Below are 44,011 nucleotides of genomic sequence, written 5' to 3'. Positions count from 1 at the left end.
ATATTATAATAATGAAAATAATACAGCATTTATTGATATGGAAAACTTTCATTTAGATATTTTAGATAAGCGTATTTTACGCATCTTACGTGCAGATGCTCGAGTACCTTTTGTTGAAGTAGCCCGACAATGTGGTGTAACAGGCTCCGCAGTTCATCAGAGAGTGCATAAAATGTTTGAAGGCGGACTTTTAAAGGGATCACAGTTTAATTTATCTCCTAAAAAACTAGGCTATCATACTTTAGCATTTGTAGGTATTCAGGTTAATCTTACAAGCGACAAAACTCACGAAGAAGTTTTTCAACAAATTGTTGAAATACCGGAAGTAGTAGAATGTCATTCAATTACAGGTAAATACTCTTATATGATAAAAATTTACGCCAGAAATAACGAAGATTTAAAAAGGATTTTGGTTCATAGAATACAATCGATTTTAGAAGTTACCGGTACAGAAACTTTTCTATCCTTAGAAGAAGGTTTTAACAGGAAATTGAATATTGAATAGCATTGTTGTTAGATTGCTTAAAGTTTTCTTCTTAATTTCGCGCTCAATATGTTAGATCCAATTACTCATTTTTACCAAAAATACGCCTTCGATTCTTCTTTAGTAAAAGATTTTGTAAGCGGAGCAAGATATGTAGCAATTCTTTTTAAGAACGGAAATATTGGTGTTTGTGCTACTTTAGGCGAAACTGTCAAAGCAGAAATTCCAAAAGAAATTGATTTAGAAAATTCGGAGCATCGAATATTTTTGAACGCCTACTATAATGCCTTACTTAATTATAATCAAGAATATAGAGAGGAGAAAGATATTTTTGAAGCCGTTGATTTTAAGACTTTTTCCAATATTGTTATGGTAGGTAATTTCAGACCTGTCGTAAAACGATTTCAGCAAGCAAATATTCCACTCTTTATTTTTGATAAGCGAGAAGATGAAGAAATTTTGCAGGAGATGAAAGATCAGATGCAATTTATTCAGAATGCGGATGCTATCATTTTAACAGCCACAAGCATGTTTAATCAAAGCTTTGTTGACCTGATTGAAAATAGTGCTGAAGGTTCATCGATTTATATTTTAGGTCCCTCAGCAATAATGCATGCGGATATGAAAGCATACCGGAATGTTAAAATGATTTTCGGTTCTGTATACGAAGCAAACGATCAACGCGTTTTAGATGTAATTAAAGCTAATCTGGGAACACGCTATTTTAGTCCTTTTTCAAGAAAAGTATTTATTTAAACACTTTTATTATGAAAATTACGCTTAATAATCGATTAGAAAATTTTAAAGCAGATAGTTTAAGTATTAGCGAAATTATCAAGCAAAAAAACTTCACTTTTAAATTACTAGTGACAAAAATAAATGGGGAGCTTATAAAAAAAGAAAATAGAGACACGGCTCTTGTTAAGGATGGCGATACCGTTTTAATACTCCACTTAATAAGTGGAGGCTAAGTGTAATATATTTGCTCAACATGCGTCATTATTTCATATGATAAAACCCTATCAACATAAAATAATTCTTAGCATTTTTCTTTTCCTAAGTTTCGGACTTTTTGGGCAAGGAATAAAATATTCAGGTTTGATTCTCGATAAAGAGACCAAGGAAGCTTTGGCTTTTGTAAACCTTATTTCTGCCGATGGGCGTTACGGAACCACTACCGATATTGATGGTAAATTCAAACTTGTTTTACCAACAGGTATTGATAGCATCAGAATTTCATATTTAGGTTACAAAACATCTTATGTTCTAACAAGTAATCTAAAAGGACCTAAAACTATTTATCTGAAATCGCGCAAATACGATTTAAACGAATATGAGGTATTTCCGGGTAAAAATCCCGCACATAGAATTATTACAAATGTTATTAGAAATAGAGATATTAATAATCCGCAGAAATTAAAATCGTATGCCTATACTACCTACGATAAAATGGTGATAACAATTGATACGTCTTCGCTTATAACAGACACATCCTTTATTCAAAATGATAGCGTAAAGGGGCTTGCCGATTTCTTTAAGGGTAAGGATTTATTTTTAATGGAAACTGCTGTTGAAAAGAAGTTTATGGCTCCCGATAAAAGTAACGAAAGAGTTATTGCTACAAAAGTTTCCGGATTAAAAGATCCTATGATGGTTTATTTAGTTTCGCAGATTCAGTCAACATCTTTTTACGACGAGATTATTCATATTACCAATAAAAATTATATCAATCCAATAAGTAAAGGCAGCTTAAACAAGTATTACTTCCAAATGGAAGACACTTTGTATTCCGGACAAAAAGATACTATTTATACTATTTCGTATAGGCCAAATAAAAACACAAATTTTGATGGACTGCAAGGTGTTTTGCATATAAGCACAAATAAATGGGCAATAGTAAATGTAAAAGCCAAAGCTGCAAAAGACGTAAAAGGAATAGCTGTTCAGATTCAACAAAAATATGAATTGGTTGATGGAGAACATTGGTTTCCCGTACAATTAAATACAAATATTACATTTGATGCTTTGAGTATTGGTTCCGGGGGACAGCAAAGCAGGCTAATAGGAATTGGGAAGACTTATATTAAAGATATTGAACTAAATCCTGAATTAGTAAAAAAAACTTTCTCACATATTGAAGTTGAAATAGACCCAAACGCAGTATACCGTAAAGATAAACAGTGGAGAAATTACCGAATAGATTCTTTAAGCACACGCGATAAGCTAACCTATCATTTTATGGATAGTCTTGGCAAAAAAGCCAAATTTGATAAAAAGTTAAAAGAACTGGAAACTGTTTTAACAGGAAAGGTTTCTTGGGGTTATTTTGATTTATTGCTCAATAGTTTTGTAGGTTATAATTCTTTCGAAGGATTTTGGTTTGGACTTGGGGCACAAACAAATAAACGCTTTTCAGAAAAATTTACCTTAGGTGGATATTATGCATATAGCTTAAAAGACAGGCAATCAAAATTCGGCATAAAATCCTCAATTATAATTTATAAACCTAAAGAAATTAAAGGTCATTTAAAGTATTTGTCTGATAATATTGAGAGTGGAAATATCGACTTTTTTAAGGATAGCCATTCTTTGTTTGATCCTAATACATTTCAAGAATATTTTATAAACAGAATGAATTATACCGTCAGAGAAGAAGTTGGTTTGAGCGGAAGAATATTCAAATATTTGCAAGTATACGGTGGCTTTAGTCACGAAAGCATAGAAAATACAGGCAGCTATTTATTCAAAAACCCAAATGATATTCTCACATTCGGCGACTTTCAATCGACAGAAATACAGCTTCGTTTTCGATTCGCATATAAAGAAAAATATTTTGATAACGGACGTACAACACTTTCTATGGGCACAAAATATCCTGTGTTATGGTTTAATTATTCACAAGGTATTTCTCAATTATTTGATAGCGATTTCGATTATAAAAAACTGGATTTTCAAATACGAGAATCATTTTACACCAAATATCTTGGCGAAACGAATATTGAGTTAAAGGCAGGACTTGTTTTGGGCGATATACCTTATGCAAAACTATATTCCGGTGGAGGAACTTATAAGCCTGTGGGTTTATTTGCAGCAAAAAGTTTTGCAACAATGAGACCTAACGAATTTTTATCTGACTCTTACATCTCACTTTTTATTTCCCATAATTTTGGAAGCCTATTGTTTAAGGGAGAAAAATTTAAACCCGAATTTGAGTTGATTACAAATATCGGCTTCGGCTGGTTAGAACATCCCGAATATCATCTTAATATAAACTTCCAAACAATGGAATACGGCTATTACGAGAGTGGCTTAATGATTAATAATATAGTTAAACTTTATCTGTTTAATGTAGGTATAGGGACAATATATCGTTATGGAGCGTACAGTTTCCCCGATTTTAAAGACAACATTGGCTATAAGCTTACACTTAGCTTACCAATTAAAATGAAGTTTGGAAAAGTTTCTGAATAGAATTTAATCTGTATTAAAAAAAATTAATAAGGAGACGAATTTTATAGATTTACTCTTATTATATCTGTCATTTTTTTTAATCTAATTTCTTAAAGTCAAGATTAAAAAAGTGGAAGTCATTACTCTTTAAATCAATCTTAAATCCTTTAATTTTATTCCACGAATCAAAATCGAAACTAATATAACCTTCGGGTAAAAATTCATCAGCAAATTTTATTTTAAAGGTGTCGTAATTCCAATGCTCCATATCCGAAAAGAAGATGTGCTTTGCTGGAACAAATACAAGGTGTAGCTTTCCATCAACAAAAGTGATTTCAGCTTTGCCATACATTTTATCCTCGTAAGTACCAACATATTCGGATAATTCAAGACGAGGGCTCGTCCCTTCTACACGAGAGGCTAAACGTTTTTCTTTTGCTTTAATTTCACCAGCTTCACCTTTTTCTTTAAAATCCTTAAAAAGGCTTATCCAATCCGTTGATTTATCTCCGCTGAGCTGTGACAATAAATGGTATTCTAATGCTGTAGGAAAGCTGCTGAGTGTATTTGTGAGGATTATAAAAGCCATATCATATTCTGGAATAAGTACAAATTTGGAGATATAGCCGGGCATTCCTCCACCGTGCTCATAAATAGGCGTTCCATTAAAATCCCAAACCGACCAGCCCAAGGCATATTGACTAAAATTAGCACCTGCCATTTTCTTTAAGCCAGAAACCGATTGTAAAGTTCTGCCTGTAAACATATCTGCAATAATTGCGGAATTAAGAATAGTATCGCCTTTATAAATTCCATTATTCAAAAGCATTTCAGCCCAATGACTTAACTCATTAGGAGAAGTGAAAAGACTTGCCGCGGCATGTGGTCTTTTCATAGAAAGTCCAACGACTTTATTGTTGATGATTGGATGAGCAAGCTCTTGAGTTTCTTCTAACTTATTGCCCGATGTCCTCGTTTGAGTCATTTCTAAAGGCAATAGAATATTTTCGCTGATATAGGTTTCCCAATCTTGCCCTGTAACTTTTTTAAGGATCTCTGCGGCAACAATATACATATTGTTTTGATAGCCAAACTGATCGCGAAAACGATTGGTAACGGGTAAATAACGCATACGGTGAAGGATATCGGCATTGCTACGCTCCGTTTCGTACCAAAGTAAATCGCCATAAAAAGTCCCCATTCCACTACGGTGGCTTAGCAAGTCAGCGATGGTTAAATGACTGGTAATATAGGCATCGGCCAATTGAAAATCGGGGAGGTAATCGATAACTAAATCATCCCATTTAATTTTCTTTTCATAAACAAGTTTTGCCATTAATGCACCTGTAAAGGCTTTTGTTACGGAAGCAATATTGTATAATGAGTTGGATGTTATTGGGTTTTCTAAATCTCTTGTCCCGTAATTTTTCTCGAAAACTCGTTCACCATCTTTTAGGATAAGCACAGAAAGTCCGTTTAGCTCAAAATCTTGAAAAGATTGTTGTAGTTGCTTATCTAATTTTTTGGTATTAATTTTTTTTTGGGCTTGAGTTACGGTGGAAAATCCTAAAAATATAAACAATAGAATTAAAAAATAGTTCTTCATGATTTTAGTGCTTGGTTTTAAATTTAAAACAAATGTAAGGATTCTTCTTTATCCTATTTAAACCGAATTATTTCAATTACACATCGAATATTGATTGATATGCGGCAGATTTACATTTGTATTGCAATCTTCACTACGGATAAACTATCTTTAACTCTACACTAAAGTGGAAAAATATGAAAACATTCAAAAATTTAAGTTTGCTTATTGCATTAATACTTTTTCTTTTCATTAATAACAATGCCTACACTCAATGGCAATATGATTCAAAGTATGGTTTCAAAATCAATATTCCATCTTCTTGGAGCAAAACATCGTATATGGATGGAACGGACAAGGTATATGATTTTTACAGCCCTGATGAGAATGCGGCTATCCAACTGCGTGCATTCAAAGCCACAGCAGGAGTAACAATAGATTTACTTGTTCAGATTTATGAACAAAACATGCTTCCGGCAGGAGCCCAGAGACAAAGTTTAACCAATCACACATCAAAAAATGGTATTCCGGGAAAGCAAGGAACTTATAGTATGAATTACAATGGAAATGAGGTTATTTTGGCAGCCTTTTATACTGTTCAGAATGGCAATGGATTTGTTCTTACCGCGATTCTTCCAACAAGTATGGTAGAACAAAAAGGGGATGAAGTTAGGGCAATTACCCAGTCTTTCACGTTGGATGGTTTTACGGCATCTACAAATACTGTAAATAAAAGACCATCAGGTTTAAGTGGCTTAGCAGGAAGTACGTCTTCCAATTCGTTTAAAATTACCGGAATAAAGCTAAGTAATAAGCTTGATGCAAATAATCGTGCCATCAATCCAACAACTACTTTCAATACTCAAACTCCAGAAATTTTTGCCGTGATGAATTATACGGGAGGAACACAAAAAGATTTGATTGTAAGTTGGATTTTTAATGATTGGGATAGAATTATAAGCAGTGATGCATATAATTTTACCAATAAAAAAGGCGGAATAGGAGTTGTTAGCGTTACTAAACCAAATGCCGGATGGCCTGTGGGTAGCTATTCTGTAAAGTTTGAAATGGCAGGTAAAATAATACGTAAATTAGATTTTACCGTAAGTAAACAAAGCACAGGTAAAGGACGTTTTAACGGCAGCAGATCCATTGCCAATAGTTCGTCAAGCAGTAATCAGAATAATCAGCAATTAGTTATTCACTCCCACGAAGCTTATGATTTTCATCTAGGGAAAGTTATTTCTTTTGCTAAATCAACCGGTGAAGGTTTTGCTTTGTATGGTGGCTGTGAAGGACTGCCTGAGGCTAGTGGGAAATTTATTGTTACTAACCAAAACAACTTTCAAAATACTACATCATGGGATAAGGCTAAGTTTTCAAATGTTGCTAAACATGATTCTAAGTCGGTTCCTCTAAACAGAGTCTGTATCTTAGAATTGCGTGATGGCACATATGGAAAATTTATGTTTATTAATGAAAAGCAAAATGACAATGGTAATGATTGTGAACGTACAATCACTTTTCAGGTTGAATATCCGATATCCGGAAATAGCAGCAGAGTGTCAAAAACAAATATTGCCGGAAAATATAATTTTATAAGTCGTTCTGACGGTAAGTCGTTAGTCAATTATCATTTTATTGAACTTAGAACAAACGGAACTTACCACGAAGAATATCAACCAAAAAACTCTGGTAGCTATGTAAGTAAAAGTGATGGCACATGGAAGGTTACAGGAAATACATTGACTTTGACTTTTCAATCAGGCTACGTATCAAGTACTTATAAAATTAATAGGAATAAACTCATTATGACATCTGACAACGGTATTGTGTTTACGTTTATAAAATAAGAGTGATTAATAAACAATTGTATGAAAAAAATCTTAGTTTTAATTGTACTTGTTTCAATTTTCCAAGTATCACAAGCACAAACTATTGAGGTTAGCCCAGAAAAGGTAGACCTTATGCAAAGGTATTTGGCTGTAGTAAAAGAGGGGAGATCATTTTACGAAAATTATATTAAGCCCTGCAAGGATAAAAGGAAAAGAGAATATTATAACTCGCCTGAATGGAAAACTTTAGATAAGGAATTGAAGGAACTCTTTAAAACGCGAGATGAAATTACCAATCGTGCTGGTAAATTATGGGGAGAATACTGCAATCCTCCTCACTGTAAATTACCTTATAACTTTCCCCAATTTAATAATCGGGCTGATATAGATAAATATTTAATAAGTCTTAATAATTATTATTCAAACTATCCTGACGGGCCCGATGGGAATATTCGAAAATCATTAGTTGGTAATTGTCTTTATGAAATAACAGAAGAATTAAACAAAAATGGAAGTAAATATATTGGAAAAAAAATAACAAAAACAGAAACCAACTCAAACCTCGAATCCGAATTTCTTGCGGAAATAGCAAAGATAAATTCTGATATAGCTGAAATAAACAGCCTTGCACTTAATCGACAAATAATAAAATCATTTAATAAATCACAAATTCTGTGTGATAAACTCAGAAGATATCAGGGAGATCAATATTTTAGCAGAACACTTAAAAAAATCAGAAAAGAAAATCCCGGATTTAGTTTTTCTATTACGCCTTTGGCTGAACAAGTAACTCCTGAATATTGGATGGAAATGCGAGGCAGGGCAAATATAGCCTACCGTAAGGCAGTAGAAGCATATTCTGGACTTGTTTGGAATGAAGGAATACAAACTTTTACTGCAAATGTTGAAATACCATTTCGTTTTGTGAAAGCCACTTATGATTTGGTTACCAATTTTAAGAGCCTTTTTGATGGTAAATTATGGGGATCAATAGATGCTATCAGGAACAGTTATGGCTATCAAGATAATGCCGTACAGTTATTTCAAACTGCCTCAGAAGAGGCGTTTAATGCAGGCGAAGATGCTAAGGATTGGAAAAGCTATATTGGAGTTGCAGGTGGACTATTATCAGCTGTCAACGGTTATAAACAAACTTTTGATTTGGTTAGGGAAAATGTTACTCAAAATGGTCTAATAAAAGCCAACAGAGAAACAGTAGAACAACTAAAGAAACGCAGTAAAAACCTATTACAACAATTCGATCGCTATCGAGCTTATATCGACTCTCATTTAAGCTCTATCGATTGTTTAAATGATAGGATTATGCGCCTTGATTTGGATAATAAATCGATAAAAGGTGATAAAATAACCATTTGGGGCACAGGCTTATACGATTGGGATGTTGATGTATATGTTAATCAAATAAAAGAAGCAGGTGAATATCTTAAAAATGAATATATCTATTGTGAAGATTTTATAAAGGCTTTACAAATAGCATATGCGCAAGCCGAGAAAAATTATCATACTATTAACGATAAAGCTAAAAGTTCGGGAGCCGTTCAATATCAGATTGATAATGTGTTAAGTCAAAACGAAACAAACTATGATTGGTTTGATAAAGAGGTTTCGAGATTAGCAGAAATGTATACTCAGTTTTGTGAAGATGAAAATAATACATATCCTGATGATATAATTATCGTTAGTAATCAGGTAATTCCCGGTGTTGAAGAGCAAGATGAGAATCCTAATAATCCTCCCGTATGGGAATACGAAGATGAAGAAGATTATGAACCAACCTACAATCCGGAGCAAGACGAACTGGAACAAAACAACAATATTAATAATAACAATAATACATCAGGAGGAAACTCTGTTCCCGGAATAATTTCAAAAGGAAATGGCTGGTCGGCACAGAAAATTGAAAACAATCCCGCCGCCATTCAAAATGATATTAATAATGCCATTAATTCAGGGAAAACACCTTCCGGAATTTATATAAGTGATGGACACGAAGTGCTTGTTTATTATATAGAAGGAAACCCGCTTGGTATGACAGCATGGAAGCTTGAAGACTATAATGATGCAACTTCATTACAAAATGGAATTACATCAAATATTGAACAAGCTTATTTTCCCATGGGCATTTCATTTACCAATCAGGGAGATCTTTATGTCTTATTTATTAAATCAGAAGTATCGGTTACAGCTTGGCAATTAGTTGAATCTCAACTTGATTTGAATGCGGTAAGTGCAAACATGCAACCATACCTCAATCAGCAATATGTACCTGTTGGGATAACTATTTATAACGGCATGTATTATACTTTAATGACACAGATCCCTGATACCAAAATAACAAATTGGACTATTGAAGGATATCAGTATGATAATAATGCAATCATGCAAAATGTAAATACAAAAATAAATTCAGGCTTGATTCCTTTTGGTTATTTAAAAGAAGAGAATATAGTAAATATCCTTTATGTAGGATTTTAATTCAAAGTTTAATTATAAATAAAACATTAAGATTATGAGAAAGATAACATTGTTATTTGTATGCTTAATTTTTGCCGGTATTACTTTTGGACAAGCAAATTGGGAGCTAATTTATGAACAAGAAGGTAATGGAGGCTTAATGATAAATAATTTATCTTCTGATGGTGTAGAATATGATGTATTTGTAAGCGGAAACAGAAAAAATTCTTATCTCGCTCACCATGTCAGCAAAATTAATCAGTGGACAAAAGATCAGAAGTGGGCACAGAATTTTCTTAAGCTTTCCATTAATGCTAATAGTGATCCGCAAGATATTTTTGTATTGGGTAAAGACGTTTGGGTATGTGGATATAGTGGTATGGTATCGCATAGCGACGATCATGGTTATGAAGGAACCTGGAATTCACAAGCTACACCGGGAAATAACCTTCTTTTGGAAAGTATTTGGTTTACAGATGAGAATAATGGATGGGCTGTTGGCAGAGGTGCAGCAATAATATATACTAAAAATGGAGGAAAAACCTGGAATATTTATCAATCACCTGTAAATGTATTTTTCTCAAGAGTATTTTTTACAGATAAAAATAATGGATATATCCTTGGGATGCAACGTGATGCTAGTAATCGTGGAGTTATTTTAAAGACCACCAATGCAGGAAAAACCTGGATTCCATACAATTTTAAAACAAATGCCCAGATAATTAATGGAATGTATTTTTACGATTCTCAAGATGGCTGGATTTGTGGCGATGGTGGTTTTATCTCACATACAACAAATGGAGGAAGAACCTGGGAAAAACAACAATGGTATATTGATGGGAAACATAATTTAAATGATATTCACTTTGTAAGTCCGAATGAAGGTTGGACATGTGGTGTAAGAGGTTTACTTTATCATACAACTGATGCAGGTAAAAACTGGATAGAAGTTAATATTGGTGAAACAAGAGAGTTTGTTGCCATAGAATTCAATGGCCCTTATATTGGTTGGGTAGCCACGTCACGAAAAGTTTATCAATTAATGGATTCTCGTTTCAAGGATCATAGATAAGGTAATTTTAGAAACAGCTCGCCAAAAATACAAGAAAGGAGTCCGAACACAGCAAAGGTTAACATTTAGCTTAATCAGCCGTAAACCCCCAAAAAGTACCACATAACTTTCTTAAGCATATGTGGAGACAAAAAAAGCCAAAATGCAAATTACATTTTGGCTTGTATCTAAATTCAATAATTCTTATCTAAAATAGTCGCGCATACGATTAAAGAATCCTTTTTCTTTAGTATTTGGGTCGGGTTGAAAATTAACCGACTGATTCATTTTATTAAGAGCTTCGCGCTCGTTAGGATTAAGTTTTTTAGGAACCCAAGCATTAATAGTTACGAGCAAGTCACCACGTCCATAAGAATTAACATCAGGCAAGCCTTTGCCTTTTAATCTAAGCACTCTTCCGGGTTGAGTTCCCGCTTCAACTTTAACTTTTGCCATTCCTTCAACAGTAGGCACATTAATAGTACAACCAAGAGCAGCATCGGGGAAACTAATAAAATGATCGTGCAATAAATTACTACCATCACGAACTAAATCTGGATGTTCAATTTCTTCAATAAGAACAATTAAATCACCAGCGATTCCTCCACGAGCAGCTGCATTCCCCTTACCCGAAACAGAAAGTTGCATACCTTCAGCAACACCGGCAGGAATAGAAAGAGAAATCACTTCCTCACCTTTTACAATACCATTACCGTGACAAGCCTTACATTTATGTTTAATAATTTCACCTTCGCCACCACATTGCGGACAAGTAGTAGAGGTTTGCATCTGACCGAGAAAACTATTTACAATACGCGTAACCTGCCCTGTACCATGACAAGTGCTACAAGTTTGTGTTCCTCCGCTTTCAGCACCTGTTCCATTACAGCTATTACAACTAACATATTTAGTTACTTTTACTTTTTTCTCGGCTCCCTTTACAATTTCTTCAAGTGTAAGTTTAACTTTTATACGAAGATTTGAGCCGCGATTAACATGGCGACGACTTCCGCCTCCGCCAAAGCCACCACCAAAGCCACCACCAAAAATATCACCAAAGTGGCTAAAGATATCATCCATATTCATACCTCCACCACTAAAGCCACCACCTCCGGCAGCTCCTCCAACTCCGGCATGACCATACCTATCGTAACGTTGTCTTTTTTGCGAATCGCTTAAAACATCATAAGCTTCTGCAGCCTCCTTAAATTTTTCTTCTGCTCCTTTATCATTCGGATTTTTATCAGGGTGATATTTGATAGCAACCTTACGATAAGCTTTTTTCAGCTCTGTTTCAGTAGCATTTTTATCAACACCTAATATATCGTAATAATCTCTTTTACTCATATCTTATAGACTTATCCTAAGCTTATTTCCCAACTACTACTTTAGCAAAGCGAATAACTTTACCGTTTAATAAATATCCTTTTTCAATAACATCAACAACTTTCGACTTAAGCTCTTTTGTTGGAGCAGGAATCTCAGTAATAGCTTCATGAAAATCAGTATCAAAATCTTTTTCTAAAGCATCCATACTCTCTAAACCTTTTTTTGCAAGCAAACCTTGAAGTTTAGAGTGAATTAGTTCAAACCCCTGCTTAACAGCTTCTATATCGGTAGCCGTTTCAAAAGATTTATTTGCTCTATCAAAATCATCAAGTATACCGAGTAACTCTATAATAATTTCCGAAGAAGCAGTTTTGAATAATTCTATACGCTCTTTCATTGTGCGTCTGCGATAATTCTCAAATTCGGAAAATAACCGTAAGTGCTTATCTTTTAGTTCAGCAATTGTTGCTTCTAATTGCTCAATATCAGTTTCGCAAGAAGGTATTTCCTCTTGATTATCTTCTTTAACTTCCTCTATTTTTTTCTCTTCAACAGACTGCTCTTTTTCATCTAACTTTTTAGTCTTTGCTTTTTTAGCAGTATCTTTTTTTGGCTTATTAGTAGCGTGGTCTTTTTTACTTTTTTTTGTTTCCTTATTCATATCTTAAACCTGTGTTTTTGTCAGTATTATATTCCAACTAACCGAAAAACTGTCGGTGATAGTTGGCGTATTTAGTTTTTATTTTATTAAAATAATTATAACTAACACAATATCAGCAATATAAATATTAACCAATACTACATTAGTAGAATTAGGACTTATTTCTCAATTTTTTTGCCAAAGCCTTGAAACATAGTCAAATTGACAGGCTACTAAAAGAAAAAAACACAAAAAAATATTTTTTATAAAAAAACACAATTACTGAAATATAACAATTTGGCGACCGTAAAATTCTATTTGTAAAATAATTTGTATCTTTAAAGTAATGAATAACAGCTTTATTCTCTCCTTTTTTGTTTATATATCAATAGAAATCAATTTGAGCCTTTGGATGTGTGTAACACAAAGCCTACTTTTGTTAAATCCTATTGCGTCATAATTATGTTTAAAAAAAAATGTTTAACTGTTCTCATTTTTGTGTCAACACTTTTAACTGTTAGTGCTCAAGAAACTAATATTAAAAAAGATTTCCTAAAACGTGATCAAGAACAATTTAACAAACTTATTCAACGCAAATCACTCGACTCTACTTATAATTTCCTAAACACCTTCAACAATAGAAACATAAATAACTTATTAAGTTGGAAAATTTTAGCTTATGAGTATTGGAAAAAGGGGGATATGACTAATTCGTCGAATATTGTCTTTTGGTTAAAAGGTAAAACAAAAAAGTTTCCTGATCCTAATGAATTATATCCTCAACTGTATCATTTAATAGGAAATATTTATTTCTATAATAATGAATATGACAGTGCAATTATCAATTATAAGAAAACTATTAGCTACCGCGAAAATCACATTCAGGTTTACGATACAATTTTAATAGATACCTATCAGAATATCAGTCAGATATACTCCATAAAAGGTGATTCGGTAAATACATTTTCCTATCTTGGCAAAGCCAAAGAGATAGTATATTTACAAAGCAATAACATAGTTCAACTTGCATCTATTTACGGAAGATTTGGAGATTCTTATTCCAGATTATCCCATTACGATTTAGCCGAAAATTACTATAATGAAGCCATCGAAATGCTAGATGAAGAAAACCCTGAACATCAGGAAGAATTGGGATTATTATACTCAAGAAAAGGATTTTTGAACCATTTTCTTGCTAAATATTCGAAAGCTATTGATTTATACAAAAAATCTTTAGTGTTTTTTAATAAGGCTAATGGTTCGGTTTTAGAAAAAGCCCGCATTATACAATCGCAAGCATCCTCTCTTTACATGCTGAAAGATTACGAAAATGCTTTAAACTTATATTTACAGGCAAATTCTATTTATAGAGAACTTTTGCCGGATAATCATTCTTTGTTAATTAATTCGTATTCCGATTTAGCCACTGTTTACAAAAGCTTAGAAGATTACGACAAAGCAATTGAATATTTTAAGTTAGCCCGCTCATTAAAAGAATTAAAGCCCGACCAATTACGTGTTTTTGGAGAAACACTATGGAAAGCCAACCGTATAGATGATGCCGAAGCTATGCTTAAATGGGCAAATCATCTTGCAATAACTAAGAGTGTTATAGACGAAAAAGAAGCCGCAGACACTTATTTTTGGTTAGGCTCTTTTTATTTACAAACAGGTAGAGATAAGCTGCTTGGTTTATATTATTTGAATCTTGCTGTTGGCGGATATCATTCTTCTTTGGGGGATAAAAACGAACCTTTGGGTCGTGCTTTACTGGCTCAAGCAAAATATTTTATCAAAGAAAACGACACAGAAAAAGCTTTAGAAATTATTCAAAAATCTATTATAGCCTTAACTCCGGGATTTAATTCAACCGACATTTTGATAAATCCTGAAAAAGTAAATATTAAATTATCGTCGGTAACCAATAGTATAGGCTGGAAAGCTCGTGCATTGGCTCAATATTATGAAAAAACTAAAGACATAAAATATCTTAAAGCATCTTTCGATACCTATCAATTGAGTATAAAATTGGTTGAAGGATTTCGCCTTTCACAAAAATACTCTTCTAATCTGATTTTAAATAAAGAAGTAAACAACCTTCTCAATCAAGCTATTCAGGTTTCGTACAAACTTTATTTACTCAGTAAAGAATCAAAATATTTTAATGCCGGCTTTTCTCTTATTGAACAAAACAAATCAACTGCTTTATTAGCAAGTTTACAACAAAATGATTCTATTCATTTATCAAACGTTCCAAACGAATTAATCAAAAAAGAAAATAGCCTAAAACAAAGCTTACTAAGCCTCGAAGAAAAAATGGAAGGCTTAACATCAAACAAAAAAACAACTTGGATATATCTTCAACAAAAACAAATTTTTAAAAAAAGTCTGGATAGTATACAAAAAGTTTTAGCTGCTAATTATCCCGAGTATTACAGACTTTTTTACGGAAATAATATCATCCAAATTTCGGATGTGCAGAAACAATTATCAAAGAATAAAGTCATAGTAGATTATGCTTTAAGTGATTCTTTACTTTTAGTTTATGTTATTTCGAAAAAAGAAGCGGCTGTGTTTTCAAAAAAAATACCACAGGGTTTTAACAATTCTATTCTACGCCTATTACAACTTTTACACCACGTAAACACAGATAATAGTTATGCCGATTATAAGTCGTTTATAAGTTTAGCATACGAGAATTATCAATTTCTTTTAGGGGATTTTGCTGAGCAAATTAAAGGAAAAGAATTACTCATAATCCCCGATGGGATACTTAGCTATTTACCTTTTGATATTTTGCTTAGCGACACTGCTGTAAATGAACGACCTAACTATAGAGATTTACCATATTTTATTAACGATAATGTATGCAGCACCTTAAACTCAGCAGCAATTTATTTTAGCTACACACAGAAAAAGAAAGCTAATCATGGACAAATAATTGCTTTTGCTCCAACTTATACTTTTCTAGACCGGTGTGACACGACAATAAAAGATGATTATATTTTAATGCCTTTATTGTATGTTAACAAAGAGCTCGAGAGTATTTCCACTTTTTTCAGTCCTAAAATATTTAAAGGCGAAGAAGCAACAAAAAAGAACTTTAAAAAAGAGGCTCCTAAAGCTTCCGTTTTGCATCTCGCTATGCATGCCGTTTTAAATGATGATAATCCTTTGGAATCAAAATTAGTTTTTTCTAACGACAAGCATTCATCCGGAATGTTTACTGTAAGTGAACTATTTGGCATGAATTTAAGTGCCGATCTTGCAGTTTTAAGTGCTTGTAATTCCGGTAACGGAAAACTAAACAAAGGCGAGGGCATTATGAGTCTTTCTACCGGATTTCAATATGCAGGAGTACCAAGTGTTGTCATGACACATTGGGATGTTAACGATAAATATAGTGCCGACCTTATAGCCGGATTTTACACTTATTTAGCTAAAGGATTAGAAAAAAACATGGCTTTACATCGCGCTAAATTAGATATGATAAATAAAGGAAATGCTATGTATTCTCACCCCTATTATTGGGCAGGATTTACCCTTATAGGAAATGAAACAGCAATAGTTTCTCGCAAATCCAATTTTGGAAAAGGCTTAGAATATATAATACCAATTCTAATAATCCTTGCCTTAATAATACGTAAAAAGAAAAAAAATGGATAGAAATCAGCTGTTAGAATTTTTAGAAGACTATACTTTAAAATACAATAGACCTGAATTTATCGAAAATGATCCTATTCAAATTCCACATCAATTTTCCGCAAAAGAGGATATAGAAATAGCAGGTTTTTTAGCTGCCAGTATTGCTTGGGGTCAACGTCCTGTAATTATCCGAAATGCAAATAGATTAATGGAAATGATGGATTATGCTCCGGCAGATTTTGTCCGTAATTGTTCTGATACAGACTTACAAGTTTTCGACACATTCAAACATAGAACTTTTCAAGCTGTTGACATGCAGTTTTTTATCAGTTCGCTCCAAAACATATATCTGAATTTTGGAGGTTTAGAAAAAGTATTTGAAAATGGTTTTACGACTAATGCTAAAACGGCTTTAATAGAATTCAACACTTTATTTAATAGTATTTCTCATCTGAAAAGAAGCGAAAAGCACTTATCGAATCCGGCAAAAAACTCGGCAGCCAAACGACTAAACATGTATCTGAGGTGGATGGTTAGAAAAGATAATTCCGGCGTTGACTTTGGTATTTGGAGAAATATTTCGCCGAACAAGCTTATGCTTCCACTTGATGTGCATACAAGTCGTATCGGTAGAAGTTTAGGCTTACTATTACGAAAACAAAACGACTGGAAAGCCGTTACTGAAATAACCGAATCGCTCCGCTCCTTTGATCCCAATGATCCGATAAAATATGATTTTGCTTTGTTTGGCTTTGGCGTTAATGAGAAGAAGCAATAATTTATTCTTATCTGCTAACCCAAGTTGTTAGAAAACAGGCTAAGGAATATTCATATACTTATGACTCTGTAAAGAAATTTTCCATCGTGGATGCGCCATAATATAATCAGTAATAATAGGCATCAATAATTTTGATTTACTCCATTCGGGTTGTAAATACAAATGACAACTATCATTAACCAACTTAGCATTTTTCTCAGCCCAATCAAAATCGCCTTTATTAGCAATAATTACTTTCAACTCACTAACTTTACTGTAAATTGGGTTTAAGGGAGGCGCATTTTTCTTGGGCGACAAGCATATCCATTCCCATTCGCCGCTAAGCGGATGAGAACCGGATGTTTCTAAAAATCTATTTATTCCTTCTTTTTTTAATTCAGAGCAAAAATAATTTAGATTGTACATCAAAGGTTCTCCACCGGTAACCACAACAGCTTTAGCAGGACATTTAGCCACATTAGCAACTATGCTATCTGTTGGAGTTGCAGGAAAAAGTTTAGCATTCCACGATTCTTTTACATCACACCAGTGGCAACCAACATCGCAACCACCAATGCGCACAAAATAAGCGGCTTGTCCGGTATTAAATCCCTCTCCCTGAATAGTATAAAACTCCTCCATTAAAGGAAGTGTCTTTCCACTCAAAAGTAATTCATCTGTGGTATCTTCAGACATACATTAATTATTTTATGTAAACTCGATTTACTTTGAGTAAGTCTTTTTGTTCAACTCGGAGATAATACATTCCCGCTTTTAAATTCTTGGCTTTCAGCTCAATATTTTCTTCGTTTCTTTTTTTAGCCTTAAAAGAAGAAATCTTTTCCGTTCTCCAAATCTCATTTAATATCTCAACGGTATAAGCACCCTTATTTAATCCTTTAACTTTTAGATTAATAATTTTTTTATCGACATCAAAAGTAGACGAAAGATCAAGATTTTTATTTCCCTTGCACTGAGCCAAAAACTCATCTTTACTCCTTAATGCTTTAAGTGGAATACTATATAATCTTTGCGGAAAATACGATTGCTCACAACTTATCAAAACATCCCCTTTGCCATTAAAGCAAACTCCTTCTGTTTGAGCACCATGAATACTTTCCATATTAAAACGACGCTTTTCGCCTCCAAAAAAATCTTGCTCTTGATAATTCCAAAACACCCATATAAAAGGCATAAAATCTTTATACCCTAAAAGGCTAAGGGTTTTGGTTTCAGCTTGATATTCTGCTGCCGTAATTAGTCCATCTACATTAAATTCATCAACAACTTCCAAAGTAAAATCACCTGCTTTTTTTGGAGCAGCATAAACTCTCGTTTTTGCATCAACCCAATTTTTAGTAAACAAATAAAGTTTATCGCCCACACTTACAATTGCTTCACAATCAAAATCATTTCTGCGATTTTTCTTCTGAAAACTCTTCTGATCGGCATACTTAAACTTAATCAGTTCTGCTTTTAGGTTAATATCACCTTCTTTCGGAATATCTGCCTTAGCAATTTTATATATGCATAAGTTTTTTCTGTTTCCATAATTATTACCCATATCTCCAACATAAATAAAATCATCATCCTGCGTTAAATCTTCAAAATCTATGTTTTTAGCATTTTTGATATTTACAACTTGAACAACTTTACCCGTTTTACCATTTAAGCGATAAATCTGTGGTTTTCCTCCACTATCGTTTAAAGTCCATATACTCCCACGATAAAATATCAAGCCGGAAGTTTCATCAACTTTATCAGATAGTTTATCTATTAATATGGAAGGGGAAATAACTTCCACTTGATTTTTTTCTTTTGGAATATCTTGAGGAAAACCCAAGAAAGAAAATAGTAATAGCGTTAATGCGAGAAAAAATAATTTTAAGTGGTTCATCAATTTATTTTTTAGTGGATAATAATGTATTTTTTAATAAGGCAGCAATAGTCATTGGACCAACACCTCCGGGGACAGGGGTAATATGACTTGCTTTTTTAGATACAGCAGCAAAATCAACATCACCGGTTAAACGATAGCCTTTAGCGGCTTTCTCATCCGGAATACGATGAATTCCGACATCAATAATAACTACTCCTTTTTTAACCATATCGGCTTTTAAAAACTCGGGTTTACCAATAGCTGCAATAATAATGTCTGCTTTTTTGGTAATATCACTTAGATTTTTAGTACGACTATGACAAAGAGTTACTGTTGCATCACCTTGCTCTGATTTTCGAGAAAGTAATATTGACATTGGTGTTCCTACAATATTACTTCTGCCTAAAACAACAACATTTTTTCCTTTAGTTTCTATTTTATATGTTTCTAGTAAATAGAGTATTCCTTGTGGTGTAGCCGAAATTAAAGCCGATTCTCCAAGAACCATTTTACCAACATTCATAGGATGAAAACCATCAACATCTTTTCTATAATCTATACTATTGATAATTTTTTCAACATTGATATGATCCGGCAAAGGTAATTGAACAATAAAACCATCAACATCCTCATCATTATTAAGAAAGCTAATTAGTTCTAATAATTCCTTTTCGCTTGTTTTAGCTGACAAACGATAAATAGAGGATGTAATTCCTACGGAACGACTGGCTTTTTCTTTACTAGCAACATAGGTTTGACTGGCAGGATCGTCGCCAACTAAGATTGCAACTAAATGTGGTGCTTTTTGATTTTTATCAATCATTGCAGCTACTTCCGTAGCAATTTCTTTTTTAAGTTTTGCTGCGGCTGCTTTACCATCTATAAGTATCATAAATTATTTTTTTGAAATACAAATTATCGTCTTCCCCCCATTCTACTCATCATATTCGCCATAGCTTTACCACCACCCTTAGTCATCATTTTCATCATTTTACGGGTTTCGTCAAACTGCTTAATAAGTTGATTTACCTCCTGAATATTTGTTCCTGATCCAAGAGCAATACGCTTACGGCGACTACCATTTAAAAGGCTGGGGTTTTCGCGTTCTTTATTAGTCATAGAAAAGATAATAGATTCTATATTTTTAAAAGCATCATCGTCAATATCTACATTTTTCATGGCTTTGCTCATTCCGGGAATCATTCCCATTAAATCTTTCACATTACCCATTTTCTTAATCTGCTTAATCTGACCCAGAAAATCGTTAAAATTAAATTGATCCTTAGCAATTTTTTTGTGTAGCTTTTTTGCCTCTTCTTTATCAAACTGCTCTTGAGCTTTCTCTACCAAAGAAACAATATCACCCATACCCAAAATCCGGTCGGCCATACGTTCGGGATAGAAAATATCTAAAGCATCCATTTTTTCGCCAACACCAACAAATTTTATTGGCTTTTCTACAACGGTGCGAATAGTTAATGCCGCACCCCCTCTGGTATCACCATCTAATTTGGTTAAAATTACACCCTCAAAATTAAGTCGATCGTTAAAAGCTTTTGCCGTATTTACAGCATCCTGACCCGTCATAGAATCTACAACAAACAAAGTTTCCTGTGGTTTGACTGCATTTTTTATATTGGCAATCTCAGTCATCATCTGCTCATCAACTGCCAAACGACCGGCAGTATCAATAATAACAACATCGTAAGCCGAAGCATGTGCTTTTTTAACCGCTGCCTTTGCTATTTTTACAGGATCTTTTTGCTCTTCATCACTATGTACATCAACACCAATTTCTGCACCAAGAACTTTTAATTGTTCAATAGCAGCAGGACGATAAACATCGCAAGCAACCAATAATGGTGTTTTTCCTTTTTTATTTTTAAGATAGTTGGCTAATTTGGCAGAAAAAGTTGTTTTACCCGATCCTTGCAAACCCGACATCAAGATTATACTTGGGTTTGACTGAATATCAAGTTCAGCTGCTTGCCCTCCCATCAATGCGGCTAACTCATCGTGAACAATCTTAACCATTAACTGATTAGGAGAAACGGCTGTTAAAACATTCTGTCCTAAAGCCTTTTCTTTAACAGTATTGGTAAACTCTTTGGCTATCTTATAGCTAACATCCGCTTCAAGAAGAGCTTTACGAATTTCTTTTACTGTTTCAGCAACATTAATTTCACTAATTTTTCCCTGACCCTTTAATACTTTAAGGGAGCGGTCTAACCTTTCGCTTAATCCTTCAAACATAGTCTTATATGTATTCTGTTTTTTTGAGTGTGCAAAATTAACAAATATTCTTTTAGAAAAGTTGTTTTACTATAGTTCGTACTATAATCTCCAAAACAACTTTAAATATTGGCTTAAAGAAATAAAAAAAGGTGCGAATAACCACTTCGCACCTCAAACACAAACCATAATTAACCAAAGAAATATTATCAGGATGACAACATTTCTAACGGCAAAGTTACGCATAAATTATTTTGATGCAAGTTTTAAACAAAAAATATTAACAATTTTTTTAAAATTGGTATGTTAAAGATAAATGTTACGGATTTTACAGTTAAGTTGCTTAAAATTAAAATAAAAACCTATGAGTAACATCCTGATATCTTTAGACTTCAGTATCAATCTGAGGTCGGTATAAAAATACTTAAAAATTTAAACGAAGATTTTAAAAACAACTCAAATTATTCGCTCCAAATACTTTTATTACCAACTCTATCCTCAATCTCAATAAGAATCTTATTTTTTTTAAGCAAGCGTTTTTGCTCGACAGTATAAAAAATTAAATTATTTTTTGCGTCATATTCAAATAACACCCACTCTCCATTAAAAAAGCCTTTATAACTCTTAATACCGCTCAACTCATCTTTAATTATAAAACTAAGTTTATCTCCTGCTTTTAAAACTTTATTTTTAGAGAAATTAATCCGTCTGATTTGAGGTTTTACAGTATCGGCAATAAGAGTATAATTACCAAAACTCCGTATAGAAGCTGTTGCCCAAGAGCCCTCCCATTTAGTGGTACTCGGTATAAAATTATTATTATCTATACGGGCAACTAATATCTTACTTTTTAATTTTTCAGGAATACTATCTGACCTTATGCTCAACTTAATATACTTATGCAAAGGCACTTCCTTAGAATGAAGCTGATAAATAGGGGTATAGTTTTGTTTATTCGCTTTTAAAACATCGAAATGAAAATATAAACTATCATAAAGCGCATTGGTTGGCATTATCAACTTTATATTTTCTGCTTTAAAAATATTTTCTCTGTCAACATAAAAAACAGCCTTTTTTACCGTATCTGTAGGGAGCGGTTCAAACTTATTTGAATCGTCCAAAAAAGTATAAAATTTTAATTTGGATACGTTATTATTGGCATCTTTAACCTGATATATTATCTGATGAAAAATACTATCTGTTAAATGAACAACCCCATTATTTTTAAGCTCAGTATATAATTTTAGTTTGTTGTGCTCTCCAACAAAAGCTCGTTGATATCGTCTTCTATACTCAGAATAATAAGCATAATCGATAAAAGTATTTATATACCTTCCTGTTGAAAAATTCAGTCGCTCCTGCCGATTACCAAATACCTGAACGGAATCTACAAAAAGAGCCACCTCAAAAACGCCATTATTATTCTTAGTGTCGTTTTGTTTATCGATGGTATTAATTGCTAAATAAAAATCATTGGGTAAACCAATTGTATCTCCATCTTTTAAACGATAATTTTCGCCCCAACCGGCTAATTGCAAATTAAATGGCTTTTTACCACTTGGATACACCCTAATAGAATTTATAACAGGTCTGATATAATCTTTTACTTTAATACCAAACAAGAGTGGATTAATGGGTTCTTGGGTTTTTTCATCCCGTATTTCAAAATGCAAATGCGGACCACCGGAGCTCCCCGAATTTCCTGATAGTGCAATAATATCGCCTTTGGCAAACTTAAACTGATCTTTTTTCAGGTATAAATCTACTTCAAATGATTTTCTTTTGTATTGCTGCTCTTTCGCATAAGTTGCCAAAGATTTTTCAAATGCACTTAAATGCCCGTAAACACTTACAAAACCATTAGGATGTGTAAGATAAAGCGTTTTTCCTGTTCCAAATGCTGAGATTTTTATACGACTAATATATCCGTCGGCAGCGGCATAAACAGAAGCTCCTTCGACACTACGTGTTTTTATATCTATACCTGTATGAAAATGATCGGGACGTAATTCTCCAAAAGTTCCCGATAGCAACATTCTAAAATCTATTGGCGACCGAAAATAATCTTGAGGATAAATTTGCTGAGCCTGCACAAAAAAAGCAGAAAGCAGTATAAAAAAGAGTATAAAAATACGTTTCATTTTAGGATAAAATAATTTGTTTTGCAAAAATAGTAAAAACAATAGATTTGTAGTTGCACACAATTGTCAGTCTAAAATTCGACAGCTCGGAAATAATCAATAAATTTGCAGACTGAAATTCGGAAAAACCCATGAAGGTAACATTTGGTAAAATAAACAAGCACAGGAAGTTTGAAATGAAAACTCGTTATTACGACGAGAAGAAAGAGGCTGAAGAAAAACGAAAAAAAGAAATTGAAGATAACATTAAAAACCCTGATCGGATAAATATCCGTAAAGAGATGCGAAAAAAATGGGCTCGTGATGATAGAACAAGAGCAAAATCTAAGAAATATGCTCTTTATTTTTATATTTTCGTTCTCATTATTGTACTCTATTTTATACTTAGATAATGGCTGATATCATTCAATTACTGCCCGATTCCGTTGCTAATCAAATTGCAGCCGGTGAAGTTATTCAACGACCTGCTTCTGTTGTAAAGGAATTACTCGAAAATGCATTGGATGCCGAGGCAACAGAAATTACTTTAATAATAAAAGATGCGGGGAAAACATTGGTTCAAGTGGTTGATAATGGCAAAGGAATGTCGGAAACCGATGCACGACTTTGTTTTGAGAAACACGCTACTTCAAAAATAAAATCTGCCGATGATTTATTTTCCCTTAACACTATGGGCTTTCGTGGTGAGGCTTTAGCTTCTATTGCGGCTATTGCTCACGTAGAACTCAAAACAAAACAAACTAACAATGAGTTAGGAACTTGTATCTTAATTGAAGGATCAGAAGTCGTTTCCCAAGATAGCTGTCAGCACCAAAATGGCACTTCAATATCGGTTAAAAACCTATTTTATAATGTGCCTGCCAGACGGAATTTTTTAAAATCAAATAACGCAGAATTACGACATATTATTGATGAGTTTCAAAGAGTTGCACTTGCAAGTCCGGAGATAGAATATACTTTTTATAATAATGGAAAAATACTTTTTCAGCTTAAATCAACAAATTTAAAACAAAGAATAGTTGGTGTTTTCGGAGGTAATTATAACGAACGTTTAGTACCACTATATCAAAAATCAGAGCATGTAAATATTCAAGGTTTTATTGGGAAACCGGAGTTTGCAAAAAAAACACGTGGAGAACAGTTTTTCTTTGCTAATAATCGCTTTATCAAACATCCTTATTTTCATCATGCTGTAGCCAACACTTTTCAAGAGCTGATACCGGAAAACTCCATACCAAGTTATTTTATTTTTATTGAGGTTGACCCAAAATCTATTGATGTTAATATTCATCCAACTAAAGTAGAAGTTAATTTTTTAGATAAACAGCTGATATATTCTATTTTAGGATCATCTATTAAAAAAGCCTTAGCGGAAAATAATCTAACACCTGTTTTAGATTTTGAAACAGAACCAAGTTTGAATTTTGATTTTCCTGCCAACCGCCCTATTCGTCCGCCTCAAATTAAAATAGATCCTGATTACAACCCTTTTGAAAGCAGCTCGAAAACAGAATCTACTTTTCATAAAGAAAAAGATCCAAACATACAACATTGGGAAAAAATTTACCCTTCTGATGATAATAATACAACAGATGATGAATTTGCCAGTCCCTTTGAAACAGATACACAATCGGAAATTGAAGAGACTAATCAAGCGGTTTTACAAAGCGGGTTAAAATATATTGTTACTTCTGTTAAGTCAGGGTTAATGGTGATAAACCAACAGTTGGCGCACGAACGTATTTTATTTGAAAACTATCTTGAACGTTTTCAGAAAGGGAAAAATCCTTCGCAGCAATTACTCTTCCCTATTCAACTACATTTTACCGTGGCAGATAGCGAAATAATAAAAGAATTACTGCCTGATTTAAAAGTAATTGGATTTGATTTGGAACCCTTCGGTCAACAGAATTTTATTGCCAATGGAGCTCCTCTTGAAGTGCAAGAAAGTCAGGTTCAAACTTTACTTGAGCAGATTATCGAAAACCATAAATCGGTTAAGAATTTTGATCAAGACAGAAATATAAACTTCGCAAAAAGTATTGCTCGGCAACTTGCCATTAAGGCAGGACAACGTTTGAAAACAGAAGAAATGACACAAATGATTAATGAACTCTTTGCCTGTCAGATGCCCGATAAATCGCCCGGAGGACAAAGTATTATTAAGATTATTGGCACAGAAGAACTTGACGAAAAGTTCCACTAAAATATAATTGTACTTTTGGCAAGCATTTTGCGTCAAAAGGGAAAACACCAAAAATACTATTGAATGAATCAACAATTCAGACCCAACAGATTTGCTATTCTACCTCCGGTTGTAAAAAATCTACTTATTATAAACGGACTGTTTTTTTTAGCGGCTCTTGGCGTTGGAACAGCGTTTAAATTCGACTTAAATAATCTCTTTGGACTTCATTATATCGGAGCTGATAATTTCCGCCCGTTTCAATATGTGACCTATATGTTTATGCATAGCACGCAAAACTTTTCACATATATTGTTCAATATGTTTGCCCTTTGGATGTTTGGAAATACACTGGAAAATGTTTGGGGAAGCAAAAAATTCTTGATCTATTATTTAGTTACAGGACTCGGCGCGGGCGTTATTTATACATTCTGGATACATTTTCAATTGGCACCAACCTTAAACGCTATTGATTTATTCTTGAACAACCCTAGCCTTCCTGCTTTTGTTGAATTCAGAAATTCTGATTTCTTTCAAATTGGAAGCTACGATATACAAAATAATTTTAATGCCTTTGCAGGCGAATTTAATCGGCTAATAGCACACAACCCTTCTCAAGCTCTTCAGGAAAGCATTCATTTTATGGAGCAATATCGTATTGATTTCTTGAATGCTCACACCGTTGTTGGAGCTAGCGGCGCGGTATTTGGTATTTTACTTGCCTTTGGAATGATGTTCCCCAATTCTGTTATTTATCTCTATTTTGCTATTCCGATTAAAGCCAAATGGTTTGTAATCCTTTACGGAGCTTTTGAGTTGTATTCCGGATTATCAAATAACCCCAATGATAATGTGGCACATTTTGCCCATCTTGGGGGAATGTTTTTTGGATTTCTGCTTATCACTTATTGGAAAAAGAAAGGAAAACTATATTAATGTACAGCTACTCAAATCCATATCAAAAACAACCAAGAGAATATTGGACAGCAATAAAGCTCTTTTTTAGTCAAAAGTCAGCTTTATCCAATCTGATATTGATCAATATTCTTGTTTTTCTTTTTATTAATTTGGTAAATTTATTCCTGTTCTTGTTTTCTTTGGATCAAGCTTTTGTTCAGGCAAATGGCGTTTCGCGCTTGGTGTTTTGGTTATCACTTCCTGCTGATTTAAGCGCATTGATACTCAAACCTTGGACATTAATTAGCTATATGTTTGTTCAGGAAGGCTTATTCCATTTAGCCTTTAATATGATGGTATTATACGTTGGAGGACAAATCTTTATCAATTATTTGAGTTCAAAAATGTTGGTAACCACCTATATCTTGGGTGGTTTAAGCGGAGCTTTACTTTACATTATTTCTTTTAATCTTTTCCCTGCTTTTAGTGCAAACGTGGGTAATGCCATTGCTTTAGGATCATCAGCATCTGTTTTGGCCATCTTTGCAGCCAGTGCAACACGCGCTCCCGAACTGAAGATGCAACTGTTTTTATTTGGGCAAATAAAATTAAAATATATTGCCATAGTGCTTATTGTATTGGATATTTTAAATATCCAAAATGGAAATGCTGGTGGACATATTGCTCATTTAGGGGGAGCTCTTTATGGTTTTTCATTCGCTTACTATTCAAAAAAAGGAAAAAATATTGGTTTCTTTTTTGAAAACTTAAACCTTGAAAGGTTTATTACTTGGTTTAAAAAACCCAAGCAAAAATTCAAGAATGTCTACTCCAATCCTCGTCCTTCTAAGGATGAAGATTATTTAAGAAGAAAAGCCGAAGAGCAAGCGAGTATCGATGAAATTCTGGAAAAAATTAAGAAATCAGGTTACGAAAGCCTTTCTGCTAAAGAGAAAGCTCAGCTTTTTGATGCGAGCAAGAAAAGCTAACTTTTATTCCCAAAAAAAACGCTTTCCATCAGCTGGACAAATTCTAAGCATTTATTGCCATTTTTTAAAATCAAACCTTTGGTCTTAACCTGCTTAGACCCCTATCTTTGTAAAAGAAAATCGCGAACAGGCTTTCGGCAATTAAAAAGATATTAAATAACCATTTGTTTTTAGAACTTTCTCATAGTTCGTATTTATTAGATAATGTTTAAAGAGATGATGACCTGACATCATCTCTTTCCTTCTAAGGCCTCTTATATCAGACTATTTTCTTAATTTTGTTCAATGGCAAAATCAAAACACAAATTCCGCCCCCGTATTTTCCTTTGGATTAATCAGTTTTTTGTGTTTCTACTGTTACTAACTTATATCTCGCCATATGTGCCACCACAAATTTTTTGGCCACTATCCGTATTCGGTCTTACTTATCCCATTTTACTATTAATCAATATTTTATTTATTGTTTTCTGGCTTATTTTAGTAAACAAAAATCTAATTTATTCGCTTTTGGCAATTCTTATCGGATGGAGTACTCTAAATAGTCATTTTCAACTTAAAGGAGCAGAAGAGCCAAGCATTGAAAACAGCTTAAAAGTGCTGTCTTTTAATGTAAAAAACCTTTCTAATAACAATATTAATTATGCTGATATTAAAATACGATCATCTATTCTTACTTATCTCGAAGGACAAAATGCACATATAATTTGTTTACAAGAATTCCAAACTTATCCTTCAAAAGGAATAAACACGGTAGAAGAATTTAAGGCACGTCTTAGCTTGCCTTATTCTGCCGAAACACGCTATATACCCAAGAGCAAGTTTAAGTTTGTAGATTTAATGACTATTTTTTCAAAATATCCAATAATTAAACAACAAGAACTACGCTTTAAAAACAAATGTTATGCATTAATTGCTGATATTGCCTATAAAAAAGATACTATTCGACTGTTTAATATCCATTTAGAATCCAATCACTTTAACCCTAACGAATACGAAATATTCAGTTCGACCGAAATTGGGTTAAATGAAGAAACCGGTGGACGACTTGCGATTTTATTTGATAAGCTTGCACGCTATTCCAAAATAAGAAATATCCAAGTAAACCATATCAGCAAATTGATAAAAAAGAGTCCTTACCCTATTTTAATATGTGGCGATTTCAACGACACTCCTGCTAGCTATTCTTATCATAAACTCACCAAAAATATGAAAGATGCTTTTGTTGAAAAAGGAAAAGGATATGGCAATACTTATAATGGGGAATTACCTCCTATGCGTATAGATTATATTCTTAGCGATACTTTGTTTCAGGTTTATCAATTTGAAATCGGGAAAATTAATAAGTCGGATCACTATCCTATTATCGGCACTTTAAATTTATCAAAATAAAACACCCTAATCAGGGTTTCACTTTAAGTAAAACTCTGAACGACCCAAATTTCTTTTGTAGATTTGTCCACCTATATTTAAGACATGGAATTTAAACTCAGCTCAACATTTAAACCTACCGGAGATCAACCTCAGGCTATTCAACAGTTAGTAGAAGGTTTAAAACGTGGCGATGAATCGCAAGTATTGTTGGGCGTAACGGGTTCGGGGAAAACTTTTACGGTTGCCAATGTTATTCAAAAATTAAATCAACCTGTTTTGGTGCTTTCACATAACAAAACATTGGCAGCTCAACTTTACAGTGAGTTCAAACAATTTTTTCCGGAGAATGCCGTAGAATATTTTGTCTCGTATTACGATTACTATCAGCCAGAGGCTTATCTTCCAAGTTCAAATACTTATATCGAAAAAGATTTAAGCATTAACGATGAAATAGAAAAACTTCGTTTAAGTGCTTCTTCGGCTTTACTTTCGGGACGTAGAGATATTATTGTGGTATCTTCAGTTTCTTGTATTTACGGAATTGGAAATCCCGAAGATTTTACCGAAAATGTTATTCTGATAAAAGTTGGTGATAAAATAGAACGAAATAAACTGCTTCTCCGCTTGGTTGACAGTTTGTACTCGCGTACCGAAATGCAATTTTCAAGAGGAACTTTCCGGGTTAAAGGAGATACCCTAGATGTTTACCCCGCTTATGACGATATTGCTTTTCGAATCGGTTTTTGGGGTAACGAAATAGAATCTTTAGAACAAATCGATCCCGAAAATGGTAAGTCAATCAATCAAATGAATCAAATAACCATTTATCCTGCTAATATTTTTGTTACCACGAAAAATAAAATGAAATCGGCTATTACTGAGATTCAGGATGACCTTTTTAAGCAAGTCGATTTTTTTAAAGAAACACAAGATTATACCTCTGCAAAACGATTAGAAGATCGGGTTACTTACGATATTGAAATGCTTAAAGAGTTAGGCTACTGTTCGGGTATAGAAAATTACTCTCGTTATTTTGATGGAAGAAAAGCCGGAAGCAGACCTTTTTGTTTGCTCGATTATTTTCCTGACGACTATTTAACAATTATTGATGAATCTCACGTAACTATCCCTCAAATCAGAGCAATGTATGGCGGAGATCGTTCGCGCAAACAGAATTTGGTAGAATATGGGTTTCGTTTACCTTCGGCAATGGACAATCGGCCTCTAAAATTTGAGGAATTTGAAGCCATTAGCAACCAAACTATTTATGTAAGTGCCACTCCCGCAGATTATGAATTGCAAAGAAGCGAAGGTGTTGTTGTTGAACAGCTAATTCGCCCGACAGGGCTTTTAGATCCGCCCATTGAAATACGTCCCAGCCAAAATCAAATTGACGATTTACTAGATGAAGTTCAAAAACGTATTGCATTGAAAGAACGCGTTTTAGTTACTACGCTAACCAAACGTATGGCCGAAGAGTTAAGCAAATATCTCATTAACCTCAAAATTAAAACAGCATATATTCATTCCGATGTAGATACTTTGGAAAGAGTAGAGATTATGCAAAACCTCCGACAAGGTTTAATTGATGTTCTTGTTGGTGTTAACCTTTTACGCGAAGGATTAGATTTACCGGAAGTTTCTTTGGTTGCTATTTTAGATGCCGACAAAGAAGGTTTTTTACGTTCGGAAAGATCGCTAACACAAACGGCAGGAAGAGCAGCTCGTAACCTCAACTCTTTAGTCATTATGTATGCGGATAAAATTACAGCATCTATGCAAAAAACAATAGATGAGACTAGCAGGAAACGAGAAATACAAATAAAATACAACGAAAAACATAATATTACGCCTAAAGCTATTGTAAAACCATTAGCAAATGCATTAGAAGGGAGTATAGAAAGATTGGCTTATATAGAACCGGATGCTCTCACAACTGCAGCTGACCCCGCCCTTGTTTATCTTGCCAAACCAAAATTAGAGAAAGCCATCCGAAAGCTTAAAAAAGATATGGAATCGGCTGTTAAAGAACTTGATTTTCTTTTAGCCGCTAAAATACGCGACGAATTACAATTACATCAAAAGCAACTTGAACAGCTAGATTAAAACTTTAAATTGTTCAAACTCTTCTTCTGAAAATTATATTGTAAGTGAAATTAAAATAAACTATATTTGTGCATTAGCTGCTTGAACCTGAAATAGCAGTGGGGGGATTAATGTAAAGAACAAATTATGAAAAAAAAGATTTTTGCCATCGATGATGAACAAAGCATCCGCTTTATTATTGAAAACACTTTCAAGAAAGATTTTGAAATTGAAACTTTCCCTAATGGGGAACTGGCCTTAGTGTCAATGCAAACCGGAGACATTCCCGATTTAATAATTTGCGATATTGAAATGCCCATAATGAACGGATTTGAGTTTATCAAACAAGTTCGTGCCAGTGGTTTTTTCGATGATATTCCTTTACTTATGCTTTCGGGTAAAGAAAGTAGCGACGACAGAATAAAATGCTTCGAAACCGGAGCCGACGACTACATTATCAAACCTTTCAACCCTAAAGAATTACTTGCAAGGGTTAAAAGGAGATTGATATCGTTAGATTTATACTCTCAGCGCAAAGGATATTAAAAATCGTAAAAGCCATCGATTATGAAAGAATCGTATACAGGAAGAATATTATATATAGGGAAAGATCCCAAGATTATTGAACAGCTTTCAAATACAGAAAATGTTGAATTTATTAGTAAAGACAATGGGTTAGCAGCCATACAATGGATAAATAATAACATTAGCGAATACGACAAAATAGATGCCATTTTATGCTCTTTAGGAATTAAAGGGATGAATGCATTTTCCTTGTACAACCACATGCGTTTCCACAGCTTATTGAATAAAATCCCTTTTATAGTAGTAGCAAAACGTTTTGAATTTGCTTCCCGAATCCTTGCATACAAAAATAAAGTCGACGATTATTATGCACTACCTTTAGATATAGATCGCCTTAAAATCAGAATAAAATTTCTGAGAAAATATAAAGCAAAATATACTGATAAAAACAGAAAAAAAGCTTTTGAAGATTTCAAAAATCATCCATATAAAACTCCATTTTTAAAACGTGCTTTTGATATTATTATGGCAGGAGGAGCAATCTTAGTTTTAAGTCCGGTTTTCTTGCTCACTGCCATTGCCATTCGAATAGAATCAAAAGGAAAAGTTTTTTATTCATCTAAAAGAGTAGGAGCTAATTTCCACGAATTTAATTTCTATAAGTTCCGTTCTATGTATCCCGATGCAGATAAGCGCTTAAAAGAAGTAGAACATTTAAATCAATATCAAGGCGAATTACTTGAGGATGAATGTCCACGATGCAAGAGTTTACCCGAAGGTGTTTTTTGTTCACCCACACTCAAACAAGACGACGGCAGCGAAATTTGCGAGTATTTCTATATCAAAAAGAAAAATGCCAAAGCTGCATTTCTAAAAGTCGAAAACGATCCAAGAATAACAAAAGTTGGTCGGTTTATTCGAAACACAAGTATAGACGAATTACCACAACTTTTTAATATTTTAAACGGAGATATGTCAATAGTTGGAAATCGTCCTTTACCCGTAGGAGAAGCAATTGCAATAACAAAATCCAGATGGGCACGTAGATTTAAAGCAGCTGCCGGTTTAACAGGGCTTTGGCAAGTTGAATTACGCGGAAAAGATGGTGATATGTCAGAAGAAGAACGCTTTGAATATGATAATACTTATGCAGAAAACAACTCCTTTTGGGGCGATATCAAGCTTATATTTCGCACCTTAAAAATATTCATTCAAAGGGGAAGTGTTTAAACTGATTGATTTTTTTTAAATTTGTACAAACTATCACGTTTTATGCATAGGCTAAGGAAGAAACTATACTACATTATTCTAAAACAATTATCTGTTATCTTACTTATAACAGCATTGTATCCATCAAACTCAACAGCTCAAGAAATTTCAATATCTAACGAAAACATTTTCAACCCATTAACGGATGATATAACCAAAAAAATACCTCCATTAGATGTTTTAATTGATTCTGCACTAATAAATTCTCACCGCTTAAAATATTGGGATAAAGAAATAAAAATTACCGAATACGAATTAAAATCTGCTAAACGCGACTGGGCTAAAGGAATATATTTTACGGGTGAAGCAAAAGAAGGAACATGGACAAGTTTGGTATTTATTCAAGACGAATATGGCAATGAAGTCGGAACTTTAGGAACAACTGATCAAGGACGCTACTCTATTGGTTTGGGTTTACGATTACCGATACAAAGTCTTTGGGATCGTGGCAATCAAATTAAATTAAATAAAATGCGTATTGAGCGGAATATTGAAAAAATGCTTGAAGACAGACAAACCATTAGAGCAAATGTTATTAATCTGTACAACGAGCTTATAATTCAACAAAATATGCTAAAGCTTGATATAGATAATATTGAGTTTTCTGAGCTTACAGCAGAAATGGCCGACAGGGAGTTTCAAAACGGAAAAATATCGCTAGCCGATTTATCAAGAGTACGCGACAATTTAGCCAGAGCTAGATACCGTTTCGTGGATAGCCAAACAGGGTTTATAAATGCTTATGTAATGCTTCAGGAAATAACTGGGATAAAATTTAACGAACTTAATAACTGGGAATAATGGATATAATTCAATTTATTAAGCTTATCCGCAAAAATCTTTTAATACTGATTCTTGTGCCTGTTATTTTGGTCGCATTAGTATATTACGGCACACGTAATGAAGAAAAATACTATGTTAGCTCCTCCACCATTTATACCGGCTTAGGCTCCGGATTAACACTTGAAGCGCAAGCAAATTCTCGTTTAGATTATTTTGGATCGAAGATGGAATTTGATAATATTATAAATATTTTCAAAGCTCGTGAAACACATAAAGAAGTTGCTTTAAGCCTTTTTATTCAAGGTTTAAGCCTTAAAAGCTGGGACCCTCAATACATTTCTCGTAAATCGTTTAACGAACTACAAGAGCTTGTTCCACAGTATATTAAAGATATGGTTATTTTGCCTGAAAATGCAAATAAATCAAATTTAAATAATAAAATACCTCTAATAATAAATGATACTGCCAACCTAAAAAACAAACAATATCTCGTTAGAAATAAAGTATATACAGTTAAAGACAAAGAATCTTTATTTTCCATTTCATCAAAGCTGGGAATTTCTGCCAGCGAATTAATGAATAAAAATACGCTTACATCAACGAAATTGGAACCCGGCACAGAACTAATTTTCGATCAAGAAGATTTAATTGTTCATAGCACAAAAGCCGGAAAATACGACACCATTCCGCTTTACATTCCCGATACGACTTATTATTTAAAAGCAGAAATTGACAGTGCTAGTTTTGCCCAAACATTAGAGCGTTTTAAAAAATATTATGCAGCTGATGATACCAATTATATTTACGGACTTTTAAACTATGGTCATAAATATTACAGCATGCGTGCTGTTGGTGGGGTATCGGCAAAACGTGTTCAGGGTAGCGATTTGATTGAGCTAACTTTTAAAACTACAGATCCCGGAATTTGTAAGCAATGTATACAATTTACTATTGATGCTTTTAAAAAAAATTATAAAAAGCTTAAAGAAAACCAAAGTGATAATGTAGTTGCCTATTTTGAAGAAAGAGTGGCTGAATCGAGCATGAACCTTCAGGCAGCAGAAAACAGGCTTTTAAAATTTAACCAAGAAAATAACATTATTAATTATTACGAGCAAACACGTCATATTTCAGAACAAAAACAAATTTTGGAAAGCAGATATTACGACGAAATGATGATTTTTACTGCTGCCGATTCGGTTTTAAAAAACTTAAATAAACAGCTCGCAAACCAAAAAGGAATAGCGAAATTAAATACCGATATGCTGGAGTATCGTAATCAACTTTCAGATATAACATATAAAATTACTATTAATGAATTAAACAATTCTTCCGATCCAAAAACCATACAAGCCATTGCCGACTTAAAAGACAAGCAGCTTGAATTACGCAATAAGATTAATAAAAATATCGATCAGGTATTTAGTTTGCAATTTTCTGCTCAAGGAGTAAACTCTGATGAAATACTCTCTAAATGGCTAAGCAATACCCTTACTTACGAAGAGACTAAAGCTAAACTAACTGCTTTACAAGAAAGAAAAACAGAATTTCAAAAAACCTACGAACAGTTCGCTCCTCTTGGTGCAAAATTATCGCGTATAGAACGCGAAATAAACGTTTACGAACAGCAATATCTTTCTGTATTAAATAGTCTTAATTTAGCCAAACTAAAACAACAAAATCTTGAACTTCAATCAAATATAAAAACAGTAGATCCTCCCTATTTTCCTTTATCTGCCGAATCTTCTAAGCGTAAATTATTTATTGCTGCAGCAGGAATTGTTGGTCTTATGCTGGTGCTTTTTGTTATTCTTGTTCTCGAATATTTCGACAATACAATTAAAACACCCATACGTGCCGAAAAACTTAGCGGCTTAGATTTACTTTCTGCTTACCCCTTAATGTCTAAAAAAACAAATGGAATTAATTACAATTTCATAACCAACAGATTGATGGAACAAGCGGTGCAGAAAATGCAATCTATACTTGAGACGGAAGGTATTCAAAATAAAAGACCTATCAATATTTTAATCTTTAGTACTCAAATTACCGATGGGAAATCGCTTATTCAGGATGCACTTAGCGGAAAGCTTAAAGAATTCGGATTTTCTGTCTTATCTGCAAACTATAAACTTCCGAATTATAATCCGAAATTTTCTTTTATCTCAGATGAAAAGCCTATCGAATACAAACTAGAAGCCGATGGCTTTACTAAAGAAAGTGTTCAAGAAATTTTAGGAAAAGAAAATGACTGTTCAAAATATGATTTTGTATTAATAGAAATTCCTTCTATTACTCATCATGCATATCCTCCTGCTTTGATAAAAGATACCGATTTAGGAATACTCGTAACACGTGCTAATCGTCCTTGGACAAGTTCCGACGAAAACAGCTTGAAAGGAATAGTGCAATTCATGAAATACAATCCTCTTATTTTATTAAATGGGGCACAAGCAGAATCACTCGAAATACTTTTAGGAGAATTACCACGTAAACGCAGCCGAATACGTAGAGCCGCTAAAAAGCTTGTAAAGCTTCAGTTTTTTGAACGACATACGCTGAAAAAATGATCAAACGTATTCTTCATATTGCCAAAGAAAAAAATATACAATCCTTAGCCGGAAATATGCTTACCGCCGGCTTTGGTTTTTTGAATTTCGTTGTCCTCACTCGTAGTTTCGACAAAGAAATTTTTGGCGAATGGATACTTTATCTTACTGGTGCAACATTTGTGGAAATGTTTCGCTTTGGAATTACCAGAACAGCTTTAATCCGTTTTTTAAGTGGCGCCAAAGAAGAAGAAAAGAAACAATTAATTGGGTCTAACTGGCTTATCGGACTTGTTGCCAGCCTACTGATTGCCATTTTATTATGGTTAGTGTTATACTTTTTCCCCGATCAAGTTAAACAATCAGGATTTTATCTTTTCTTTAAATGGTATCCCATACTGGCATTTCTTAATTTACCTTTTAATAATGCGCTTACCATACAGCAAGCTAAACAATATTTTGGTCAGATTTTTATTGTTAAAACTCTAAACTCAGGCTTATTCTTTGCGGGTTTAACAATTAACCTTTTCTGGTTAAAATTAGATTTAATTTATGTTATCTGGTTTCATTTAGGTATTTCGGCTTTTGTATCACTAATCACTATTTTAGCCGGATGGGATGGTTTACGTTATCTCACAAAAGCAAATAAAGCAACCAATAGCACAATATTAAATTTTGGTAAATACACAACACTAACACTTATAGGAACTAATTTATTGAGAAGTGCCGACACTTTTATTATAGCATTAAGCCCACTCGGAACTGCTGCCGTTGCACTCTATAGTATACCGATGAAATTAACAGAATTGCTTCAGATTCCCTTACGAAGTTTCGTGGCAACGGCCTTTCCAAAAATGTCTAAAGCAAGTATTCAGAACGATATAAAAATGGTTAGATACTATTTCTACAGCTATGCCGGATCTATGACTATACTGTTTATTCCTGTCGCTGTTTTCGGCTTTATCTTTTCCGATTTCTTCGTTTTGCTGCTCGGAGGTCAGCAATATATCGGAGTCGATCCTATTACCGGAGCCAGCACTTCTGCCATTTTTAAAGTCTTTGCACTATATGGAATATTATTACCTATCGACAGACTAACAGGCGTTGGACTTGATAGTATCAATAAACCAAAAAAGAATTTCTATAAAATAATTTATATGGTTTCTGCCAATATAATTGGCGATTTAATTGCTGTTTTTGTCTTTAAATCCTTAATGGCTGTCGCCGTAGTTACCATTATTTTCACCTTCTTAGGTGTAATTATTGGTTATAGATATTTAACCAAAGAATTACAGCTAAATCCACGCTTAATCTGGGTTGAAGGATGGAAGGTTTATTCTAATAAAGTCAAAGAGTTTGTGGGGTAGATATGCGAGAAATTTTCAATAAAAAAAAACAAAAAAAGGTATTCTGGTCTGTTTTAACATTATTTCTTCTGAGTTCTTTTAGCTCACAAGCACAAATAAATTGCGATTACGAAATAAACACAACGACATCCAGTATTACAAATATTGAATTTCAAGCGGGAGACACTCTATGCTTAATGGCAGGTACAAGAGGTCCTCTTTACCTGAAAAATATTATCGGTACTGCCGAAAAACCCATTGTCATCATTAATAAAGGCGGACAATCTATTATAGATTCTGATTTGACATATGGCTTAAAGTTTGCCGAATCTAAAAATATTGTGATAAGTGGTGCAGGCGACCAAAATATTAAATATGGAATTCTAATACGCGAAGTAAGCAATGGCTCAGGGTTGAATATTGGAGGTCTATCAACAGATTTTGAAGTGGAAAATATAGAGATTAGTAATGCAAAAATTGTTGGAATTATTGCTAAAACCGACCCCAATTGTGTTTACGATGCTGACCGCCCTAATTTCACCATGTACAATATAAAAATTCACGATAATTATATTCACGATATTGGAAACGAAGGAATGTATATTGGCAGTTCTTTTTATCTTGGTCAATATATCAGCTCTTGCGACAAAACATTTCTTCCCCATATAATTAATGGTGTAGAAATATACAATAATCGAGTAGAATATACCGGTTGGGATGGAATACAAGTCGGAAGTGCATTATACGGCTGTACTATCCACGACAATCAAATATATAAAGATTCCCAAGCAGAAGCGACCTATCAAATGTCAGGTATAATTATCAATACCGGAAGCAGTTGTAACGTTTATAATAACACTATAATCGATGGCAAAGGAACAGGAATTTTAAATCAAGGAACAGGCGGACAATATTTTTATAACAACCTTATTATTAATGCCGGACGCGATTATGATTTTGAAGATCAAACCCTAAAACAACAGTTTGGGATATTTTCAAAATACACCTATATCCAACCGCCGGATTCTTCTTTTCATTTCTATAATAACACCATAATAAATCCCAAAAGCGACGGTATAAGATTTATGAATTCGCATAGTGAAAACAATCGTTTTATTAATAATATCATTATCAATCCCGGAGCTTATGAATTTTACGAAAACCTGGGCTCTGTTAACTATGAAGCCCAAGATGCATATATTCACAATTATTTAGATAGTTCCGATGATATTTTTCTATCTAATAATATTCTCGAACGATCTTCAAAAGAACAGTTATTTGTCGACACTCTCAATTACAACTATCGTCTTACAAGCGGTTCTCCTGCCGTAAATACAGGTTATAATTTAAGTGATAAAGGTATTACTTTCGACATAGAAAATTTCACTCGCCCTTTTGATAATTACTTTGATATTGGTGCTTACGAACTTCAAATTATCACTTCTACAAATACTTTAGCTACATATAATCAATCCTTAAAAATTTCACCAAATCCGGCCTCAGATTATTTGACTTTAAGTTTTAAGCTAAATAAAACTCAAACACTCAGCTTAAAGCTCGTGAACATGGAAGGAAAAACATTCAATCTCTTTTCTGACGAGACTTTTACTAAAGGAGAAAATACAAAATACGTTTCTATCAATCATCTTCCTAAAGCAAAATATATTATAGTTTTATACAACGAAACAAATAGAATGATTCAAAATTTTCAAAAATTCTAAAAATGATTACCTGGCCCATATTCATAGCATTATTTCTAGCTGTTGCCGCTGTATATTTTTCTATCAAAGCCGAAGATAACAAAGTAAAAGAAGAGCAAGAACAAAAAGATAAAAAGGAGCTGAAAAGATTAGACTTAATAAAACGTAAAAAAAGAATAGAAAGCGAGAAACAACAAAAGAGTAATGCGTAATCCTTTTAAAAAAAATACAGGAGCTCTTCAGCTGCAACATCCCATTGCGATTCTTTTAGTTGTAATAGGCGCCTTTCTTATAGGTAAACTAATGTCAACCAGTGGAATTCCACTTATTGCAGGACTTATATTTTTACCTCTAATTGTAATTTTTATTAATCGAGTATTTTACAATCCAAAAATCGCCCTTTTTAGTATACAATTGGCCGCTTATTTTATAAATGGTCTTCCACGCTATACCGGACCGATAGTACCATACGGTCTGATAGCCGACGGCTTATTTGTCTTGGCTTTAGTCGCTATCATTTTCAAGCATTTCTATGTTGGAGTTAATTGGAAACCAATGCTTAAAGACGTAAGCCTTTTAGCTGCCGTTTGGATGGGATGGATTTTTCTTGAAATCCTTAACCCCGAAGCCGTTAGTTTTCAGGCTTGGTTTTATACTATGCGTGGAATAGCACTCTATTTCTTTTTCGGAATTCCTCTGGTACTCCTTCTTATGCGAAGCCCAAAAGATTTAGAAATATTCTTTTATATCTGGGGATCGATGACCATTTTAGCTACACTAAAAGGAGCTATGCAACTTATCATCGGATTAGATCCTGCAGAACAAAGATGGATGGATGCAGGTGCTTATCAAACACATTTACTTTTTGGAAAACTCCGAGTATTTTCTTTCCTGAGTGATGCCGGACAATTTGGAGCTTCTCAGGCACATGCTCTTGTTATGGGAGGAATTATTGCCTACGAAACCAAATCCCTTAAAAAGAAACTTTTCTTTGGAATTGTAGCTTTATTCGGACTTTACGGAATGCTTATTTCAGGAACTCGTGGTGCTATTGCTATTCCTGCTTTAGGATTTTTCACTTATTTGATACTAACAAAAAACAAAAGACTTATTGCATTGGGTTTAATCGCCGGTATAGCTGTTTATATATTTTTCGCTTATACTACCATTTTACAATCAAACTATCAGGTTGCACGACTCAGAACGGCTTTTCATCCCGAGCAAGATGCCAGTTTTCAAGTGAGATTAGACAATCAAAAAATATTAAAAAACTATCTGTCTACTCGCCCTATTGGAGGAGGTGTAGGTCATGCAGGTGTTAGAGCACAAAAATATGTTCCAAATGGATTTTTGGCTAATGTAGCTACTGACAGTTGGTATGTTTTAATATGGGCAGAAAATGGAGCCATAGGTTTACTATTACACTTTTTTATTCTTTTTTATATAGTAATTAAGGGTGGATATATTATAATGTTTAGGATTCGAGATTCGGAACTTAAAGCCAGAATGATGGCTATTCTTAGTGGCATTATGGGAATTTTATTGGCTAATTACGGAAATGCCGTTATGGGTCAATTCCCAACTTCCATTAATATTTATTATGGTATGGCCTTCCTATTTATTGCTACTCATTACGACAAAGTTATTACGCTTGAACGCAAACAAGGCAAAGATCCTTTTAATCTTTTTGGCGGATTATTTAAAAAATAATTGTACGATATCGTACATTTATTTTCTCTTTTCGTACACTAAAATATCCAAATAAAATTAGCGAAAATCACTTAACAATTTAACTTTCAGAGCATCACAATAAACGGCACAAAAATTGGTTCACGCGAGCCGATGATTAAATTTATAAGACCACTATTTTTACTAAATATACTTTTAATTACAGGGAATATATTTTCTCAAGAAAAAAGGGAATACACAACAAGTCGAATTCAGGGAGAATCACCAAAAATTGACGGCCTGCTCAATGATGCTGCTTGGGAACAAATTGATTGGGGAAATACTTTTACTCAGTATCGACCTTTAAACGGTGGAGAAGCAGCCTTACAAACGGCATTTAAAATTTTATATGATGATGATTTTCTTTATATCGCAATTCGCGCATATGATGATACTCCTGAAAAAATAGTAAACCGCATGTCGCGCCGCGACGGATTTCAAGGCGATTGGGTTGAAATTGCTTTTGATAGTTACCACGATTATAACACTGCTTACGCTTTTACGGCAACAGTTGCGGGAGTGAAAAATGACGAATTATATACTCAAGACGGTTTTGGACACGACCGCACTTGGGATCCTATTTGGTATCTAAAAACCAGTATCGACAAAGAAGGCTGGGTAGCAGAAATAAAAATCCCCTTCACTCAATTGCGTTTTAGTGAAGAACGTGAACAAATTTGGGGTTTACAAGTAAAGCGATTTATTCACCGTAAAGAAGAACGCAGCCTCTGGCAACACATTGCTAATGAACAAGCCGGATATGTTAGCCGCTTTGGAGAATTACACGGACTGAAAAATATTAAACCTAAAAAGCAATTTGACATTACCCCCTATACCCTTGCATCTTTTGAATCCTTTGAGGCTGAAGAAGGTGATCCATTTACCGACGGAACAGGATTCAATAGTCGCATTGGATTAGATGCAAAGATAGGACTTACCAATAACCTCACCTTAGACCTTACCATTAACCCTGACTTTGGACAGGTTGAAGCCGACCCGTCCGAAGTCAATTTATCTGCCTTTGAAAGTTATTTTCAAGAAAAACGTATGTTTTTTATCGAAGGTCGTAACATTTACAGTTTTCCATTACGTTTAGGCGGTGGCAACGATGCTAACGATAACCTGTTTTATTCGCGACGCATTGGAAAAAGACCTTCTTATTATCCTGATGATTACTCTTTTATCGACACCCCTGAAAATACATCGATTTTAGGTGCTGCAAAAATAACAGGCAGAACAAAAAACGGATTATCTATTGGAATTTTAGAAAGTGTTACCAATACTGAATATGGCAGTATTTCTGATGCTAACGGAAATATCCAAGAATATACCGCAGAACCTTTAACAAATTATTTTGTCAGCCGCATAGAAAAAGATTTTAATGAAGGAAATACTAAAGTTGGCGGTATGTTTACGGCTACCAATCGGAAAATTGAAGATGCCTATTTAGACATTCTACCCACAGCAGCCTATACTGGAGGCCTTAACTTTGATCACGCTTGGAACAACAGAAAATACAATTTCTCTGTCAAGCTAATGGGTAGCCACATTCAAGGCGATATAGCTGCAATTAGCGAACTCCAATTGGCTTCTTCGCGCTACTACCAACGTCCCGATGCCAAACATATGGAATACAACCCAAACTTAACCAGCTTAAGCGGACATGCCGGAAACGCCTGGTTTGGAAAATTTACGAATGGAGGTTGGAATTATATAGCGTGGTTTAGTTGGCAATCGCCCGGTTTTGAATTAAACGATATTGGCTTTTTGCGTTATGCCGATGATATGACGGAAATACTTTGGACTCAGTATAATGTACCTAAACCTTTTGGCATTTTCCGTAGATTGAGTGTTGAAATATCACAAGCAACTTCTTTTGATTATAGTGGAAAATATTTAGCAATGAGCGGAAATTTAGGTCTTAGAGGTCAGTTTACTAATTTCTGGTCTTTTGGATTTGGAAGCAGTGTTAACACAAGCTCCTTAGAAAAAACATTACTTAGAGGAGGCCCTCTCTTCCGAAGCCCGGCAGGCATAAATGCTTATGCGCATATTTCAACAGACAGAAAAAAGAATTTCAGTACTTCCGCAATGATTTCCTATTTCTATGGAGCTGAAAACTTTAAGTCTCGCCAAAACTACTCCTTTACCTTCACCTATCGACCAATGGATCGTATACGTATTTCTTTGCGTCCATCGCTCCGATTTACCAATAACCAACTACAATATATTGATGTTCTGGATATTGAAGGACAAGACAAATATTTCTTGGCAGAAATTGATCAAAAAACATTTGTAACTCAACTGAGAATTGATTACAGCTTTACTCCCGATTTCAGTATTCAATATTACGGACAACCATTTATCTCAACAGGAGAATACAGTAATTTTAAATATGTTACCAATCCCATAGCCGACCAATATACAGACCGTTTCAAAATCACAAACCCTGATGCAGATTATGGCGTTGATATTAATAATGACGGAAATATAGATGGTTATTTATATAATCCAGATTTTAAATTTTTACAATTTCAATCTAACCTTGTTGCACGTTGGGAATACAAGCCCGGCTCTATTGTGTACTTGGTTTGGTCTCAAAATAAAACCGATTTCCCTTCAACTTACGCATTTGATTTTAATCAGGATATAGAGGATATGTTCTCTGTTTTTCCGCACAACGTTTTCTTAGTCAAGTTATCTTATAGAATACCGATATAACAAGCCTTGAAGACAAACCTTAACTAAACCTTGAGTCCGAAATACTAATCCAATTTCGGACTTTTTTTATCCCGTTGACTTCGAGAACCTCAGTTAACGATAGTGAAAATGTATGAAGCAACTATTTTACTTTTTCTTAGAAGAAACTTCGACTGATGCCGAGACATCGGTTGAGGCTCTCGAAGTCAAAGTCTCCTTATTCCGATAAGCCACCGATAAATCTAGCAATATTCCATACTCACCCTTAATCAATGCTTCTTTCTTTTTTCTACTCCAACCCTGTACTTGCTTTTCACGGTAAAACGCTTTATCAATTCTTTCAAACTCTTCAAAATACACTAATTCTACAGGCAATCTCTT

At 33.9% G+C, this 44,011-nt stretch carries 33 protein-coding genes; 24 read left to right on the top strand and 9 right to left on the bottom strand.

Annotated features, from left to right (window positions below):
- The 4 genes from J7K39_00730 to J7K39_00715 all read left to right on the top strand — a co-directional run.
- On the top strand, positions 1-505 hold a 505-nt coding region (locus tag J7K39_00730), incomplete at its 5' end, for an Lrp/AsnC ligand binding domain-containing protein (protein ID MCD6178406.1).
- Between the two features lie 48 nt (positions 506-553).
- Positions 554-1,240, top strand: a complete 687-nt coding sequence (locus tag J7K39_00725; protein MCD6178405.1) for a hypothetical protein — start codon at positions 554-556, stop codon at positions 1,238-1,240.
- A gap of 11 nt (positions 1,241-1,251) precedes the next feature.
- Positions 1,252-1,455: a sulfur carrier protein ThiS gene (thiS, locus tag J7K39_00720; GenBank protein ID MCD6178404.1), complete on the top strand. Its 204-nt coding sequence runs from the start codon at positions 1,252-1,254 to the stop codon at positions 1,453-1,455.
- Between the two features lie 37 nt (positions 1,456-1,492).
- Positions 1,493-3,955, top strand: coding sequence for a carboxypeptidase-like regulatory domain-containing protein (locus J7K39_00715; GenBank protein MCD6178403.1), 2,463 nt, complete (start codon positions 1,493-1,495; stop codon positions 3,953-3,955).
- 76 nt (positions 3,956-4,031) lie between these two features.
- Here the strand turns inward: J7K39_00715 and J7K39_00710 are convergent, their stop codons facing one another.
- Positions 4,032-5,540, bottom strand: a complete 1,509-nt coding sequence (locus tag J7K39_00710) for a serine hydrolase (protein MCD6178402.1) — start codon at positions 5,538-5,540, stop codon at positions 4,032-4,034.
- 176 nt (positions 5,541-5,716) lie between these two features.
- Here J7K39_00710 and J7K39_00705 point away from each other — a divergent pair, with 176 nt between their 5' ends.
- Genes J7K39_00705 through J7K39_00695 form a run of 3 tightly spaced genes read left to right on the top strand, consistent with a single transcriptional unit; the run spans position 5,717 to position 10,901 of the window.
- Entirely contained in the window at positions 5,717-7,372 is a 1,656-nt protein-coding gene (locus tag J7K39_00705; protein ID MCD6178401.1) for a hypothetical protein, read from the top strand.
- A gap of 21 nt (positions 7,373-7,393) precedes the next feature.
- Entirely contained in the window at positions 7,394-9,850 is a 2,457-nt protein-coding gene (locus tag J7K39_00700; protein MCD6178400.1) for a hypothetical protein, read from the top strand.
- 34 nt (positions 9,851-9,884) lie between these two features.
- Complete coding sequence (locus J7K39_00695; protein ID MCD6178399.1) at positions 9,885-10,901, top strand: hypothetical protein; 1,017 nt, start codon at positions 9,885-9,887, stop codon at positions 10,899-10,901.
- Between the two features lie 183 nt (positions 10,902-11,084).
- Here J7K39_00695 and dnaJ read toward each other — a convergent pair whose 3' ends face one another.
- Positions 11,085-12,227: a molecular chaperone DnaJ gene (dnaJ, locus tag J7K39_00690; protein ID MCD6178398.1), complete on the bottom strand. Its 1,143-nt coding sequence runs from the start codon at positions 12,225-12,227 to the stop codon at positions 11,085-11,087.
- A 22-nt stretch (positions 12,228-12,249) separates the two neighbouring features.
- Positions 12,250-12,870: a nucleotide exchange factor GrpE gene (locus J7K39_00685; GenBank protein MCD6178397.1), complete on the bottom strand. Its 621-nt coding sequence runs from the start codon at positions 12,868-12,870 to the stop codon at positions 12,250-12,252.
- A 477-nt stretch (positions 12,871-13,347) separates the two neighbouring features.
- Between J7K39_00685 and J7K39_00680 the strand changes: the two genes are divergently transcribed.
- Positions 13,348-16,515, top strand: a complete 3,168-nt coding sequence (locus J7K39_00680) for a CHAT domain-containing protein (GenBank protein ID MCD6178396.1) — start codon at positions 13,348-13,350, stop codon at positions 16,513-16,515.
- Positions 16,508-17,272, top strand: a complete 765-nt coding sequence (locus tag J7K39_00675; protein MCD6178395.1) for a TIGR02757 family protein — start codon at positions 16,508-16,510, stop codon at positions 17,270-17,272. Before J7K39_00680 ends, J7K39_00675 begins: the two co-directional genes overlap by 8 nt.
- Positions 17,273-17,311: 39 nt before the next feature.
- On the opposite strand, the gene J7K39_00670 is transcribed toward J7K39_00675, so the two are convergent.
- The 5 genes from J7K39_00670 to J7K39_00650 all read right to left on the bottom strand — a co-directional run bounded on the left by J7K39_00670 (position 17,312) and on the right by J7K39_00650 (position 23,503).
- Positions 17,312-17,947 carry a 7-carboxy-7-deazaguanine synthase QueE gene (locus tag J7K39_00670; protein MCD6178394.1) on the bottom strand — a complete coding sequence of 212 codons (636 nt, stop codon included), beginning with the start codon at positions 17,945-17,947 and terminating at the stop codon, positions 17,312-17,314.
- A 7-nt stretch (positions 17,948-17,954) separates the two neighbouring features.
- Entirely contained in the window at positions 17,955-19,148 is a 1,194-nt protein-coding gene (locus J7K39_00665) for a hypothetical protein (protein MCD6178393.1), read from the bottom strand.
- A gap of 4 nt (positions 19,149-19,152) precedes the next feature.
- Entirely contained in the window at positions 19,153-20,022 is an 870-nt protein-coding gene (gene folD, locus J7K39_00660; protein MCD6178392.1) for a bifunctional methylenetetrahydrofolate dehydrogenase/methenyltetrahydrofolate cyclohydrolase FolD, read from the bottom strand.
- A gap of 23 nt (positions 20,023-20,045) precedes the next feature.
- The gene (gene ffh, locus J7K39_00655) at positions 20,046-21,383 is read right to left on the bottom strand and encodes a signal recognition particle protein (protein MCD6178391.1); all 1,338 of its coding nucleotides are present in this window, start codon (positions 21,381-21,383) and stop codon (positions 20,046-20,048) included.
- 440 nt (positions 21,384-21,823) lie between these two features.
- Entirely contained in the window at positions 21,824-23,503 is a 1,680-nt protein-coding gene (locus tag J7K39_00650) for a M23 family metallopeptidase (GenBank protein MCD6178390.1), read from the bottom strand.
- A 131-nt stretch (positions 23,504-23,634) separates the two neighbouring features.
- Here J7K39_00650 and J7K39_00645 point away from each other — a divergent pair, with 131 nt between their 5' ends.
- The 15 genes from J7K39_00645 (at position 23,635) to J7K39_00575 (ending at position 43,651) form a co-directional block, all read left to right on the top strand.
- Positions 23,635-23,895, top strand: a complete 261-nt coding sequence (locus J7K39_00645) for a hypothetical protein (GenBank protein MCD6178389.1) — start codon at positions 23,635-23,637, stop codon at positions 23,893-23,895.
- Entirely contained in the window at positions 23,895-25,709 is a 1,815-nt protein-coding gene (gene mutL, locus J7K39_00640; GenBank protein ID MCD6178388.1) for a DNA mismatch repair endonuclease MutL, read from the top strand. Before J7K39_00645 ends, mutL begins: the two co-directional genes overlap by 1 nt.
- Positions 25,710-26,009: 300 nt before the next feature.
- Entirely contained in the window at positions 26,010-26,624 is a 615-nt protein-coding gene (locus J7K39_00635) for a rhomboid family intramembrane serine protease (GenBank protein MCD6178387.1), read from the top strand.
- Entirely contained in the window at positions 26,624-27,574 is a 951-nt protein-coding gene (locus J7K39_00630; protein ID MCD6178386.1) for a rhomboid family intramembrane serine protease, read from the top strand. The genes J7K39_00635 and J7K39_00630 overlap by 1 nt, the downstream gene beginning before the upstream one ends.
- Before the next feature lie 285 nt (positions 27,575-27,859).
- Positions 27,860-28,963: an endonuclease/exonuclease/phosphatase family protein gene (locus J7K39_00625; GenBank protein ID MCD6178385.1), complete on the top strand. Its 1,104-nt coding sequence runs from the start codon at positions 27,860-27,862 to the stop codon at positions 28,961-28,963.
- 84 nt (positions 28,964-29,047) lie between these two features.
- Positions 29,048-31,051 carry an excinuclease ABC subunit UvrB gene (gene uvrB / locus J7K39_00620; protein ID MCD6178384.1) on the top strand — a complete coding sequence of 668 codons (2,004 nt, stop codon included), beginning with the start codon at positions 29,048-29,050 and terminating at the stop codon, positions 31,049-31,051.
- A 126-nt stretch (positions 31,052-31,177) separates the two neighbouring features.
- Complete coding sequence (locus J7K39_00615) at positions 31,178-31,576, top strand: response regulator transcription factor (GenBank protein MCD6178383.1); 399 nt, start codon at positions 31,178-31,180, stop codon at positions 31,574-31,576.
- Between the two features lie 21 nt (positions 31,577-31,597).
- Complete coding sequence (locus tag J7K39_00610; protein ID MCD6178382.1) at positions 31,598-32,785, top strand: sugar transferase; 1,188 nt, start codon at positions 31,598-31,600, stop codon at positions 32,783-32,785.
- Between the two features lie 42 nt (positions 32,786-32,827).
- Positions 32,828-33,625 (top strand): TolC family protein, encoded by a 798-nt coding sequence (locus tag J7K39_00605; protein MCD6178381.1) that lies wholly within the window; start codon positions 32,828-32,830, stop codon positions 33,623-33,625.
- On the top strand, positions 33,625-36,177 hold the full coding sequence (locus tag J7K39_00600) for a LysM peptidoglycan-binding domain-containing protein (GenBank protein MCD6178380.1): 2,553 nt from the start codon (positions 33,625-33,627) through the stop codon (positions 36,175-36,177). Before J7K39_00605 ends, J7K39_00600 begins: the two co-directional genes overlap by 1 nt.
- Positions 36,174-37,523: an oligosaccharide flippase family protein gene (locus J7K39_00595; protein MCD6178379.1), complete on the top strand. Its 1,350-nt coding sequence runs from the start codon at positions 36,174-36,176 to the stop codon at positions 37,521-37,523. The genes J7K39_00600 and J7K39_00595 overlap by 4 nt, the downstream gene beginning before the upstream one ends.
- 2 nt (positions 37,524-37,525) lie before the next feature.
- Positions 37,526-39,223 carry a right-handed parallel beta-helix repeat-containing protein gene (locus J7K39_00590; protein ID MCD6178378.1) on the top strand — a complete coding sequence of 566 codons (1,698 nt, stop codon included), beginning with the start codon at positions 37,526-37,528 and terminating at the stop codon, positions 39,221-39,223.
- Between the two features lie 2 nt (positions 39,224-39,225).
- A complete protein-coding gene (locus J7K39_00585) occupies positions 39,226-39,414 on the top strand; it encodes a hypothetical protein (protein ID MCD6178377.1) in 189 nt (62 codons plus the stop codon).
- Positions 39,407-40,912 carry an O-antigen ligase family protein gene (locus J7K39_00580; GenBank protein MCD6178376.1) on the top strand — a complete coding sequence of 502 codons (1,506 nt, stop codon included), beginning with the start codon at positions 39,407-39,409 and terminating at the stop codon, positions 40,910-40,912. Before J7K39_00585 ends, J7K39_00580 begins: the two co-directional genes overlap by 8 nt.
- A gap of 132 nt (positions 40,913-41,044) precedes the next feature.
- On the top strand, positions 41,045-43,651 hold the full coding sequence (locus J7K39_00575; GenBank protein ID MCD6178375.1) for a hypothetical protein: 2,607 nt from the start codon (positions 41,045-41,047) through the stop codon (positions 43,649-43,651).
- 126 nt (positions 43,652-43,777) lie between these two features.
- On the opposite strand, the gene J7K39_00570 is transcribed toward J7K39_00575, so the two are convergent.
- On the bottom strand, positions 43,778-44,011 hold a 234-nt coding region (locus J7K39_00570), incomplete at its 5' end, for a hypothetical protein (protein MCD6178374.1).

This window comes from Bacteroidales bacterium, assembly GCA_021157585.1.
In the GTDB taxonomy this organism is placed as follows: domain Bacteria; phylum Bacteroidota; class Bacteroidia; order Bacteroidales; family UBA12170; genus UBA12170.
The sequence above is the reverse complement of the archived record's forward strand: the minus strand, read 5'-3'. Positions and strand labels throughout refer to the sequence as shown.

What these genes read in the sequence shown, in the direction of transcription:
- thiS (MCD6178404.1), top strand. Translation starts at nt 1,252, where the DNA reads ATGAAAATTACGCTTAATAATCGATTAGAAAATTTTAAAGCAGATAGT.
- J7K39_00605 (MCD6178381.1), top strand. Translation starts at nt 32,828, where the DNA reads ATGCATAGGCTAAGGAAGAAACTATACTACATTATTCTAAAACAATTA.
- J7K39_00715 (MCD6178403.1), top strand. Translation starts at nt 1,493, where the DNA reads ATGATAAAACCCTATCAACATAAAATAATTCTTAGCATTTTTCTTTTC.
- J7K39_00595 (MCD6178379.1), top strand. Translation starts at nt 36,174, where the DNA reads ATGATCAAACGTATTCTTCATATTGCCAAAGAAAAAAATATACAATCC.
- folD (MCD6178392.1), bottom strand. Translation starts at nt 20,022, where the DNA reads ATGATACTTATAGATGGTAAAGCAGCCGCAGCAAAACTTAAAAAAGAA.
- J7K39_00725 (MCD6178405.1), top strand. Translation starts at nt 554, where the DNA reads ATGTTAGATCCAATTACTCATTTTTACCAAAAATACGCCTTCGATTCT.
- J7K39_00575 (MCD6178375.1), top strand. Translation starts at nt 41,045, where the DNA reads ATGATTAAATTTATAAGACCACTATTTTTACTAAATATACTTTTAATT.
- J7K39_00685 (MCD6178397.1), bottom strand. Translation starts at nt 12,870, where the DNA reads ATGAATAAGGAAACAAAAAAAAGTAAAAAAGACCACGCTACTAATAAG.
- J7K39_00625 (MCD6178385.1), top strand. Translation starts at nt 27,860, where the DNA reads ATGGCAAAATCAAAACACAAATTCCGCCCCCGTATTTTCCTTTGGATT.
- J7K39_00645 (MCD6178389.1), top strand. Translation starts at nt 23,635, where the DNA reads ATGAAGGTAACATTTGGTAAAATAAACAAGCACAGGAAGTTTGAAATG.
- J7K39_00705 (MCD6178401.1), top strand. Translation starts at nt 5,717, where the DNA reads ATGAAAACATTCAAAAATTTAAGTTTGCTTATTGCATTAATACTTTTT.
- J7K39_00710 (MCD6178402.1), bottom strand. Translation starts at nt 5,540, where the DNA reads ATGAAGAACTATTTTTTAATTCTATTGTTTATATTTTTAGGATTTTCC.
- J7K39_00585 (MCD6178377.1), top strand. Translation starts at nt 39,226, where the DNA reads ATGATTACCTGGCCCATATTCATAGCATTATTTCTAGCTGTTGCCGCT.
- ffh (MCD6178391.1), bottom strand. Translation starts at nt 21,383, where the DNA reads ATGTTTGAAGGATTAAGCGAAAGGTTAGACCGCTCCCTTAAAGTATTA.
- J7K39_00695 (MCD6178399.1), top strand. Translation starts at nt 9,885, where the DNA reads ATGAGAAAGATAACATTGTTATTTGTATGCTTAATTTTTGCCGGTATT.
- J7K39_00580 (MCD6178376.1), top strand. Translation starts at nt 39,407, where the DNA reads ATGCGTAATCCTTTTAAAAAAAATACAGGAGCTCTTCAGCTGCAACAT.
- dnaJ (MCD6178398.1), bottom strand. Translation starts at nt 12,227, where the DNA reads ATGAGTAAAAGAGATTATTACGATATATTAGGTGTTGATAAAAATGCT.
- J7K39_00630 (MCD6178386.1), top strand. Translation starts at nt 26,624, where the DNA reads ATGTACAGCTACTCAAATCCATATCAAAAACAACCAAGAGAATATTGG.
- J7K39_00700 (MCD6178400.1), top strand. Translation starts at nt 7,394, where the DNA reads ATGAAAAAAATCTTAGTTTTAATTGTACTTGTTTCAATTTTCCAAGTA.
- mutL (MCD6178388.1), top strand. Translation starts at nt 23,895, where the DNA reads ATGGCTGATATCATTCAATTACTGCCCGATTCCGTTGCTAATCAAATT.
- J7K39_00600 (MCD6178380.1), top strand. Translation starts at nt 33,625, where the DNA reads ATGGATATAATTCAATTTATTAAGCTTATCCGCAAAAATCTTTTAATA.
- J7K39_00590 (MCD6178378.1), top strand. Translation starts at nt 37,526, where the DNA reads ATGCGAGAAATTTTCAATAAAAAAAAACAAAAAAAGGTATTCTGGTCT.
- J7K39_00650 (MCD6178390.1), bottom strand. Translation starts at nt 23,503, where the DNA reads ATGAAACGTATTTTTATACTCTTTTTTATACTGCTTTCTGCTTTTTTT.
- J7K39_00665 (MCD6178393.1), bottom strand. Translation starts at nt 19,148, where the DNA reads ATGAACCACTTAAAATTATTTTTTCTCGCATTAACGCTATTACTATTT.
- uvrB (MCD6178384.1), top strand. Translation starts at nt 29,048, where the DNA reads ATGGAATTTAAACTCAGCTCAACATTTAAACCTACCGGAGATCAACCT.
- J7K39_00670 (MCD6178394.1), bottom strand. Translation starts at nt 17,947, where the DNA reads ATGTCTGAAGATACCACAGATGAATTACTTTTGAGTGGAAAGACACTT.
- J7K39_00675 (MCD6178395.1), top strand. Translation starts at nt 16,508, where the DNA reads ATGGATAGAAATCAGCTGTTAGAATTTTTAGAAGACTATACTTTAAAA.
- J7K39_00635 (MCD6178387.1), top strand. Translation starts at nt 26,010, where the DNA reads ATGTTTGCCCTTTGGATGTTTGGAAATACACTGGAAAATGTTTGGGGA.
- J7K39_00610 (MCD6178382.1), top strand. Translation starts at nt 31,598, where the DNA reads ATGAAAGAATCGTATACAGGAAGAATATTATATATAGGGAAAGATCCC.
- J7K39_00615 (MCD6178383.1), top strand. Translation starts at nt 31,178, where the DNA reads ATGAAAAAAAAGATTTTTGCCATCGATGATGAACAAAGCATCCGCTTT.